This is a genomic window from Ruegeria intermedia, from assembly GCF_900129345.1.
GTDB lineage: Bacteria > Pseudomonadota > Alphaproteobacteria > Rhodobacterales > Rhodobacteraceae > Ruegeria > Ruegeria intermedia.
Map to the genome: position 1 here is coordinate 1 of NZ_FQVK01000015.1, position 56,416 is coordinate 56,416.

Here is a 56,416-nt window from a genome sequence, read left to right on the forward strand (position 1 = left end):
ATCGCTGCGGTCAGCGTCGTCTTGCCGTGGTCAACGTGGCCGATCGTGCCAATGTTGACGTGCGGTTTTGTACGCTCAAACTTTTCCTTTGCCATGATGGCCTCCTTTTTCGGTAATGACGGGAGCCCGGAGACCGGGCCCCCTCAAACTTTTTCGCTTAGGCGTATTTCGCCTGGATCTCTTCCGCGATGTTCTGCGGAACCGGATCATAGTGGTCGAACTGCATGGTGAACTGGGCACGGCCCGACGACATCGAACGCAGGGTGTTGATGTAGCCGAACATGTTGGCCAGCGGCACGAAGGCCTGGATGGCGATCGCGTTGCCGCGCGGCTCCTGGCCCGACACCTGGCCCCGACGCGAGGTCAGGTCGCCGATGATGCCGCCGGTGTATTCTTCCGGCGTGATCACTTCGACCTTCATGATCGGTTCCAGCAGCTTGGCGCCGGCCTTCTTCAGACCTTCGCGCATGCACATGCGGGCCGCGATTTCGAACGCCAGAACGCTCGAGTCCACGTCGTGGTACTTGCCGTCCACCAGGGCAACCTTGAAGTCGATCACCGGGAAGCCGGCCAGCGGGCCGCTGTCCATGACCGACTGGATGCCTTTTTCGACGCCCGGGATGTATTCCTTCGGAACGGCACCACCGACGATGCGGCTTTCGAACGAGTAACCTTCGCCCGGCTCGGTCGGCACGATCTCCAGCTTGACTTCGGCGAACTGACCCGAACCACCCGACTGTTTCTTGTGGGTGTAGGTGTGCTCGACCGGCATCGAGATGGTTTCACGATAGGCCACCTGCGGCGCACCGATGTTGGCCTCGACCTTGAACTCGCGCTTGAGGCGGTCCACCAGGATGTCCAGGTGAAGTTCGCCCATGCCCTTCATGATGGTCTGACCCGATTCCAGGTCGGTTTCCACGCGGAAGGACGGGTCTTCGGCGGCCAGACGGGCCAGACCCTGCGACATCTTCTCCTGGTCGCCCTTGGTCTTGGGCTCGACCGCGATCTCGATCACCGGATCGGGGAAGGTCATGGTTTCCAGAACCACCGGATCCTTGGCGTCGCACAGGGTGTCACCGGTGGTGGTGTCCTTCAGACCCGCCAGCGCGATGATGTCGCCTGCAAACGCTTCTTCGATCTCTTCCCGGTTGTTCGAGTGCATCATCATCATACGACCGATGCGCTCTTTCTTGCCCTTGGTCGAGTTCAGGATCTGGTCGCCCTTGTTCATCACGCCCGAGTAGATCCGGGTGAAGGTCAGCGAACCGACGAACGGGTCGTTCATGATCTTGAATGCCAGGCCGGCGAAGGGCTCGTTGTCATCGGCACGACGTGCGATGTTGCGCTCTTCGGTCTCGTCGCCGGGCTTGAAGCCCATGTAGGGCGGCACGTCCAGCGGGCTGGGCAGATAGTCGATCACCGCGTTGAGCAGCGGCTGAACACCCTTGTTCTTGAACGCCGAACCACCCAGAACCGGAACGAAGTCCAGCGCCAGGGTGCCCTTGCGCAGCAGTTTGCGCAGGGTCGGAACGTCGGGTTCGTTGCCTTCCAGGTATTCCATCATGGCGTCGTCGTCCTGCTCGACGGCGGCCTCGATCATCTTGCCGCGCCATTCCTCGGCCATGTCCTTGAGGCTGTCGCGGATCGGAGCCTTGACCCAGCTTGCGCCCAGGTCTTCGCCCTGCCACAGCCATTCTTCCATGGTGACCAGGTCGATCAGGCCTTCCAGCTCGGACTCGGCGCCGATCGGGATACCGACCGGAACCGCACGGGTGCCGGTGCGCTCTTCGATCATGCGGACGCAGTTGAAGAAGTCGGCGCCGATCTTGTCCATCTTGTTGACGAAGACCATGCGCGGAACCTTGTAGCGGTCAGCCTGACGCCACACGGTTTCGGTCTGGGGTTCGACACCGGCGTTTGCGTCCAGAACGCAGACGGCACCGTCGAGAACCGCCAGCGAACGTTCCACTTCGATGGTGAAGTCGACGTGGCCGGGGGTGTCGATGATGTTCAGGCGGTGCTTGGGGGTATCGGCGGTCTTACCGTCCTCGGTGCGCTCCCAGAAGGTGGTGGTCGCAGCCGAGGTGATGGTGATGCCGCGTTCCTGCTCCTGCTCCATCCAGTCCATGGTGGCTGCACCATCGTGCACCTCACCGATGTTGTGGGATTTGCCGGTGTAATACAGGATACGCTCCGAGCAGGTGGTCTTGCCTGCGTCGATGTGCGCCATGATACCGAAGTTTCGGTACAGTTCGAGCGGATATTCGCGTGCCATTTGGATAAGCCTCTAGGTTTACCAGCGGTAATGGCTGAAGGCTTTGTTCGCCTCGGCCATCTTGTGGGTGTCTTCGCGCTTCTTAACGGCGGTACCGCGGGACTGTACGGCGTCCAGCAATTCACCGGCGAGGCGTTCTTCCATGGTGTTTTCGTTGCGGTTGCGCGCGGCGGCGATCAGCCAGCGGATGGCCAGCGCTTCGCGGCGCTCGGGGCGCACTTCGACCGGAACCTGGTAGGTGGCACCACCAACCCGGCGCGAGCGGACCTCGACCGAGGGCTTGATGTTGTCGAGCGCTTCGTGGAACACTTCGACGGGTGCGCGCTTGATCTTGCTTTCGATGCGGTCGAAGGCGTTGTAGACGATGCGCTCGGCGACCGACTTCTTGCCGTCGATCATCAGGTTGTTCATGAATTTGGTCAGAACCTTGTCGCCAAATTTGGCGTCAGGCAGGACTTCGCGTTTTTCGGCAGCGTGACGACGGGACATCTCGGCCTCTCCTTCTTACTTGGGACGCTTCGCGCCGTATTTCGAACGACGCTGCTTACGGTCTTTGACGCCCTGGGTATCCAGAACACCGCGCAGGATGTGGTAGCGGACACCCGGAAGGTCTTTCACACGGCCGCCACGGATCAGGACCACCGAGTGCTCCTGCAGGTTGTGGCTTTCACCGGGGATGTACGAGATGACCTCGTAGCCGTTGGTCAGACGCACCTTGGCGACCTTCCGCATGGCCGAGTTCGGCTTTTTCGGCGTGGTGGTGTACACGCGGGTGCAGACGCCGCGCTTCTGCGGGCACTGCTCCAGGTGCATGGACTTCGAGCGTTTCACTTTGGGCTGCCGCGGCTTGCGGATCAGCTGTTGAATAGTTGGCATTCCGGTTTCTTCCCCGTTTTGCAACACACATGACATGCACGCGCATTGCGTGCGGTTAACTTCGCTGCGCCAATGCGTCCACAAGCGCAAAACCCGCGAGCGTTCCCATTCCGAGGTGAACGTCGCGGTTCGGTTATCAGAGGGCGCGAACGACAAAATTGTCCGGGCCTTGACCAGTCCGTTTCTGATTTCGGCTTCGGGGCGGCCCCCATACCGAGATGTCGGGCGTATAGGGGGAGTCGGCCCAACTGTCAACAGCCACGGCCGCGCGGGGCGGAAATGGCGCCTGTTGCAGCCTGCGGCGGGCCAAGGCATAGTCCGGCGTGGCGATACCCAAGCGGACGAGATCATGCAAGTCATTGGCCTGTGCCGGTTCTCCTACCCTGCGATCGGCGGGTTCCAGACCGAACATGACACGATCGAGGCCCGGCGCCGCCACCTGTACCGCCCCGACCGTCTGGCCGAGCGCTTCCGCCTGTTCGAAACCTGCGCCCTGCCGGGCTTGAAGGCCCAGACCGACCCGGATTTCGAATTGATCATCGTGACCGGCACTTGCCTGCCGGCACCGGCCAAGGCCCGCCTGCGCGACCTGACGACCGACATGCACCAGGTCAGGATCCTCGAGCGCGCCCCGGGACAACATCGCCCGGTGATGAAGCAGATCCTCAACGACGCCCGCCGTCATCCTGACCGCCCCTGCCTGCATTTCCGCCATGATGACGATGACGCCATCGCGGTGGACTTCATCGAAAGCTTGCGGCAGGCGGCGGTCGAGGCGGCCGAACTTGCGGCCCGCAACCCGGCCGTGGCGATCGATTTCGATCAGGGCTACCTGGCCCGGTTCGGTCCCTTCGGCGTTCAAGCCAAGCCGGTCCGGCGCAGGCTGCTGGGCGTGGGTCTGGGTATGCTCATCCAGGGCGACAGCCCCTTGACCATCATGAATTTCGCCCATCAGCGCATGGGACGGTTCATGCCGGTGGTCACGGTGTCCGATCGCCCGATGTGGGTCCGGACGTTCAATGGCTTCAACGACTCCCAAAGGGCGCGAACCAACCGCAACCCCCTGCCCGTCCTCGGCGACGCAGAGCGGGACCTGTTCCGCACCCGGTTCGCAATCGACGCGGACGCCGTCCGCCGGGGCTACGCCGAGGCGTGAAGCCTCCGCTCGCGGAACAGGGTGAACAGCCCCGCCCCCACGACCAACGCCGCGCCCAGCATCGTCAGCCGGTCTGGCCAGTCGCCGAACACGGCCCAGCCCAGCACCAGCGCCCAGATCAGGCTGGTATAGCGGAACGGCGCCACGAACCCGACCTCGCCCACCCGCATGACCATCACGCTGAACAGATACCCTAGCAAAACGAAAATGGCAGCCGACCCGATCAGCAGACCCGTCGGCGCGGCGACCGGCACCCATCCCTGGAACACCGAGGCCACGGCCGCCGCCAGGGTGATCGTCAGCGACGTCGCCAGCGTCACCACCATCGAGGGCACCTCGGGCGACATCCGCCGCGTGACCAGGTCGCGCGCGGTCACGCAGATCACAGCCACCAGCGCATAGAGCGCATACAGGCTGAACCCGTCCGGCCCCGGCCGTACGATCAGCAGCATTCCGGTAAACCCCATGGCGATGGCCAGCATCCGCCGCCAGCCGATCGGCTCGGCGAAGAACAGCGCGGCGCCCAGAGTCACCGTCAGCGGCAGCGCCTGCAGAACCGCCGTCACATTGGCCAGCGGCATGTGCATCAGCGCGGTCAGAAAGAAGAACGTCGCCAGCAACTCGGACAACGAGCGCACCGCCACCAGAACCCGATCATGGCCGGAAAACCGCAGGTGCAACGCACCCAGATGCCGTGCCAGCAGGAACACCAGGGCCGTGGCCAGCAGGCCGCGCATCGCAACCAGCTGGAACAGGGGCAGATCCTGCCCCGCCGCCTTGACCAGCGTATCGTTCACGGTGAAGGCGGCCATGCTGCCCATCATCAGCAGCGCGCCCTTGACATTCGGTGTCATGGAAATGGGCCCATTGGGAAATCAACGGCCCATTGGCCCGCGCCGCCGACCCGTTGTCAATATGCCGAGAGCACTCGGGAAAACGAAAAAGGCCCCGCAGATGCGGGGCCTGTCTCGTTCGACGGAAACCGCCGTTTACTCGCGGCTTTCCGGGGTTTCGATCAGCGCGTCGAGATCGTCGCCCATCACGTCGTCGTCGATCACCGGAGCCGCCAGGGCGGCTGCGGCCTCGGCCTCTTCGCGACGGGCTTCGATGACCACGTTGTCACGCTGCTGCGCGATCTGGCGCACCGCCTGGGTCGCGCCACCGGTACCCGCCGGGATCAGGCGGCCGACGATGACGTTTTCCTTCAGACCGACCAGCTTGTCCTTCTTGCCCTGAACCGACGCTTCGGTCAGCACGCGGGTGGTCTCCTGGAAGGACGCGGCCGAGATGAACGAACGGGTCTGCAACGAAGCCTTGGTGATCCCCAGCAGGATCGGCTCGCCCTGAGCGGGACGACCACCGCGGGCGATGGTCTTTTCGTTGGCCGCGTCGAACTCCTGCTTGTCGACATGCTCGCCCTTCAGCAGGGTGGTATCGCCCGAATCCAGGATCTCCCACTTCTGCAGCATCTGGCGCACGATGACCTCGATGTGCTTGTCGTTGATCTTCACGCCCTGCAGACGATAGACCTCCTGCACCTCGTTGATCATGTAGTCGGCCAGAGCCTCGACACCCAGGATCGACAGGATGTCGTGCGGCGCCGGGTTGCCGTCCATGATATAGTCACCCTTCTGCACGAAGTCGCCTTCCTGCACCGGGATGTGCTTGCCCTTGGGCACCATGTATTCGACGGGCTCCAGCGATTCGTCGGCCGGTTCGATCGAGATGCGGCGCTTGTTCTTGTAGTCGCGGCCAAAGCGCACGTAACCATCGATTTCGGCGATGATCGCGTGATCCTTGGGGCGACGGGCCTCGAACAGTTCGGCCACACGCGGCAGACCACCGGTGATGTCCTTGGTCTTGGCGCCTTCGCGCGGGATACGCGCAACGACGTCGCCGGCCTCGATCTTCTGGCCGTCTTCGACCGACAGGATCGCGTCCACGGACATCGGGTAGTGAACCGGGTTGCCCGCGTCGTTGCGGACCGGCTCGCCGTTTTCGTCCACCAGGATGATCTCGGGCTTCAGGTCGCTGCCTTTCGGCGCCGCGCGCCAGTCGATTACGATCTTCTGGGTCATGCCGGTTGCATCGTCGGTTTCCTCGCGCACGGCAAGGCCCGAGACCAGGTCGACATATTTCGCGGTACCGGCCTTCTCGGCGATGATCGGCAGGGTATAGGGATCCCACTCGAACAGCTTGTCGCCGCGGTTGACCTTGTCGCCATCCTTGACGAACAGCTTCGAGCCATAGCCCAGCTTGAAGCTGGCGCGCTCTTCGCCGTGCTCGTCCTTGATCACCAGCTTCATGTTCCGGCCCATGACCAGGCTTTCGCCGGCGGCATTGACCAGGATCTGCGGGTTCTCAAAGGCAACGACGCCGTCTTGGCTGGCTTCCTGGAACGATTGCTGGCCACCCTGTGCAACGCCGCCGATGTGGAAGGTCCGCATCGTCAGCTGGGTGCCGGGTTCACCGATCGACTGGGCGGCGATGATGCCGACCGCCTCGCCGGTGTTGACCATCGTCCCGCGGGCAAGGTCACGGCCGTAGCACATGGCACAGACGCCCTCTTCGCTTTCGCAGGTCAGCGGCGAGCGGATGCGGGCCGACTGAACGCCGGCTTCGTCGATGGCATCGGCCATGCGCTCGTCGATCAGCTGGCCGGCGGCCACGAGGATCTCGTCCGAACCCGGGCGCAGGATGTCCTCGGCCGCAACACGGCCCAGAACGCGCTCGGACAGCGAAGCCACGACCTCGCCGTCGTTGACGGCGGCCTCGGCGGTGATGGCGCGGTCGGTGCCGCAATCATGCTCGCGCACGATGCAGTCCTGCGCCACGTCCACCAGACGCCGGGTCAGGTAACCCGAGTTCGCCGTCTTCAGAGCGGTATCCGACAGACCCTTGCGGGCGCCGTGGGTCGAGTTGAAGTATTCAAGAACGGTCAGACCTTCCTTGAAGTTCGAGATGATCGGCGTCTCGATGATGTCGCCGTTCGGCTTGGCCATCAGGCCGCGCATGCCGCCCAGCTGTTTCATCTGCGTGACCGAGCCACGCGCACCGGAGTGCGCCATCATGTAGACCGAGTTCGGCTCCTTGTCGGCGCCGTTCTCGTCCTTCTGCACGGCCGAGATGGTGTTCATCATCGCCTCGGTGACGCGGTCGTTGCACTTCGACCAGGCATCCACGACCTTGTTGTACTTTTCGCCCTGGGTGATCAGGCCGTCCATGTACTGCTGTTCAAAGTCCTTCACCTGTTCGCGGGTCTCGTCCACGATGGCCCATTTGTCGGCCGGGATCACCATGTCGTCCTTGCCGAACGAAATGCCCGCCTTGAACGCCTCGCGGAAGCCCATCGACATGATCTGGTCACAGAAGATCACGGACTCTTTCTGGCCGCAGTAGCGGTAGACGGTGTCGATGACCTGCTGCACCTCTTTTTTGCGCAGCAGGCGGTTGACCAGGTCGAACGGAGCCTTGTTGTTCTTGGGCAGCAGAGCCCCCAGGCGCACGCGGCCCGGCGTGGTCTCATAGCGCTTCTGAACCTCGTTGCCTTCTTCGTCGATCTGAGCGATCCGCGCGGTGATCTTCGAGTGCAGATGCACCTCGCCCGCGTCCAGCGCTTGCTGGACCTCTTCGATCGAGCCGAACACCTTGCCTTCGCCCGGCATGCCTTCGCGTTCCAGGGTCAGATAGTACAGGCCCAGGATCATGTCCTGCGACGGAACGATGATCGGCGCACCGTTTGCCGGCGACAGAACGTTGTTCGTCGACATCATCAGCACGCGCGCTTCCAGCTGGGCCTCAAGGCTCAGCGGAACGTGAACGGCCATCTGGTCCCCGTCGAAGTCGGCGTTGAAGGCCGAACAGACCAGCGGGTGCAGCTGGATCGCCTTGCCTTCGATCAGAACCGGCTCGAACGCCTGAATGCCAAGACGGTGCAGCGTCGGCGCACGGTTCAGCATCACCGGGTGCTCGCGGATCACCTCGTCGAGGATGTCCCACACTTCGGGGCGCTCTTTCTCGACCAGCTTCTTCGCCTGCTTCACGGTCGAAGACAGCCCCTTGGCTTCCAGCCGCGAATAGATGAACGGCTTGAACAGTTCCAGCGCCATCTTCTTGGGCAGGCCGCACTGGTGCAGCTTGAGCTCGGGGCCGGTCACGATGACCGAACGGCCCGAGAAGTCGACGCGTTTCCCCAGCAGGTTCTGGCGGAAGCGGCCCTGCTTGCCTTTCAGCATGTCCGACAGCGATTTCAGCGGGCGCTTGTTGGCGCCGGTGATCACGCGACCACGACGGCCATTGTCGAACAGAGCGTCCACGGATTCCTGCAGCATCCGCTTTTCGTTGCGGACGATGATGTCGGGCGCGCGCAGTTCGATCAGGCGCTTCAGACGGTTGTTCCGGTTGATGACGCGGCGATACAGATCGTTCAGATCCGAGGTCGCGAAGCGGCCACCGTCCAGCGGCACCAGCGGGCGCAGTTCCGGCGGAATGACCGGGATCACGGTCATCACCATCCATTCCGGGCGGTTGCCCGATTCCAGGAAGGATTCGACGACCTTCAGGCGCTTGATGATCTTCTTGGGTTTCAGCTCACCGGTGGCTTCGGCCAGATCCGCGCGCAGCTGCTCGGCCTCGGCCTCGAGGTCGATGTTCTGCAGCATCTCACGAATGGCTTCGGCGCCGATATTGGCCTTGAACGCGTCCATGCCATAGGCATCCTGCGCGTCCATGTACTCTTCCTCGGTCAGCATCTGGCCATAGGTCAGGTCGGTCAGACCGGGCTCGATGACGACATAGTTTTCAAAGTACAGAACGCGTTCCAGATCGCGCAGCGTCATGTCCAGCATCAGACCGATGCGGCTGGGCAGCGATTTCAGGAACCAGATGTGCGCAACCGGCGCGGCCAGCTCGATGTGGCCCATACGCTCGCGGCGGACTTTCTGCAGGGTGACTTCCACACCGCATTTCTCGCAGACGACGCCGCGATATTTCATCCGCTTGTACTTGCCGCACAGACATTCGTAATCCTTAATCGGGCCAAAGATACGCGCGCAGAACAGGCCGTCACGCTCGGGCTTGAACGTGCGGTAGTTGATGGTTTCCGGCTTCTTGATCTCGCCATAGGACCAAGACAGGATTCGTTCCGGCGACGCCAGCGAGACCTTGATCTCGTCGAAAACCTTCGGCGGGGTCAGCGGGTTGAACGGGTTGTTGGTGATTTCCTGGTTCATTTGTTACCTCAAATCTTGCGGAAGGGGGGACGGGAGAAAGGGCGCGCGGCCCCTACTCCTCAACCTCCGCATCCAGGAGTTCCATATTCAGGCCGAGGCCACGGACTTCTTTGACCAGAACGTTGAACGATTCCGGTACGCCCGCCTCGAAGTTGTCCTCGCCCTTGACGATCGACTCATAGACCTTGGTCCGGCCGGCGACGTCATCCGACTTGACGGTCAGCATCTCCTGCAAGGTGTAGGCGGCGCCATAGGCTTCCAGAGCCCAGACCTCCATCTCACCAAAGCGCTGACCACCGAACTGCGCCTTGCCGCCCAGCGGCTGCTGGGTCACCAGGCTGTAGGGCCCGGTCGAACGCGCGTGGATCTTGTCGTCCACCAGGTGGTGCAGTTTCAGCAGGTACTTGACGCCCACGGTCACCGGACGCGCGAACTGCTCGCCGGTGCGGCCGTCGAACAGGATGCTCTGGCCGCTGGTGTCAAAGCCCGCGCGAACCAGCGCGTCGTTGACGTCGGCCTCTTTCGCACCGTCGAAGACCGGAGTTGCGATCGGCACGCCGCGGGTGACGTTGCTGGCCGCTTCGACCAGTTCGTCCTCGCTCATGTTCGAGATGCCCTCGGCATAGACGTCCTCGCCATAGGCGTGCTTCATCGCGTCGCGTACCGGCGTCAGGTCGCCCGAACGGCGGTATTCCTGCAGCGCCTCGTCGATCTTCAGACCCAGACCGCGCGCGGCCCAGCCCATGTGGGTTTCAAGGATCTGACCGACGTTCATACGCGACGGCACGCCCAGCGGGTTCAGACAGAAGTCGATCGGGGTACCATCGGCCAGGAACGGCATGTCCTCCATCGGCACGACCTTCGAGATCACACCCTTGTTCCCGTGACGGCCGGCCATCTTGTCGCCCGGCTGCAGCTTGCGCTTCACGGCGATGAAGACCTTGACCATCTTCATCACGCCCGGCGGCAGGTCATCGCCACGGCGGACCTTCTCGACCTTGTCCTCGAAACGGGCATCCAGGGCGCGTTTCTGCACCTCGTACTGCTCGTTCAGGGCCTCGACGACCTGGGCGTCCTTCTCGTCTTCCAGCGCCAGCTGCCACCACTGACCGCGGGTCAGCGACTCGAGCAGCTCTTCGGTGATCTCCGAGCCCGCCTTGACGCCTTTCGGCCCCTTGACGGCGGTCTTGCCCAGCAGCATCGACTTGAGACGCGCATAGATGTTGCGGTCGAGGATCGCCAGCTCGTCATCCCGGTCACGGGCCAGACGCTCGACTTCCTCGCGCTCGATCTGCAGCGCACGCTCGTCCTTCTCGACGCCGTGACGGTTGAAGACGCGAACTTCGACGACCGTACCGTAATCGCCCGGCTTCACGCGCAGCGAGGTGTCGCGCACGTCAGATGCTTTTTCACCAAAGATGGCGCGCAGCAGCTTTTCTTCCGGGGTCATCGGGCTTTCGCCCTTCGGAGTGATCTTGCCGACCAGAATGTCGCCCGGCTCCACATCCGCGCCGATGTAGACGATGCCCGCCTCGTCGAGGTTGCGCAGCGCTTCCTCACCGACATTCGGGATGTCGCGGGTGATCTCTTCCGGGCCCAGCTTGGTGTCACGGGCGGCGACTTCGAATTCCTCGATATGGACCGAGGTGAACACGTCGTCCCGCGCGATGCGTTCCGAGATCAGGATCGAGTCCTCGTAGTTGTAGCCGTTCCACGGCATGAACGCGACGATCACGTTTTTGCCCAGAGCCAGTTCACCCATGTCAGTCGACGGACCGTCGGCGATGACCTCGCCCTTCTGGACCTTGTCGCCCACCTTGACCAGCGGACGCTGGTTGATGCAGGTGTTCTGGTTCGACCGCTGGAACTTGCGCAGGCGGTAGATGTCAACGCCGGCATCGCCCAGTTCCAGATCCTCGGTGGCACGCACAACGATACGCTGGGCATCGACCTGGTCGATGATACCTGCGCGTTTCGCCTGGATCGCGGCGCCCGAGTCGATGGCAACCTTGCCCTCGATCCCGGTACCGACCAGCGGCGCCTCGGCGCGCAGCAGCGGAACCGCCTGACGTTGCATGTTCGAACCCATCAGGGCGCGGTTGGCGTCGTCGTTTTCAAGGAACGGGATCAGCGAGGCCGCAACCGAGACCAGCTGTTTCGGCGACACGTCGATCAGGTCGACGTTTTCACGCGGGGCCAGGGTGTAGTCCCCGGCCTGACGGGTCGAGACCAGATCGTTGATGAACTTGCCGTTCTCGTCCAGCGTCGCGTTGGCCTGGGCCACGGTGTGACGCATTTCCTCGGTCGCGGACATGTAGTGGACCTCGTCGGTCACCTGCCCGTCCTTGACGACGCGATAGGGGGTTTCGATGAAGCCGTACTTGTTCACGCGGGCAAAGGTGGCCAGCGAGTTGATCAGACCGATGTTCGGACCTTCCGGCGTTTCGATCGGGCACATCCGGCCATAGTGGGTCGGGTGCACGTCGCGCACCTCAAAGCCCGCACGCTCGCGGGTCAGACCGCCGGGGCCAAGCGCCGACAGGCGGCGTTTGTGGGTGACCTCGGACAGCGGGTTGGTCTGGTCCATGAACTGCGACAGCTGCGAGGAGCCAAAGAATTCACGCACGGCGGCCGCGGCCGGTTTCGCGTTGATCAGGTCCTGCGGCATGACGGTGTCGATCTCGACCGAAGACATGCGCTCCTTGATGGCGCGCTCCATGCGCAGCAGGCCGACGCGGTACTGGTTTTCCATCAGTTCGCCGACCGAGCGCACGCGGCGGTTGCCCAGGTGGTCGATGTCGTCGATGTCGCCCTTGCCGTCGCGCAGTTCCACCAGTGCCTTGATGCAGGCCACGATGTCTTCGCGGTCCAGCGTGCGCTGGGTGTCGGGCTTGTCCAGCGCCAGGCGCATGTTCATCTTCACGCGGCCCACGGCGGACAGGTCATAGCGCTCGCTGTCGAAGAACAGCGTGTCGAACAGCGCCGAAGCGGCCTCGACGGTGGGCGGCTCGCCCGGGCGCATGACGCGGTAGATGTCCATGAGCGCGGTTTCCCGGTTCATGTTCTTGTCCTGCGCCATGGTGTTGCGGATGTAGGGGCCGACATTGACGTTGTCGATGTCCAGAACCGGAATGTCGGTAATGCCCGCATCCAGCAGCTCTTTGACGGTGCCGCCGATCAGCTCGCCGTCCTTGTCGTATTCCAGCGTCAGCTCGTCACCGGCCTCGACATAGATCGCGCCGGTTTCCTCGTTGATGATGTCCTTGGCGACGAACTTGCCCACAATGTGATCGAAGGGCACCAGCAGATGGGTGATCTTGCCCTCTTCGATGATCTTCTTGACCGCGCGCGGGGTGACCTTCTTGCCGGCTTCGGCGATGATTTCACCGGTCTTGGCGTCGACCAGATCATAGGTCGGACGGGTACCGCGCACACGCTCGGGGAAGAACGGCGTGACCCAGCCCTTCTTCTTGTCCAGCTTGTAGGACACGGTGTCATAATAGGCATCCATGATGCCTTCCTGATCCAGACCCAGCGCATAGAGCAGCGTCGTCACCGGCAGCTTGCGGCGACGGTCGATGCGGGCATAGACGATGTCCTTGGCGTCGAACTCGAAGTCCAGCCAGCTGCCGCGATACGGGATGATGCGGCAGGCAAACAGCAGCTTGCCCGAGGAATGGGTCTTGCCCTTGTCATGGTCGAAGAACACGCCGGGCGACCGGTGCATCTGCGACACGATCACGCGCTCGGTGCCATTGACGATGAAGGTGCCGTTGGGCGTCATCAGGGGCATGTCGCCCATGAACACGTCCTGCTCCTTGATGTCCTTGACCGACTTGGCCCCGGTATCTTCATCGACATCGAACACGATCAGGCGCAGGGTGACCTTCAGCGGCGCGCTGTAGGTCATGTCGCGCTGCATGCACTCTTCGACGTCGTATTTCGGCTTTTCCAGCTCGTATTTCACGAACTCGAGAACCGAGGTTTCATTGAAATCCTTGATCGGGAAAACCGACTGGAACACGCCTTGAATGCCTTCGCCGTCGGTCGGCTGGTCGGCATCGCCAGAGCGCAGGAACAGATCGTAAGAAGATTTCTGGACCTCGATGAGGTTCGGCATTTCCAGCACTTCGCGGATTTTGCCGTAGTATTTCCGAAGACGTTTCTGGCCAAGGAACGATTGAGCCATGTCAGATGTCACCTTTCGATATTCTCAGCGGACAAAGGCACCGCCGGGCTCCGGCACCTTTTCCATACGAGACGACACGTCCGGATCAATTCATGGCCACCGTCCCGAGTGGCAGCCTCCCGATCCGCGAACCGCGTCTTAGAAAACACCCCGCCGCATGGGGCCCTTTCTAAGACAGGTTCGGCTGAGCCCGGATTCCTCCGGACCCAGCCAGAATTTGCGGTGCTTCAGCGATGCACCAGCAGACCGACTTAGGCCAGCTCGACCTCGGCGCCAGCTGCTTCCAGCTTGCCTTTGATCTCTTCGGCTTCCGCCTTGTCCACGCCTTCTTTGATCTTGCCGCCGGCTTCGACCAGTTCCTTGGCTTCTTTCAGGCCCAGGCCGGTGATGCCGCGAACTTCTTTGATGACGTTGATTTTCGAAGCGCCGGCGTTCTTCAGAACGACGTCGAATTCGGTCTTCTCTTCCTCGGCTGCGCCACCGGCGTCACCGCCAGCTGCTGCGACCATGACGGCGCCGCCAGCTGCGGGCTCGATGCCGTACTCGTCCTTGAGGATGGTTTTCAGTTCTTGTGCTTCCAGCAGGGTCAGACCAACGATCTCTTCTGCCAGTTTCTTCAGATCAGCCATTGTATCAGCTCTTTCCGTTTACAGTGTGTGTTCCAACGTCAGGGCATGCGCCCCACGCAGATCATTCAGTGCCAACCGCTTACGCAGCTTCCGCCTTCTCTTCGATGGTGGAAAGGATGCTTGCGATGTTGCTTGCAGGTGCGCCAATCGCGCCAGCGATGTTCGAAGCAGGTGCGCCAATGCAGCCCACGATCGAAGCAATGAGCTCCTCACGCGACGGCATTTTCGAGACGGCTTCGACGCCGGCACGGTCCAGAGCGTTCTCGCCCATAGCACCGCCAAGGATTTCGAACTTCTTGTTCTCCTTGGCGAAGTCCTCGGCCACCTTGGCTGCTGCCACGGGGTCCTCGGAATAGGTCAGAACGGTCATACCCGTCAGCAGGTCGGCCATGCTTTCACACGGCTTACCCTCGAGGGCGATTTTGGCGAGCCTGTTCTTGGCAACACGCACGGAACCGCCCGCTTCGCGTGCACGCGCGCGCAGGTCCTGCATCTCGGCAACTGTCAGACCGGCGTAGTGAGCAACCACCACGACGCCAGAGCTTTCGAAGATCTGGCCGAGTTCCTCGACCACTTTCTCTTTCTGGGCTCTATCCACAGTTCTCTCCAAGTTAGGGACGAAATATCATCCCGGCTCAATTTTGCCGGGCTCGCACCCGGCGTTCAGGTCCGTGATACGGGGTGGAGCCAAAATATCGCCCGAGGGTGGGACCCTCGATCTTTTGGTCTTACCCGTCTCAGGCAGGAAATTAAGACCCCAAGCAGGGCCACCCACCGTCTTGGACGAAACGAAATAAAGCGCACGACGAATCGCACGCTTTATTCCGCAGCCCTCTTTAGGGCAGATGGACGGGGTTTCCAAGCCCAAATTTCGCCAGCGAAGGCGCCCGCTCAAGCCTCGGACGGGATGTGAAGATGCGCTCTCAGCAACGCCGCGTCCGCGGTATTGATCGACATCGCCGCCGTCGGCCCGAAATCGGCCACCCAGCGGTCGATATCCGGGAACAGCGCCAGGATTTCGTCCCGCTGCGCGCTTGACAGGGCGCTCACGGAATTCTCGGCCAGGAAAAAGCTCTCGGTCAGTGCGCCGTTTGACCGGACCAGTTGATGGCGATCAAACATGAAATGCGTGTATCGCACGGTTTCCATCCTGCGCCTCGCCACCCCCGGCAATCCGCACAGATGTTTTGCCGCCACCAGAACTTCGGACTCTCCGAACAACATCTCGGCCATGGAGGCCGCGACAAGCACCCGATGCTGCGGCGACAGGACCAGTTCCCGCGTATTCCCGATCACGCCGGGCGCGAAGACGACCGGCGCGAAAGCGCCAGCACCTTCGACTTCGGAATGGCCGACCCATCGAACCACCTGCAGCCCCGCGTCGCGGGTCCAGACCTTGTGCCCCGGGATGATATCCTCGATCGGCACCTCGCCCTGCTCGGCGCGGATCATGGTTCCCGGACCGAAACAGGCCACGAAATTGGAATAGCGGGATGACCCCGTATTCGACCCGCTGACCTTGATGTAGGACGTTCCCGAGACCAGCGGGTCCGAGGTCGCGTAGCCCCAGACATTGGAGGTCTGTCCGTTCTGGGAGAACACGTAGATATCGATTTCAGGTCCGGTCGGGTTGCCGTTGGCGTCCAGTGCGCGCACGGTGATGATCGACTCGCTTTCGACCTGCGTGCCGTTCGCGACCATCCCCTTGCCGTCGGTGATCACGTGGCGCGACGGTTGGTCATCGTTAAACACGTTTTGGGCGGCCTGTCCACGAGATCTGTCGTCCAGCGTGATTGTCGCGCCGGTCCCGGCGGAATACTGAAAGATCGTCCCGTTCGGCGTGTCCGAGTTGTTGATGATCGGATTGCCGACAATGGACGCATTGGAACTGCTCGTGACGATCAGGCTCTCGCTGTCCTGGGCAAAAAAACTTCTTTGAACCATTATCCTTGCTACCGTCTCTACCCCGCGCGACCGGCGCGGCGCCACACCTCAAGCCGGTTTTAGCGAATTGTCATCCGGTTGCAAAAGCAAAACTGCCATCTTCCTTGACGGATACTGGCTCGACCGAAACGCAAAGCCCCCGGCAAGGCGTGCTTGCCGGGGGCATGTCGTTGACTCCGATGGGTCGGCTTATTCGCTGGCCGCCTCGGCGACGTCCACGGTCACGCCGGGGCCCATGGTCGAGCTCAGCGCGATCTTCTTCATGTAGGTGCCCTTGGCGCCCGACGGCTTGGCCTTGGCCACGGCCGAAATGAAGGCGCGGACGTTCTCGGCCAGCTTGGCTTCGTCGAAGGACGCCTTGCCGACGCCGGCATGCACCACGCCGCCTTTTTCCGCCTTGAACTGAACCTCACCGCCCTTGGCTGCTTCCACGGCCGCTTTCACGTCCATGGTCACGGTGCCGACCTTGGGGTTTGGCATCAGGTTGCGGGGGCCCAGGATCTTGCCCAGGCGGCCGACGATCGGCATCATGTCCGGGGTCGCGATGCAGCGGTCAAAGTCGATGTTGCCGGCCTGAATGCTTTCCATCAGGTCCTCGGCGCCGACGATGTCCGCACCGGCCTCTTTCGCCTCGTCCGCCTTGGCGCCACGGGCGAAGACGGCAACGCGCATGTCCTTGCCGGTGCCGTTCGGCAGACCGACGACGCCGCGCACCATCTGGTCGGCGTGGCGGGTGTCGACACCCAGGTTCATGGCGATTTCGATGGTTTCGTCGAACTTCGCGGTCGCGTTGGCCTTGACCAGTTTGACAGCTTCCTCGACCGACAGGTTTTCCTTGCCGGCGACAGCTTCGCGCGCTGCGCGGGTACGTTTACCGAGTTTTGCCATCTTACTTCACCTCGATGCCCATGGAACGGGCCGAGCCCAGGATGATCTGCATTGCGCCTTCGATGTCATTGGCGTTCAGATCCTTCATCTTGGCTTCGGCGATTTCACGCACCTGAGCCACCGTGACGGTCGCAACGGTCTCGCGGCCGGGGTTCTCTGCGCCTTTCGGGCGGTTGCGCTTGCCGACCGGCTTCAGACCGGCTGCCTTCTTCAGGTAGTACGACGCCGGCGGCGTCTTGATGTCCATGGTAAAGGACTTGTCCTGATAGTAGGTAATCACGGTCGGGCACGGAGCGCCGGGCTCCATGTCTGCGGTCTTGGCGTTGAACGCCTTGCAGAATTCCATGATGTTGATACCGCGCTGACCCAGCGCCGGACCAACCGGCGGCGACGGGTTTGCCTGACCTGCAGGAACCTGCAGCTTCATCGTACCAGCAAGCTTCTTGGCCATTTGGTTTTCCTTTCAACATAGGTGAAACGCGTTTCACCCGGTTTGTGTTGCGTGGTCCGATCCGGAATCGCGATCCCTGCGATCTCCCACGAGAGAATCTCGCCCGAAGACGATAGGGGCGGCGTTTACAGCGGAACGGAGGAGTTGGCAAGGGGCTGCCGGCAGGACCTGAACACAGGCCCGCCCGGCCGCATGCGCCTCGGCAGCTCGGCGACGGCGCCTTAGAGTTTCACGTTGTGCTTGCTGAAGAACGCCCGCATCCGGCTGTCGAGAAAGCCCCTGCCCGTCGCAATCTGCATGAGCTCGAACGCACAGCCGTTGTTGACCTCGACCGCAACCGGCCCATCGTCCGTCAGTGCGATATCGGTCGACCCAAAGTGGTTCGCCGCATGTAGAAACGCGATCTTCCGGTTCAATTCCCTCAACTCGCCCCATAACGGCAGCGTTTCACCGACAAGCTTGCGGTCGGAGTCCGGCAGCGCATCCAACGCGACGCGGCGGCCATTTTCACGGCCGCCAGCCCCGTCACTTCACCGGTCTCCGGGTCGAGGTTGCACAACAGGTTGCCCGGACGCCAGAAATTGTCGGCGATATTGCCTGCCATGGGCAGCTTGAGCATCGCAAACGGCACGGAAAGCTGGTCGTCGTCGATCAGGTTCAGGCAACGCACGGTTGCGATCGCATCGGTGATGCCATCGAAAAACCTGTGCGGCTTGAGACAGTCCTGAAAGATGTAGGGGATATCGCCAAGGGCCGAGTCGGCGAACGCGTCGAATGTCTGCGGGTCATGACCAGTCGCGATGACATGCGTGTCGGTATGCGCCGAAATACGCATGGCGCCGGCGCTCCACATGCCACCGATGGGCTTGGCAAAGACAGGGGACGATCCCCGGGCCGACAGGAAGGACTTCAGGTCTTCGCCGCTCGTCAGTTTCGGCGTGTTGCCGAACTGGCGGACGCTGCGGTCAAAGACGGCCAGTGTCCTGGGTGTCGGCACGCCGTTATGCTCCAGAAAACAGGCGGACAGCCACTTGTCTTCGGTCAGCGCCCACCACTGCGCGTCGTTGCAGGCATTGACGAGCGGCCAGTGAATGTGGGCGGAAACGAACTCCTCGCGCTCGGCATCCGACCAACGCGCGCGGTCATAGAGTTCATACAGGAAATACTCATAGAACTTCAGCTTGCCGCTTTTTCTGCGGAGCTTGAGAAAATCGAAAGCAAGCGAGAACGGGCTTTTGCCGGTCGCACGCGCGACTTCCACGAGCTGACTGGAAACATTGATTGTCTCCTTGCCTTTGATGGCCTCTACATCCTGCGCAAAAGCTGTCATTTTTCAGCTGTCCCTCGATTGTCGCCTCGTTGGAAAAAATCCAGAAAAAATGTGTCGATACTTGGGCGGAGGCAAGACCCATTCCGGCACGCCGGGCACCAGACGAAAAACGCCGCGATGCGTGTGGCATCGCGGCGTGCGCAGAAGGATGGAAGGCCCCTCAGCTCTGCTTGGTGACCTGCGTGAAATCCAGTTCGACCGGCGTCTCGCGACCGAAGATCGAAACCGAAACCTTCAGCTTCTGGTTCTCTTCGTCCACGCCTTCGACCATACCGTCGAAATCCTCGAACGGGCCGTCGTTGACCTTGACCTTCTCGCCCACCTCAAAGCTGATGAGGGTGCGCGGCGCTTCTTCGCCTTCCTGCACGCGGTTGAGGATCTGGTTCACCTCGGCGTCGCGCATCGGCATCGGGCGGCCCTGCGGGCCCAGAAAGCCGGTGACCCGGTTGATCGAGTTGATCAGGTGATAGCCCTTGTCCGACATTTCCATGTGGACCAGAACGTAACCGGGCATGAAGCGGCGCTCGGTCGTGACCTTCTTGCCGCGGCGCACCTCGATTACCTCTTCGGTGGGCACCAGAACCTCGTCGATCTCGTCCTCAAGGCCCTGTTCGGCCACAGCCGTGCGGATCTGCTCTGCGATCTTCTTTTCGAAATTCGAAAGAACGCTGACCGAGTACCACCGTTTCGCCATGAACCTGCCGTCCTTGTTTGCCTTTGGCGCGCCGCGTCAAAGGGCGCACCGGAATTGAATTTCTGTCGCGGCCCCGCCGCGTGATCCGGAATAAAAAGCGGCGCGCAGCCCGAATCGCCGCACGCCCATCCCGAAAGGTACCGCGTCACCTAAACCGACATCGCGCGCTGTGCAAGAGGGCAGTGCCCCAAGAGGGCGGCATGACGGGGTTTTCCCGCGCGGCGGGACCTAGTTGAACGCACCCAGGATCAGTTGCAGCCCGCCGCGGATGCCCAGATCGACCAGCGCGAAGAACACCGCGGTCAGCGCCGCCATGATGAACACCATGACCGTGGTCAGCAGCACCTCGCGCCGGGTCGGCCAGACGACCTTCGAGACTTCGGCACGGACTTGCTGAATGAACTGGATCGGGTTTGTGGTGGCCATGAGGCTTTATCTCTCTGCTAGCGGATGGGCCGGACATATCCGGGCATTGCGGCAATTTCAAGGGCCGGCGACAGGACCGTCACGGCTTGGGGTGATCATCCCACTGGTTGCTCAGGATGCGGCGGGCGTCGCCCTCGGGGTCGTCATACTGGTTGGAGCGCACGGTATAGATGAAGGCCACAAGGCCAACGCCGCCCAGAAACAGGGAAATCGGGATCAGATAGGCCAGCACTTCCATTCAGGTCACCTCAGGCGCAGGGCGTTCAGGGATACGGTAATCGACGAGGTGGACATCGCCAAGGCCGCGATCAGGGGCGTCGCCAGACCCGCCACCGCCAGCGGCACGGCGATCACGTTGTAAATGGTCGCGATCCGGAAGTTTTCGCGAATCCGCTTCGTCGCCTTTTCGGCGGTCCGGCAGGCATCTGCGATCGGCGACAGGTCGGTGCCCAGCAGAACGATATCCGAGGCCACCCGCGCCGCGTCCAGCGCCGAGGCCGGCGAGATCGACACATGCGCCGCCGCCAGCGCCGCCGTGTCATTCAGCCCGTCACCCACCATCAGAACGCGATGGCCCTGATCGGTCAGCGTTTGGACATGGGCCGCCTTGTCCTGCGGCAGGGCGCGGGCGAGCCAGGTCTCGATGCCCAGCTTGTCGGCCAAAGCCTGCACAGCGGTCGGCGCATCGCCCGAAATCAGGATGACATCCTTGCCGCCGTCACGCAGGGCGCGCACCGCCTCGGCCGCGCCGGGGCGCAGGCTGTCGACAAACCGGAAGGCAACGGGCGCGCGGTCACCCACCGCCAGCCAGGCCGTGGTTTCGGCACCGTCCGGTGCACCCACCCACTCCGCCCGGCCCAGTCGCACCCGCTGTCCGGCATGCTGGCCTTCGGTGCCAAAACCCGGAACCTCGGAGATGTCGGACACATCCGCCGGGGTGATCCCCGCATCCCGCGCCGCGCGCGCCAGGGCAACCGACAAGGGATGCGCCGACGCCTCGGCCAGCGCCAACGCAATGGCCAGATCGTCCCGGGCGATTTCAGGCAGGTTCACCAGGTCCGGCGTACCCTCGGTCAAAGTGCCGGTCTTGTCGAACACGACCGTGTCGACCTCGGCCAGTCGTTCCAGCGCCGTGGCGTGCTTGATCAGCATCCCCTTGCGGAACAGGCGCCCCGATGCCGCCGTCGTCACCGCCGGAACCGCCAGCCCCAGCGCACAGGGACAGGTGATGATCAGCACCGCCGCCGCGATGTTCAGCGCCGTACGGATATCGCCGGAATACAGGTACCAGCCCACGAAGCTGAGCGCCGACAGAATATGCACGCCGGGCGCGTAAAGCTTGGCCGCCTTGTCGGCCAGCGAGGTATAGCGCGACCGCCCCGATTCGGCGATGGCCACCAGATCGGCCATCCGGTGCAGCGAGGTGTCCTCGCCCACCGCCGTGGCGCGGATGGTCAACGGGCCGGTCAGGTTCACCTCGCCGGCGCTGACCTGCGTGCCGGGTTGCGCGAAAACCGGGAGCGTCTCGCCGGTCAGCAGCGAGCGGTCCAGCTCGGACCGGCCCGACACGATCTGGCCGTCCACGGGCATGCGGGCGCCGGGGCGCACCAGTATCAGATCACCCACCTTTAGCGCCGCGACGCCGACCTCCTCCTCGGCCCCGTTGCGCAGGCGAATGGCGCGGGGGACTTCGAGCGCCGTCAATTCCTCGGCCGCCGAACGGGCGGCGGCGCGCGTGCGGTAATCCAGATACCGCCCCGCCAGCAGAAAGAAAGTGAGCGTCAGGGCCGCATCGAAATAGGCATGCTTGCCACTCAGCGCGGTTTCCCACAGCGACGTGACCAGCGCCAGCACGATCGCCAGCACGATCGGCACGTCCATGTTCAGGCGGCGCACGCGCAGCGCGCTCCAGGCGTTCTCGAAAAACGGCTGGGCCGAAAAGGCGATCGCCGGCAGTGTGATCGCCGCCGAAATCCAGTGGAACATGTCGCGTGTCGCGTCCGTGGCCCCGGACCAGACCGACACCGACAGCAGCATCACGTTCATCGAGGCAAAACCGGCAACCGCCAGCCGCATCAGCAGATCGCGCCCGGCCTTGTCGGCCTGGGTGGCGGACAGCGCGCCTGGGTCCAGCTCGTGCGCCTCGTATCCGACCCGCTCCAGTACCGGGATCAGATCGGCGGCGCGCAGATCCGGCGCGGCCTTGATCAGCGCCCGCTTCAGCGTCAGGTTCACGCGCGCATCCTGCACGCCGGGCACGGCGTTCAGGGCCTGCTCGACATTCGCGATACAGGCCGAGCAATGAATGCCGGGCAGCGACAGCGCGATCTGGGCATCCTTCGGAACCGGACGGGCTGCATCAGCCGGGGCGGCAATGCACCCCGGGCAGGCTGCAGCAGTCGGCGTGATCTGCCCGCCCATCGGATCAGCCCTTCACGTACAACGGAATGCGTCGGGTGAACTCGGCGCCGTCATGGTCACGCGCCACCAGCCGGACGTTCCAGTTGCCCTTGGCCAGAGTCGCCGGGGCGGAGTAGGCCACGCCGTCAAAGGTGAAATCCGGCGCGAAATCGTCGCGCACATGGGTGGCACGCCCCACGACAGCCTGCAATTCGGCCACGCGGACCGGATCGCCCTGCGCGTCGGTGATGTGCAGGATCAACAGCCCGCCCTTGGTTTCCGCGGTGGCGTCCCAACCCAGCGCCTGCTGTTCGTGCAGACGTTCGTTGAACTCCTGGCTGGCCACGTACGAGTTCTTGACCTCGAGCCCCGGGAAGGTCTTGACCGCGCTGTAGGCCAGAACAAGGTTGACCGCGATGATCACACCGAACGCACCCACGAATACGGCCAGCGCATGTTTGCCGGTGAATTGCCGTTCGCTCATGTCTCAGTTCCCCCGCCCGTTGAACGTGGTGTCTTTGTAGGCCCGCTCGCCGCTGGCCAAGTCCTCGACCCAGATACGAACCGGTGTCGTGTCAGCCGCCGCCGGGGCCGAATCCTTAGGTGCCACTATATACACACGCGTCAGATGTGCGGTATCCGCCGGGACATTCACCGTATCCTGTGCTTCGCCTTCGATCTGAAGCTGCATCGCGGGATCGCCCACCAGCGACAGCTTGAACAACCGGTCCTCGCCATGCTTGTTGCGCAGCCGCACGTCGTAGGTGTTGCGGATCGATCCGTCGGACATGGTCACGAAGGTCGGGTTGCGCACCGGCGCCACCGTCAGGTCTATGTCCGATCGGATGAACAGCGCGAACAGCAGGGCAAACCCCACCGCCGACCACAGCGAGGTGTACAGAATCGTGCGCGGGCGGAAGATATGCTTCCAGATGCTCTTGGGCGGCAGCCCCGAGCGTTCGCGCTGTTCATCGCTGAGCGCCATGTAGTCGATTAGGCCGCGCGGCTTGCCGACCTTTTCCATCATTTCGTCGCAGGCATCGATGCACAGGGCGCAGGTGATGCATTCCAGCTGCTGCCCGTCGCGGATGTCGATCCCCATCGGGCAGACGTTGACGCAGGCGTAACAGTCGATGCAGTCGCCCAACCCTTCGCGGTTCTTGCCCTTGCCGCGAGGCTCACCCCGCCACTCGCGATAGCCCACCACCAGCGTGTCCTCGTCCATCATCGCTGCCTGGATGCGCGGCCAGGGACAGGCATAGATGCAGATCTGTTCGCGCGCGAAGCCTCCGAAGAAAAAGGTCGTGCCGGTCAGGATCAGCATCGTCGTATAGGCGATGGGATGCGCATTGCCGGTGACCAGATCGCGCGCCAGCGTCGGCGCGTCGGCAAAATAGAAGACCCAGGCCCCGCCCGTGGCGAGACCGATCAGGAACCAGGCCGTCCATTTCGTCAGGCGCAGGCGGGCCTTGCGGAGATCAAGCTTTTTCTGCCGGTGCAGGCGCAGCCGGGCGTTCCGGTCGCCCTCGATCCAGCGCTCGACCAGAATGAACAGATCGGTCCAGACCGTTTGCGGGCAGGCATAGCCGCACCACACCCGCCCCAGAGCCGAGGTGAACAGGAACAACCCCAGACCGGCCATGATGAGCAGACCCGCGACGAAATAGAATTCGTGGGGCCAAATCTCGATCCAGAAGAAGTAGAACCGCCGGTTCGCCAGGTCCAGAAGCACCGCCTGGTCCGGCAGGCTGGGGCCGCGGTCCCAGCGGATCCAGGGCGTTATGTAGTAGATCCCCAGCGTGACGGCCATGATGATCCATTTGAGGTTTCGAAACCTGCCAGAAACGCGCCGTGGAAAGATCGGTTCCCTTGCGGCGTAAAGGCTGGGGGCTGGGCTTTGATCGCTCACGGTATGGCTCCGGATCTTGATGTTTGTCGGGCGACTTGTTCCAGATCATACACCGGACAACTTTGACATGGGTCAAAAGCGCATCGCACAGACACCTTTTGTCACACCCCGTTTGCTTGGCGTTTCAGCCACCCGACGAACGTCTTGACCGCCTTTCTCTGCGGCGTTTGCGCCGTCACGATGTGATACCCTCGGGCGTCCGGTGCGACATGAAGTTCAGCTAGTCTTCCGGCCACGATATCACGTTCGACGAAATGTCGCACCGTCACCGTGACCCCCTGCCCCGCGCGCACGCCCTCAAGGACCAGATTGCCCGGCAGACTGGTCCGTCCGGCGCCGGGATCCATCGCCGCCCCATGTTGGGCCAGCCATGTGCTGGCTTCGGTCGTGCCCACCTCTTCGAGCCAGGGCAAACGGGCCAGATCAGCCGGCGACCATTCGGACCTGGACCCCAGAAGACTGGGCGCGGCGACGATGACCATCGGAGTTTGCAGCAACATCTCGGACCGGACGCCCGGCCAGTCGCCTGCTCCGTATCGAATCGCAACATCCACCCCGCCGGGGCGCAGATCGACCAGTTCGGGTGACGGATCCAGGGTCAGATCGATCCCGGGATGATCCGACCGGAACATCGGCAACCGCGGCATCAGCCATGAAGCCGCGAATGAGGCGGTCAGCGAAATGTGCACCGGCCGGTCCTCGCCCGCGTGCACCAGGTCCGAGACCGCCGCATGGATGGCGCCGAACCCCAGCTGAACGCCGCGGGCCAAGTGTTCGCCATCCGACGTCAGGACCAGCGTTTTGCCCGTCCGGTCCAACAGGGTCACGCCCAGATGTGCCTCAAGTGCGCGCAACTGCTGGCTGATGGCGGCATGGCTTACATTCAGCGCAGCACCGGCCTTGACGATATTTCTGTGCTCGGCAAAGGCTGCAAAGGCCCGCAGCGCCGCCAAAGGCGGAAGGTTCAGCCAGTCCATATGTAACCTCAGCTTACATCTAAACATGGTAATTGAGTCGCAAATATCCGGTCAAGAGCCGATGCTGGAACCCGAGTTCATCGCATCAGGAGAAATACCATGCTGAACATCTACGCCGCGTCCTTCATGACCGCCACGCGGTTGAACGCGCCCAAGCTGCGCGACGCGCCCAAACCGAATGCACCCAAAAGGAAAAGATGGCTGCCTGCCGGACACTGGTGGATCGGCAAGAGCCGCGAGTTGGATCCGCGCAACCTTTAGGATCGGGTTGCATGCCAGCGCTGGACCGGGGCCACTGTCAGCCCTATTTTCAGGAAATGCGGTGCCGGCTGTTCAGGAAACGCGCGAACAGATGGAACAGCCGGCACCTTGGCCTTCGGGCGGCGAACCGCCCTAAGGTGTTCGTGTATCTACTGACCACCACCCAATTGGTGGACATAGGCGGAAACCGCACGGATCTGCGCTTCGGTCAGGCGGTTCTGCCAGGCGGGCATCACGCCGAACCGGCTGTAGGTCACGGTCTCGGTCAGGGTCTTTTCATCCCCGCCATACAACCAGATCGCATCGGTCAGGTTCGGAGCGCCTTGGGTCACGTCGCCCTTGCCGTCCTCGCCATGGCAGGCCGCGCAGTTGTCCTCGAACACGACCTTGCCGGCCTGCGCCGCCGCATCATCGGTCTGGGCGCCGCTCAGCGACATCACGTACTGGACGACCTGGGAGATTTCCTCGGGCTCGAGGATTTCACCGAAGGCCGGCATCTCGGAATAGCGGGCTTCGTCGCTTTCCTCGTTCCGAATACCGTGTGCAACGGTGTGGACGATGTCCTCGAGGGTGCCGCCCCACAGCCAGGCGTCGTCAAGCAGGTTGGGGAAGCCTTTGGCCCCCTGCGCGCCCGAACCGTGGCACTGCGCGCACCAGGTGCGGAAGACCGCGCCGCCTGCGTTGACCGCGTATTGCTGCAGGTTGGGGTCCTTCGAGATATCCTCGAGCGGAGTCGCGACCAGGGCTGCGTTCAGCGGGGCGTTGCGCTCTTCGAACTCGACGATTTCCTGCTGGACGTTGGCCCGCGTGGACCAGCCCAGCACACCGGCGGTCGCCGACTGCACCAACGGCCAGGCCGGGTACAGGATCGTGTAGATCACGCCCCAGACTATCGTGGCGTAGAAGGTCCACAACCACCAGCGCGGCATCGGGTTGTCGAATTCCTCGATCCCGTCCCAGCTGTGGCCCGTCGTCTTGGGATCACCCGGCTGTTTTTCAGGTGTCTTGCTCATTTCCGCGCCTCCTCGGATGTGGCGGGTTTGTCTTGATGCCGGAAGGGAATGTTTGCGGTGTCCTTGTATTCCTTCGTGGCGCCGGGGCGGAAAACCCAGATCACGACGCCGATGAAGAAGGCGAACAGGACCAGCAGCATCCAACTGTCGGCGAATTGCCTTAGAATTGTGTACTCTTCCATCACACCCTCCGTCAGCGGCTGGCGACCGGGGTGAAAGTCGAGAAATCGACCAGCGTTCCCAGCATCTGCAGATAGGCGATCAGCGCATCCGCTTCGGTCAGCTCGGGCTGGCCGTCAAAGTTGCGCACGTTCACCTTGTCGCCATAGCGTTCCAGCAGACCGTCATAGTCGCTGTCCGGATCGGCCTGGGCGCGGAAATCGGCCTCGGCGTTCTCCAGCATCTCGTCGGTATAGGGCGTTCCGACCGCGGCGTTCGCCGCCATGATGTCGCCGATATACTTTCCGTCCAGCTTGCGCCGTTCGAGGAAGCCGTATTTCGGCATCACCGATTCCGGCACCACCGATTGCGGATCACGCAGATGGTCCACATGCCACTGGTCCGAATACCGGCCGCCCACGCGGGCCAGATCGGGACCGGTCCGCTTGGACCCCCACTGGAACGGGTGGTCATACATCGACTCGGCCGCCAGCGAGTAGTGGCCATAGCGCTCGACCTCGTCCCGCATCGGGCGGATCATCTGGCTGTGGCAGACATAGCAGCCTTCGCGGATGTAGATTTCACGCCCCGCCATTTCGAGAGGGGTGTAGGGCCGCATGCCCTCCACCTTCTCGATGGTGTTCTCAAGGTAGAACAGAGGCGTGATCTGCACGATGCCACCGATGGTCACGACCAGAAAGCTGAAGATCAGCAGGAGGGACGCGTTGGTCTCGAGGATCTTGTGTTTGTCGAGAATTGCCATTGCTCCGGCCCTCCTTATTCAGCCGGGACCGCGACGGTCAGGCTGGCCTCTTTGGCCGGCGCCCGACGGACGGTCATCCACAGGTTGTAGCACATGATCACCGCACCCGCGACGTACAGAACGCCGCCCAGCGCACGTACCACGTACATCGGGAACTTGGCGGCCACGGTGTCGGCGAACGAGTTCACCAGGAAGCCGTTTGCGTCCACTTCACGCCACATCAGGCCTTCCATGATGCCAGTCACCCACATCGACGCGGCGTAGAGCACGATGCCGATGGTGGCGAGCCAGAAGTGCCAGCTGACCATCTGCAGCGAGTACAGACGCTCGCGCTTCCACAGGACGGGCACCAGGAAGTACAGCGCACCAAAGGTGATCATGCCGTTCCAGCCCAGCGCGCCCGAGTGCACGTGGCCGATGGTCCAGTCGGTGTAGTGCGACAGCGAGTTCACCGCGCGGATCGACATCATCGGGCCTTCGAAGGTGGACATGCCGTAGAAGCCCACCGAGATGACCATCATGCGGATGATCGGGTCGGTGCGCAGCTTGTCCCACGCGCCCGACAGCGTCATCAGGCCGTTGATCATGCCACCCCACGAGGGCATCCACAGCACGACCGAGAACACCATGCCCAAGGTCGAGGCCCAGTCAGGCAGCGCGGTATAGTGCAGGTGGTGCGGACCGGCCCAGATATACAGGAAGATCAGCGCCCAGAAGTGGATGATCGACAGCTTGTAGCTGAACACGGGGCGTTCGGCCTGTTTCGGGATGAAATAGTACATCATGCCCAGGAAGCCTGCGGTCAGGAAGAAGCCCACGGCGTTGTGGCCGTACCACCACTGGATCATGGCGTCCTGAACGCCCGACCAGACGATCACCGATTTCGAGCCCCAGATGCTGACCGGCAGGGTCATGTTGTTGACCAGGTGCAGCATCGCGACGGTCACGATGAAGGACAGGTAGAACCAGTTGGCCACGTAGATATGCGGCTCTTTCCGCTTCACGATCGTGCCCAGGAACACGGCCAGATAGGCCACCCAGACGATGGTCAGCCACAGATCCACATACCATTCAGGCTCGGCATATTCCTTGGACTGGGTCCCGCCCAGCACATATCCGGTCGCCGCCAGCACGATGAACAGCTGATAGCCCCAGAACACGAACCACGCCAGGTTTCCGCCCCACAGCCGCGCCGCGCTGGTACGTTGCACCACGTAGAAGGACGTGGCGATCAGTGCGTTGCCGCCAAAGGCGAAGATCACGGCCGAGGTGTGCAGCGGACGCAGACGGCCAAAGTTCAGGTATCCCTCGGCCCATTCGAAATTGAGCACCGGGAAAGCCAGTTGAAATGCGATGAACGTACCAGCGAGGAATCCAACGACGCCCCAAAAGGCGGTTGCGATCACGCCATAGCGGATCACGCCGTCCATGTATTCCCCCGAGCGATCGACAAGAATGTCGGGCTCGTCGGTGTTGCGAAGCGTCCAGATGAACAGGCCACCGGCGATCAGCATCACCAGTATCGCATGTACCTGATACGCCAAATCCCGCGCATAGTTGGTCCCGATCGCTGCGAACAGCGTGACCAGGCCAAGCGCGATCAGCTTGATGTAATTCGACATATTGCGTCCCTTTGCCATGCCGCACGCGATTCTTTTGCCGTGCGCGGCTTTTCTGACTGCCCGCTGTATCGGCCAACCGCGGGCTGTACTGCTTTGATCTGCATCAAGACAATAGAGCGAAAACTGTGACACGCATAACCAAATGAATGGCCGGCCCGAAACTGTCGCACCGGGCAATGGAACAATGAGGTCAAGATGGCTTACAAATCGCTTCTCTCAGTCGTGACGGAAACAAAATTCGCAAAGAAGGCGCTGGAGCAGATGGCCGCTTTGGCCGAAGCGCAGGATGGCCATGCCGAAGCGCTGTGTCTGGGCGTCGATCGCAGCCAGACCGGGTACTATTATGCAGGGGCCAACGCGTTGATCCTGCAGGAAACCCTGAACCGGGCCAATGCCGAGGCGGACGAAAACCTGAAATTCGCCGAGGAATTCCTGGGCAAGTCCGGCGTGCGCTGGTCAGCCGAAAGCGGCGTGGCGCAGATCGCGGATCTGGGCCGGCATGTCGCCCACCGGGCCCGGTTCTCGGATCTGGTGGTGCTGCCGCAACCCTATGGCGAAGGCCGGGGCGCCGAGGCCGAGCCGATCGTCGAGGCCGCGATGTTCGACGGGCACGCCCCGGTTCTGGTGGTGCCGGATGACGCGGAAATCGTGTCTCGGCCGCGCACCGTTCTGATCGGATGGAACGAAAGCGTCGAGGCGATGCGCGCCATCCGGTTCGCCCTGCCGTTCCTGATGGCGGCGGATCTGACCCGGATCGTCGTGATCGACCCGCCGGCCCACGGCCCGGACCGGTCGGACCCGGGCGGCCTACTGTCGCAAATGCTGGCCCGGCACGGTGTGAAATGCGAAATCGACGTGCTCAGCAAGACGATGACCCGCGTGTCGGACATTCTGAACCGCCACGCCGAGGACACCGCGGCCGACATGATCGTCATGGGGGCCTACGGGCATTCCCGCTTCCGCGAGGCCATTCTGGGCGGCGCCACGCGCAACATGCTGGAAAAATCCGCCGTGCCGGTTTTCATGGCGCATTGACGGGAAACAGGGTCGGCCGCCTCGGGTCGGGGCGGCCTTCCGACTCAGACCTTCTTGATCAGGCCGATCAGGAACAAAAGGATCACCGCCCCGATCGTGGCGAAGAAAATCGACGAGAAAACCCCGCCGCCTACGGAAAATCCAAGCGCCGGAAAGATCGTCCCCGCCAGGAACGCCCCGACGACACCGACGATGATGTTGCCGATCAGGCCGAACCCGCGGCCGGACATGATCTTGCCCGACAGCCACCCGGCAATCGCGCCGACGAATACCATCGCGAAAACACTGCTGAATTCCATGACCGCTCCCTGACTTGGGTTGATGCCCCTTGGTTAGAGCACGGACGCGCCTTGGCGTCACGCGCCAAGATCGCCGGACACTGTCTTGTCAGGTCAGCGGTCAGACCAGAAAGCCGCCATCGGCATCGTCGCCGGCTTCCTCCATCAGGCGCCCGATATCCGGCACGGTGACGTGACGCTTGCCCTCCAACAGGATCACCTTGTCCTTTTTCAGCGCCGAGATCTGACGGCTGACCGTTTCCAGCGTCAGGCCCAGATAGTCGGCCATCGCCTCGCGCGTCAGCGGCAGATCGAACACGATCGGCCCCGAAAGCCCCTTTTGGCTGACCGAGGCGTCCCGGCGGGCGATGATCGACAACAGGCTGGCGATCTTCTCGCGCGCGGTCTTGCGGCCCAGGACCAGCATCCATTCACGCGCCGCGTCCAACTCGTCCAGCGTCATCTGCAGCAGGCGTTGCGCGATATGCGGCGTGCTGTTCATCAGGTCTTCGAACGGTTTCTTGCGGAAACAGCACATGACCACGTCGGTCGTGGCCACCACGTCATAAGCTGCCGAATCGCGCCCCGGGCGGCCCACGAAATCGCTGGGCAGCAGCAGGCCCACCATCTGGGTGCGTCCGTCCTCCATCGTCTGTGTCAGGGTCGCGATCCCGGACACGACCGAGCCGACGAAATTCATCTGGTCGCCCGACCAGATGATCGTCTGCCCCGCCTCGAAGCTGCGGTAATACTTGATCTCTTCCAGCGCGATCAGTTCATCCGCATCACAGCGCGCGCATACCGCCCGATGGCGAATCGGGCAGTCTTCGCAGTTCGAATGATCGACGAGAGTGTTCAGGGTCATGCGCGCGTCCACTTGATCTCGGTCAAGGTTTTCTGATCCCCGAGCCTATACCGGTGTCGTCATGATAGTAAAACCTCAATTGGCAAAGCTCGGACTATTTGACGCGAAGGTACCGCGTTATACCAGCTATCCGACCGCCCCCCACTTCAGCAATGACGTGGGGCCCGACATGTTCGGCGACTGGATCTCCGCCATCCGGCCGGGCAGTTCGATCTCGCTCTATGTACATGTGCCGTTCTGCCGGCGGCTGTGCTGGTTCTGCGCCTGCCGCACCCAGGGCACCCAAACCGACAACCCGGTCATCGCCTATGTCGATGTCCTCAAGGCCGAGCTGGACCTGCTGGCCGCGCGCCTGCCCAGCGGGGTGACCCTGTCGCGCCTGCACTGGGGCGGGGGCACGCCCACGCTGCTGAACCCCGACCTGATGCGCGAACTGGCCGCGCATATTCTGGGCATCGTCCCACTTGGACCCGACGCGGAATTCTCGGTCGAGATCGACCCCAACGAGGTGGACGCCGCCCGTCTGGATGCGCTGGCCGAAGCCGGGATGAACCGCGCTTCGATCGGGGTTCAGGATTTCGACGACGAGATCCAGAAGACGATCGGGCGCATCCAGAGCTATGACACCACCCGCGAGGCGATCGACATGATCCGCGCGCGCGGCGTGCCCAGCCTGAACGCTGACATCCTGTACGGGCTGCCGCACCAGACCAAGGCGCGGATGACCGAAAGCGTGCAGAAGCTGCTGTCGCTCAGCCCCGACCGGGTGGCGCTGTATGGCTATGCCCATGTGCCGTGGATGGCGAAACGCCAGCAGCTGATCCCGTCCGACGCCCTGCCGACGCCGGAACAGCGGCTGGAGCTGTTCGACACCGCTCGCCGTCTGTTCCTGTGGGACAACTACGAAGAAATCGGCATCGACCATTTCGCCACCAAGGATGACGGGCTGACCCACGCGCTGAAGACCGGGCGGCTGAAACGCAACTTCCAGGGCTATACCGACGACCAGGCCGAGGTTCTGATCGGCGTCGGCGCCAGCTCGATCTCGCGCTTCCCGCAGGGATACGCGCAGAACGCGCCCGCCACGTCGGTGCACACCAAAGCGGTGCGCGAAGGCCGGTTCTCGACCTCGCGCGGGCATCTGTTCAAGGATCAGGATATTCTGCGCGCCCGTTTGATCGAGGCCCTGATGTGCGACTTCCGAATCGACACGGCCGAGATCCTGCGCGACCACGACATCTCGGCGGCCGAGCTGACGGCGATGTACCAGCGCGCCAATGACGCCTTCGACGGGTTGCTGCAGATTACCGATGACGGGCTGTTCATCCCGCCCGAAGCGCGCTCCTTGACCCGGATGATCGCCCGCACCTTCGACGCCTATGACCTGAGCAAGGCCGGCCACAGCTCGGCGATCTGACGACAGGCGGCAGGCCGCAAGCCGGCCAGTCGCCACAACACGAAAAGCGAGGGGGGTTGACGCGCGCGGTGGGTTTTCCCCACACTCGGAAGGCGGGCGGCAGGCCGCCCGACGCCGAGGCAGGCCGACATTCAGACAGACTCGCCGGCGCATCCGCGTTCGACAGCTCCTTTCGTGCAGCCACTCTGCAACTTGACGAAGGGACAGCACCCATGCGCGTTTTCACCGTCCTCGGCCCCAGCCAATCGGGCAAGACAACACTGGTCGAGGCCATCAGTCGCCTAGATGGCCGGCCCACCACATTCGACCTGTCCGGAACCGTGCATCTGCACGGTTTTTCTTATCTGGACGAACCGTGGTGCGCGATCGACGTGGATGGCGGGGGCGATGCGCTGGCCTATGCCGGGCCCGCCATGGCCATTTCCGACGCGGCGGTGGTGGTTGTTCCGCCGGACCCGGACGCGGCGGTTCTGTGCGCCCCCTATCTGCGGCTGGTCGAGGAGGCGGGCATTCCCTGCTTTCTGTTCATCAACCGGATGGACAACCCCAACGGCCGCATCCGCGACATCGTCGCCGCGCTGCAGACCTATTGCAGCCATCACATCACCCTGCGGCAGGTGCCGATCCGTGAAGGCGAAACCATCGTCGGCGCCGTCGACCTGATCTCGGAGCGCGCGTGGAAATATCAGGAAGGTCAGCCCTCGGCGCTGATCGAACTGCCGCAATCGGTGGCCGATCGCGAGGCCGAAGCCCGCACCGAGCTGCTCGAAACCCTGTCGGATTTCGACGACCACCTGCTTGAGCAGCTGATCGAGGACAAGCAGCCGCCCAGCGCCGAGATCTATGACCTGGCCGCGCAGGTCTTGCAGAACCACCAGTTGATCCCGGCCTGTCTGGGCGCGGCCGGCCATGGCAACGGGCTGACCCGCCTGATGAAGGCCCTGCGGCACGAGGCACCCGAATTCGACATCGCCGCCGACCGCGACGCGGCGCCCGAGGCCGCCCGCGCCATCGCAGGCTTTGCCGACGTCAAGAAGCACATCGGCAAGATCATCGTCCTGCGGGGGCTGGGCGACGGGATCAAGGCGCATGACCCGCTGGGCGGCGAAACCGTTGGCAACCTGACCGCGCTGGACGCCAAGACCCAGATCGACGGGCTGAAGGCCGGCGAGATCGGGCTGGCGGTGAAATCCGATCACCTCAACCCCGGCAACATCTATGACAGCAGCGGCTTCACGCCGCTGCCGGACTGGGCCACGGCGCATCCGGTCGCCTATCGGCAGGTGGTGTCGCCGGCCCATGAGCGCGACGACGTGCGCCTGTCCAACGCGCTGTCCCGGCTGGTCGAGATCGACCCCGGCCTGACGCTGGAACAGGACGAGCTGAGCGGCCACGCCGTTCTCGGTTCCCAAGGGCCGCAGCACATGCGCCGGGTGGTCGCCAAGCTGGCCGAGGATTTCGGGATCGAGATCGAAACCTCTCCGGTCGAGACCGCCTATCGCGAGACCATCCGCGCCACGGTCGAACACCGGCACCGCCACCGCAAGCAATCCGGCGGCGCGGGGCAGTTCGCCGATGTGGTGATCTCGGTCGCGCCGCTGCCGCGCGGATCGGGTTTTCAATTCGACGAGGTGGTCAAGGGCGGCGCGGTGCCCAAGAACTATATCCCCTCGGTCGAACAAGGCGCGGTCGATGCGTTGGCGCAGGGTCCCGAGGGCTTTCCGGTGGTGGATGTGAAGGTCACGCTGCATGACGGCAAGCATCACAACGTGGACAGTTCCGATTTTGCCTTCCGGACGGCCGGAAAAAACGCCGTGCGCGAGGCCTTGCCACAGGCCAAGCCCGTCGTGTTGCAGCCGATCCTGAACGCCGAGATTCACGTTCCGTCTGCCTTCGTGGGCGATCTGGTGCCCACGATCAGCTCGCTTCAGGGGCAGGTTCTGGGGTTCGAGGGCAACCCGAACGCGCCGGGCTGGGAGATCTTCAACGCCCAGCTGCCCGCCGTGGCCGAGGACGAACTGCATCGCACGCTGGCCAGCGCCTCGCGCGGGACCGGCTGGGTCAAGCTGCAGTTCGACCACTATGAAGAGCTGCGCGGCCCGGTGCCGAAATCAGCGGCGCGTGAAGCGGCCAACGCCTAACCCGCTGCCGCGATCAGTTCGCGGGTATAGTCATCCTGGGCGTTGACGAACAGGTCTTCGGCAGCGCCCATCTCGACCACGTCTCCGTTGCGCATGACGATCACCTTGTGTGACATCGCCCGCACCACCTTCAGGTCGTGGCTGATGAACAGGTAGGCCAGCCCATATTTCTTCTGCAGGTCGCGCAGCAATTCGACGATCTGCACCTGAACCGTCATGTCCAACGCACTGGTGGGTTCATCCAGCACCAGCAGCTTGGGCCGCAGCACCATGGCGCGGGCGATCGCGATGCGCTGGCGTTGCCCGCCCGAGAATTCGTGCGGATAGCGGTCCATCGCCGCCGGGTCCAGGCCCACTTCGGTCATCACCTCGGCCACCAGCTCGCGCGGGGCGCGGTGCGGGTCGACCTTGTGGATCGCCAGACCCTCGGCGATGATCTGCTGGCAGGTCATACGCGGGCTGAGGCTGCCGAACGGGTCCTGAAACACGATCTGCATGTCCTTGCGCAGGCGGCGCAGTTCACGCGTGGACCAGCGGCGCACATCCTGCCCGCGGAAGGTGATCGCGCCCTCGGAGGCGATCAGCCGCATGATCGCCAGCGCCAGCGTGGTTTTGCCCGAGCCGCTTTCGCCCACGATCCCCACGGTCTCGCCCGCCCGCACGCTGAACGAGGCGTCGTTCACCGCCTTCACATAGCCGACCGTGCGTTTCAGGAACCCGCGCTGGATCGGGAACCAGACCTTCAGATGCTCGGTCCGGGCCACTTCTTCGGCCGCGGGGTCGATCGGGTCGGGAATGCCTTTTGGTTCGGCCGCCAGCAGCTTGCGGGTATAAGGGTGCTGAGGGTTGTCGAAGATCTCGGCCACGGGGCCGGTCTCGACGATCTCGCCATCCTTCATCACGCAGACCCGGTCGGCGATGCGCCGCACGATGCCCAGATCATGGGTGATGAACAGCATCCCCATGTTTTCCGATTTCTGCAGCTCGGCCAGCAGTTCGAGGATCTGCGCTTGAATGGTCACGTCCAGCGCGGTGGTCGGCTCGTCTGCGATCAGGATGTCGGGCTGATTGGCCAGCGCCATGGCGATCATCACCCGCTGCCGCTGTCCGCCGGACAGCTGATGGGGATAGGCGTCCAGCCGTTCCTCGGGGTCGCGGATGCCGACCTTGGTCAGCAGCTCGACGATCCGGGCGCGCGCCGCGTCGCCCGTCAGACCCTGGTGCAGGGCCAGAGATTCCGCCATCTGCTTCTGGATCGTGTGCAGCGGGTTCAGCGAGGTCATCGGCTCTTGAAAGATGAAGCTGATGTCGTTTCCGCGCACATCCATCAGGCGCTGCTCGGATGCGCCGATCATCTCTTGCCCGTCATAGGTGACCGACCCTTCGACGATCGCGCTGTCGCCCAGCAGCGACACGGTCGACAGCGCGGTGACCGATTTGCCCGAGCCGGATTCGCCGACCAGCGCCACGGTTTCCCCGCGATCGACGTGGAACGACACGCCCCGAACCGCCGTGGTCACCTGCCCGTCCTGGCGGAACGAGACCCTGAGGTTTTTCACATCCAGCAAGCTCATGAGAAGGTCTTTCGCGGGTCGAACGCGTCACGCACGCCTTCGAAGATGAAGACCAGCAGCGACAGCATGATGGCAAAGGTGAAAAAGGCGGTGAAGGCCAGCCATGGGGCCTGCAGGTTCTGCTTGGCCTGCAGGGTCAATTCACCCAGCGAGGGCGCCGAGGACGGCAGACCGAAGCCCAGAAAATCGAGGCTGGCCAGCCCCCCGATCGTGCCGGTCACGATGAAGGGCATGAAGGTCAGCGTGGCCACCATCGCGTTGGGCAGCATGTGACGGAACATGATGGTAAGGTTGCCCACGCCCAGCGCCTTGGCCGCGCGTACGTACTCCAGGTTGCGGGCGCGCAGGAACTCGGCCCGTACCACGCCCACCAGACCCGTCCACGAGAACAGGATCATCAGGAACACCAGCAGCCAGAAGCTGCGCCCCAGCACCGCGAACATGATGATGATGACGTAAAGCGAGGGCGTCGCCGACCAGATCTCGATGATGCGCTGGAAGATCAAATCCAGCCAGCCGCCGAAAAAGCCCTGCAGCGCGCCGGCGAATATGCCGATCAGACTGGCCGCGCCGGTGACGATCAGGGTGAACAGGATCGACAGGCGGAAGCCGTAGATGACACGCGCCAGAACGTCGCGCTTGGTGTCGTCGGTGCCCAGCAGGTTCTGCCCGTTGGGCGGCAGAGGCGCGGCGCCGGGACGGTCGACGCTGGTGTTGTAGGAATAGGGGATCGGCGGCCAGATCGCCCAGCCGCGCTCGAACCCTTCGGCCTGGAAGGTTCCCGCCTCGATCTGCTCGATGATGCCTTCGGGATCGTCGAAACACTCCTCCAGCCCGCCGCTGTCGATCAGGCAGCGGACCTCGGGGTCGCGATAGATCGCCTCGGTCTGGAAGTCGCCGCCGAACTCGGTCTCGGCGTAGAAATTGAAAATGGGCGTGTAGAACTCGCCCCGGTACTTCACCAGGATCGGTTTGTCATTGGCGATGAATTCCGCGAACAGCGACAGGCCGAACAGCACCGAAAAGATGATCAGCGACCAAAAGGCCCGGCGGTTGCGGCAGAAATTGCGCCAGCGGCGCTGGTTCAGAGGAGAAAGTGCCATCTACCCCTCGCGTTTCTCGAAATCGATGCGCGGATCGACCAGCACATACATCAGGTCGCTGATGATGCCGACGATCAACCCGAGCAGGCCGAAAATGAACAGCGTCCCGAAGATCACCGGATAGTCGCGCGCCACCGCGGCCTCAAAGCCCAGACGGCCCAGACCATCCAGCGAGAAGATCGTCTCGATGATGATCGACCCGCCGAAGAACACGCCGATGAACACCGCCGGAAAGCCGGCGATCACGATCAGCATCGCGTTGCGGAACACGTGGCCGTACAGCACCCGCCGTTCACTCAGCCCCTTGGCGCGGGCGGTCATGACGTATTGCTTCTTGATCTCGTCCAGAAACGAATTCTTGGTCAGCAGCGTCAGCGTGGCAAAGGCCGAGATCGTCAGCGCGATGGTCGGCAGCGTGATGTGCCAGAAATAGTCGGCCACCTTGCCCAGCAGGCTCAACTCCTCCCAATTGTCCGAGGTCAGCCCGCGCAGCGGGAAGATCTGCCAGTAGGACCCGCCCGCAAACAGCACCAGCAGCAGGATCGCGAACAGGAAGCCCGGAATGGCATAGGCCACGATGATGGCCGCGCTGGTCCAGGTGTCAAAGCGCGACCCATCCTTGACCGCCTTGCGGATGCCCAGCGGGATCGAGACCAGATAGGCGATCAGCGTCGACCACAAGCCCAGCGAGATGGACACCGGCATCTTTTCCAGCACCAGGTCGATCACGGACACCGAGCGGAAGTAGCTTTCGCCGAAATCCAGCGTCAGATAGTTGCCCATCATGGTCAGGAACCGCTCGACCGGCGGTTTGTCGAACCCGAACTCTTTCTCCAGTTCGGCGATGAATTCCGGCGGCAACCCGCGGGCGCCCACGTATTTGTCATCGAAAACGCCGCCGCCGGGTTCGGCCCCTGCCCCGGCGTCGCCCGATCCGGCAAAGCCCGCGAACACATCGCCCTGCCCTTCGATCTGGGCGATGATCTGTTCGATCGGGCCGCCCGGCACGAACTGCACCAGCGTGAAGTTGACGATCATGATGCCCAGAAGGGTCGGGATGACCAGCAACAGGCGTCGAAGAATATAGGCGCCCATGTTACCGCAACGCGCCTTCCGCTTTCAGGGCCGCCTCTTTCTCGGGATTGATCCACCACAGATCCAGATAGCCCAGCGAATAGGGCGGCAGCTGTTCGGGATATTCATACATGTCGTAGTAGGCCGTCCAGTATTCCGCGATATACCCGTCGGGAATGATGAAGAACTCGTAGCGCAGGGCACGGTCAAGCGCCATCAGCGCCGCGTCCTGTTCGGTCTGGTTGGTCGTGGCGAAAGACGCCTCGATGATGGCGTCCACCAGGGGGCTGACAAGGCCGGCCGGGTTGAACAGGCTGAACGCGGCCTCTTTCGAGCCGTACATCTGGCTCAGCCCGCCGCCGGTGGACAGGAACGCGCCATAACGGGTGGAATACACCATGTCATAGTCACGTTCGCGGCTGCGCAGCGTGTATTGCGCCGGGTCGACCTTTTCCGCCGTCGCGTCCACGCCGATGGCCTGCAGGTTCTGCACGAAGGTCTCGATCATCGTGGCCGTCGAGGTCGGCAGGTTCGACGGGTACGGGATGTTCACCCGTAGGGTCTGGCCTTGGGCATTGCGGCGCACGTTGCCTTCACCCACGGGCCATCCGGCCTCGTCCAGCAGCTTCGCGGCCTTGCGCAGGTTGCGCCGGTCGTTCAGCCGCGCCGGGTTCGATTGATGCACCGTTTCCACCGGCTGGGTCAGCAGTTCCGGCGGCACCACGTCGCCCAGCGATTTCAGAAACTCCAGCTCGGCCCCCTGCGGGACATCCTTCGCCTCGAGCGGGGTGCCCTCGATGAAGGAATCGCGCGGCGAGTTCAGGCCGTACAGAAGCGATTCATTGGCCCATTCGAAATTGAACGCCAGCGCCAGCGCCTTGCGCACATTCTTGTCGGCGAATTGGGGGCGCGCCAGATTGAACACGAAACCCGAAGGTGTCGGCGGGCTGCCGTCTGGGATCGCATCCTTCACCACATAGCCCTGCGCGACCTTGGGAAAATCATACCCGGTCGCCCACAGTTTGGGGTCGCTTTCGATGCGGAACGTGTATTCGCCGGCCTTGAACGCCTCGAAGGCCGCGGTCTGATCCGCGAAATACTCGACCCGGATGCTGTCATAGTTGAACCGGCCCTTGTTGAACGGCAGGTCCTTGCCCCAATAGTCGTCGCGCCGCTTGTAGACGATGCGCCGGTTGATGTCGTAACTGTCCAGCTTGTAGGGCCCCGACCCCACGGCGACCTCCAGCCGCGGCTCGTCCAGGCGGCGCGACGGGTCGGCCTCGAACCAGGCCTTGGAAAACACCGGGGTGGACCCCACCGTCTCGATCCGGCTGCGCGCGGTCAGGTCCGGGTTGAAGGTGAATTTCACCGTATGGGTGTCCAGTGCCTCGGCGCCGGTGACCATGCGGCCCACGGCCTGCGCATAGGATGGCAGGCCCTGCTCGATGAACAGGCGATGGCTGTAGACGACGTCCTCGGCCGTGACCGGCGTGCCGTCCCAGAAGGTCGCCTCGGGGCGCAGATGGAAGATGACCCAGTTGCGGTCGGCGTCGTATTCTAGGCTTTCGGCCAGCACACCGTAATACTGGCCAACGCTGTCATCGGTGCTTTCGATCAACCGGTCGTATTGCAACGTGGTCAGCGCACCGGCCCGCCCCTTGCGGGAATAGGGGTTGAGCGAATCGAACGTCCCCGACGCCGCCAGCGACAGCTCGCCCCCTTTGGGCGCGTCGGGATTCACATAGTTCAGGTGCGTATAATCAGCCGGATAGTCGAGATTGCCGAAATAAGAATAGCCGTGGCTGCGGATGATGTCGCCCTCATCGGCCGTGGCCGGGACAGCCTGCACCGCCATGATCGCCGCCGAAAGCCCCAACGCTGTCGCCCAATGCCGAATACTCAGTACACGCGCGCCGGGCAAAACGGGTTTCATGCAGGTCATCCTTCGCGTTCGTCTCGGTTCCATGTCTGTCCACGCTAACTAACGGGCCAGCGATGGCAGTTGCAAGTTTAGACTGCGTGAGCGCTTTGTGAAGATTTATTGAGACGAAAAAGCCGCTGCGCATCGGCAGCGGCTTTCGCAAGTCTCGGACCCTGACCTATCAGCCGCCGATCGTCTGCAGATAGGCGATCAGATTGGCACGGTCTTCCGGTTTCTTCAGGCCTGCAAAGCTCATCGACGTGCCTTGGATATAGCCTTTCGGGTTGGCCAGGAACGCGTCCAGTTCCTCGGGCGTCCAGTTGCCGCCATGCGACTGCATCGCGGCGGAATACCCGCCGAACCCTTCGGCCGATGCGACCGGACGATTCACGACGCCGTACAGGTACGGGCCGGTGCCGTTCGCGCCCTTTTCCAGCTTGTGGCAGGCCGAGCATTTGCGGAACACCTTGGCGCCCTTTTCCGGATCGGCCGCGGCCAGCAGATCGGCAAAGACCACCTCTTCGCCATCCGCGCTTTCGCCGGCGCTTTCCGTTTCGATCACATAGGCGGCCATTTCACCATGCGCGTCCGTGCTATACAGAACGTCAGCCCCCCATTTCGCCAGGAGGAAGATAAGAAAGGCACCAAACAGGCCGGCTGCGGCCTTGGTAACTGTCATCGTGTCAAACATTGATCGCGAGTCCATTTCAGCTGTCTGCGGGGTGTCTAAGGCTTCCCCTTGCAAGAGGCAAGGTATAGACACCGCGACCAAACGCCCAATTCTGTAACTTGTTGCACGGAATCGACCATATGACCAATCGCATCGCATTTCAGGGCGAACCCGGCGCCTACAGCCACGAAGCCTGCCGCATGGCCCGCCCCGACATGGAGCCGCTGCCCTGCCGCACCTTCGAGGACGTGATCGAATCGGTCCGGTCGGGCCAGGCCGACCTGGCGATGCTGCCGGTCGAGAACACCACCTATGGCCGCGTCGCCGACATCCACCGTCTGCTGCCACACAGCGGGCTGCACATCATCGACGAGGCCTTCGTGCGCGTGCACATCAATCTGCTGGCGATCCCCGGCGCAACGCTTGACGACATCACCGAGGCGCATTCGCACCTGGTTCTGCTGCCGCAATGCGCGGGCTTTCTGCAGGAACACGGCATCCGGGGCCGGGTCAGCCCCGACAACGCCCGCGCCGCACGCGAGGTCGCCGAGGCCGGTGACAAGCACTCGGCGGCCCTGGCCAGCGAACTGGCGGGCGAGATTTATGGCCTGAACGTTCTGGCCCGTCATATCGAGGACAATGACGACAACACCACCCGGTTCCTGGTCATGTCGCGCGAGGTGGACGAGACGCGCCGGGGTGCACACGGCATGATCACCAGCTTCGTCTTCCAGGTGCGCAACATCCCGGCGGCGCTGTACAAGGCACTTGGCGGGTTCGCGACGAACGGCATCAACATGACCAAGCTGGAAAGCTACATGGTCGACGGTTCCTTCACGGCGACGCAGTTCTATGCCGACATCGTCGGCCATCCCGACGACCGCAACGTGCAGCTGGCGATGGACGAGTTGCAGCATTTCACCACGAATGTGGAGATTCTTGGGGTCTATCCCGCCGCGCGGCCCCGGGGCTAGAGACTTGCGACCGGGCGGCGTCAGCCCCCGTGCGCGTACCGGGCTTCCATTTCGCGGGCGAAATCACCCAGCCGCAGCTGGAACTGGCGGCGAAACCTCGTTTTTCCCAGCTTGAATGATTGCAGCAAAAGCCGCGCGGGCAACGTCTGGGCGGCCAGCGACATTTCGATGGACAACCGCGTATGCCGCTGCGACAGCGGCAACAGCTCGACCGTGGTCAGGCTGGTCATACCCTTGCCCGCGGCCACGAACCGCATCAGCGACGGGCGTTCGAACTCGGCCAGTTCGACCGACATGCGCCGCGTTCGGCCGCGCACCTTGAACTCGGCATCCCAACAGGCCCCGACCCCGGGGGAAGGCGTATCGAAGGTCCGCCGCACCTCGATCCCGCGCCGCAGGGCCATGCGTTCGAATCGCCCGAAATCCGCGACCATTTCGAAAACGTCCGAGATGGGGACCTGAATGTCTTCCTGTGCCGAAAACTGCATGTACGCCCCTGTTCGTTCAGCTTTTTTGCCAGTGTCTCGCTAGTCCAACGTATCCGCAAGCCAGTTGCGCAGAAGAAAATGCGCGATCGCGCCTTTTCGCGCCGGCATCAAGCGCGGGTGTTCCCCGGCAAAGGCCTGCATCATGTCTGCGCGCGACACCCAGATCGCGTCTTCGATCTCGACCGGGTCGATCGTCAGCCTCTGCGACAGAGCCTGCGCCGCACACCCGAACATCAGCGAAGCCGGAAATGGCCAGGGCTGGCTGGCCAGATAGCTGACGGCCCCGACCGGCACGCCGGCTTCCTCCATGACCTCGCGGCGCACGGCGGCCTCGAGCGTTTCGCCCGGTTCGACGAATCCGGCCAACAATGAATACATTCCCTCGGGCCAGCAGGGCGAGCGCCCCATCAGCACCGCGTCGCCGAACGTGACCAGCATGATGACCACCGGATCGGTGCGCGGAAAGTGCTGGGCACCACATTCGGGGCAGACCCGCTGCCAGCCACCCTGTGCCGGGGCGCTGCGGGTTCCGCACCGGGCGCAGAACCGGTGGGTTTCGTGCCAGCCGATCACCGCCTTCGCCGTCGCGGCGATTTCGGCATCGCGGGGCGACAGACGGGTCATGATGCGCCGCAGCTCGGCAAAGACATGACCGGCGGGCAGGTCCGGATGCTGCTGCTCGGAGCGATCGACAAAGGCCCCGACCCCGGACAGGTCCAGCCCGTCGGCCGGCCAACCGGATATGTCGGCGGCAAACAGGGGCGCGCCCGCGTCGGACTTCCCCATGAAAACGGGCTGTTCGACGGCACCCCCGGGGCCGCTCTGCACCAGAGCGTGGGTCATCGGCACCCAGGCCAGCCGATCCAGATCGCCGCCCTGCACCAGGATCTTGCCCCGCCACAGCAGCAGGCAGCGCGACGCCGGATCCGTGCGGGCCGCCTCCAGTTCTTCGTCGTTGGTGCGAATTTCGGCGGCCCGGTTCAGCCCCGACCCCCCGAATGTAACCTGCTCTGCCCGTTTCATGTCCATGCTCCTGCGATTGACCCAAGGGCTGCCACGACTGTCGGCCCGGCGCAATGCCCAAGCCAGGGCAGCCGTTCGGCAGTGCCCGCACTCCGCCTGCAAAAAGACACATGGATGCCCGACGAATAAGCGGATATTCTACCACTCGGTGAACATGCATTTGCAACAACGCACAAAAGCAGAGCAGTTGAAAACAAAATCCTTGGCGCATCAGGCGCATGGCCACGCAACCCGATCCGTCCTTCGCGTCCTGGCGACGACGGACCTGCACATGAATATGACCAGCTTCGACTATTACGCCGACCGGCCGGACCAGGCCATCGGGCTGACCCGCACGGCCAGCCTGATCCGCGCCGCCCGGCAAGAGGCCCGGCAGTCGGGCGCCGAAGTGCTGCTGTTCGACAACGGCGACGCGCTGCAAGGCACGTTGCTGGGTGATTGGGCCGCCGACCAGCCCGGCCCTCAGCATCCGCTGCTGTCGGCTTTCGAGAAACTGGGCTATGACGCCATCGCGCTTGGCAACCACGATTTCAGCTTCGGGCTGCCGGTTCTGGAGGCCATCGTCGAACATGCGCCGTTTCCGGTTCTGTGCGGCAATCTCCGGCGCATGGGACGGGCGCAGGTCTGGCGGCCCTGGACCGTTCTGAAACGCCGGATGCGGGTCGGCGGCGAGGAGGTTCCGCTGCGCGTCGGCGTCTTTTCTATCCTGCCGCCGCAGACCGCCCGGTGGGAAGCCCACCATCTGGACGGGCAGGTCGAGGTCGCCGATTCGATTTCCACCGCCCGGACCTGCATTGCCGAACTGCGCGACCGCGGCTGCGACCTGGTGATTGCCCTTGCCCATTCCGGCCTGGGAGACGCCGAGCCCGCCCCCATGTCCGAGAATGTGGTGATCCAGCTGGCCGCCCTCGAGGGCGTGGATGCCATCGTGGCCGGGCACACGCACATGCTGTTTCCCGCGGACATCCCGGACCCGGTGGCCGGCATGGACCTGCAGAAAGGCCTGATCCACGGCAAGCCCGTGGTCATGCCCGGAACCGCGGGAACCCATCTGGGCGTGATCGACCTGACGCTCGAGCGAGATGCGGCAGGGTGGAACATCGTCGCGAAATCCGGCCAACTCCGTTCTGTCCGGCCTGCGCACCCGGATGCGGGGCCCGTGCCCGAAGACCCCGAGATGATGCAAGTGTGCCGGGCCGGACACACACGGACCCGCCGCCGTGCGGCATCCCCGGTCGGGCGGACGGAGCAGGCTCTGCACAGCTATTTCACCTTCTGCGGGCTGGGTCGCGGCCTGACCCTGGTTGCCGCCGCCCAGGCCGCTGCGCTGCGGCCGGTTCTGAAAGACTCGGAGTTGGAAGACCTTCCGCTGCTGTCGAGCGTTGCCCCGTCCAAGTTCGGAGGCCGGGCCGGGCCACGCCATTTCACGGACGTTCCGCGGGGCGACGTGTTCCTGCGTCACGTGTCGGATCTGCATGTGTTCCCGAATGAATTGCGGGCGGTCGTCGTCAGCGGCGCGCAGTTGCGGAACTGGCTGGAAATGTCGGCGGCAGTCTATCGGCACATCGACGGCGCCCGCGACGCAGACCTGATAGACCCGCAGGCGACCGGGCACAATTTCGACGTTCTGCACGGGGTGACCTACGAAATCGATCCGTCATGCCCGCCGCGTTTCAACCTGGGCGGACACCGGACCGGCAACGAGACTGGGCGGATCCGGAACCTTTGCCATCACGGCACCCCGGTCACGCCGGACCAGGCCTTTGTCGTGGCCGTCAACAACTATCGGGCCAATGGCGGTGGCAATTTCCCGATCCCGCGGCAAAGTCCGGCGATCCAGTTGCCGCGCATGAGCATCGGCGCGGTCGTCCGGGATTACCTGTCCGGAGCGCTGGAACGCGATCCGCTCGAAGGCGCCCCGGCCAGCTTTTCCCTGACCGGTTTCCACGGGCGTGCGGCCGTGCTGCGTACCGGTCCCGGTGCCGCGAAATACCTGGATGAACTGGCCGCTTTCAAACCCGAGCCGCTTGGGTTGGACGACCGGGGCTTTCTCCGGATCCGGCTTTGGCCGTGACGGGTTGCCAAGCGGCCGCGTGATGCCTATATCGGCGGTCGAGAGGTTGGCGCGGGCAAGCGCCTCGCCAACCTGGTCAGGTCCGGAAGGAAGCAGCCACAACGAGCCCCGCTTGGGTCGCTGTCCAACCTCTCACTCGATGCCGCCATGGCACAAAGTTTTCCGAACATTCCCTGAAGCAGGGCCGCCGGACGGATCGTCAGGCGATCAGCCGCGGCCAGATTGCGCGGCTGCGCCGGGCAAAGGCACCGATATGGCCGACCTCGCGCAGGCCGAAGGCCGCCGGGGTCAATAGATGGCGCCGCGCCGCAGGCCCGTACAGCTCGGCGAGCCGCCAGACCGCCGGCGGCGGAACCGTCTGATCATCCTCCAGGGCGATGACATCGACCGGGGCCGTCGTTCGGCCCCAATCGGCCCGCGGAAGCGTGTCGCCCAGTTCCGGCAGATAGCTGTCGGGTGATGTACACCACTTGCGCCACTGCCAGTAGACTCCGGCTGGCAGATCGGATCCGAACCCAAGCATCCGCCCCGGCAGATAGCCCAGCAGACGCACCAGAGGCGGCACATGGCCATACCAGAACAGGGTCGCCAACCCCTTGTAGGGCCAGGGATGATCGGCCAGGGTCACCAGCCCCGAACACACGCAGATCATCCGGTCGATCCGGTCGATCCCGGGCTGGAGCGGCCCCAGCATCCCGCCGACCGAATGGCCGATGACCCAAAGCCTGGCATCGGGATAGCGCCGCCGCATCTCGGCCTGCGCCGCCGGCATGTCCTTCAGCGCCCAATCGGCCATCGTCGCATCCGAGTCCTTCAGGCGCCGTTTCAGAGATGTCCCGAAATCGCGATAGTCATAGGTCAGGCAGGCCATGCCCCGTTCAGCGGCCAGCCAGCGCGCGAAATGCTGGTAATAGTCCCGCGGCACGCCCGTCGCCCCGTTCAGCACGACGGCGATTTCCGGCCGGGCCATCGGCGCATAGAGCCGCGCCGACAGGTTTGCCTTGCCCGCCGAAAACTCGAAATCCTCGACTTTCACGGTCTGCTGCGAATCCAACATCCATGCCTCCAAATGCTCTGGACCAATCGGTCCAATCATTTCATCTGGACCGATCGGTCCAGTGCTGTCAAGATACGCGCAAGATGACCCGACGTCCGCAAAACACCCGCGATCGCCTGACCCAAACCGCCGCCCGACTGTTCCAGCGCTCGGGCTACAACGGTGTCGGCCTGACCGAGATCCTGACCGAGGCCCGCGCGCCCAAGGGCTCGCTGTATCATCATTTTCCAAAGGGAAAGCAGGATCTTGCCCTGGCCGCGGCCAGCTGGGCCTCGGACGGGATGCGCGACATGATTGCTGCATCGTTCAACGACGCGCAGGATTTCCGCGCCGGGGTCACCACCCTGTGCCACAAGATCGCGAAACTGTTCGACTCCTCGCCCCAGTGGGAGACCTGCCCGATCGCCGCCACCCTGTTCGAAAGCCCCGACAACCCAACCTTCCGCGACCATGCCGACCGGCTGTACGAAAGCTGGATCGAGGATGTGCGCGGCCATGCGGAACGGTTCGGCGTCGCGCATCCGGACATGGCGGCCGACACCCTGTTCATCGTGATGCAGGGCGGCTGGCAACTGGCGCGCGCGCGTCGGGATTCGAATGTGCTGCGCCGGTTGCCCGAGCATATCCCGTGGGACCGGTTCCAACCGGATGGCGAATGCGGCTTGACTCGGCCCGACCCTGACCGCTAGCGATTGGGTGATGGTTCCCGCGCCTTCGGCCGGGATGAAAAGGGAACACGGTGCGGTCCGACCCGGGAAAACCGGAACGGGCCAAAGCCGCGACTGCCCCCGCAACTGTAGGCGGAGAGCGATGCCGAGATACCACTGACCGCAGGGTTGGGAAGGTCGGCAAAGCAGCGACCCGCAAGTCAGGAGACCTGCCATCAAACGTGAAACCGAAACTCGGACGGGGTGTCCGGGCAGGGTCTGGCCGTGAAACCGGCCGACTGCTCCGGGCCGCCCCGCCCAGCGCGCGGAGGGCGCATCATGATCTGGAAGACAAACACGCACGAATTTTCCGCGACCGTCTGCCAACGCACGGGCAGAACCTGCCCGGCGCTGGCGCATCTGGCCCGGTCGGTCGCGCAGGCGGTTGCGGCGGCCGGCGCGGCAACCTCGCCCGATTTCCGGGTGGAAGGCACCGGCGAACTGACCCATTGCACGCCGGGATGCATTGCCCGCTTTGATGCCCGTGCCGACCTGATCCGGGTGTATTGCGGCGCGCGCCCCGAAGCCGCCGCGGAAAGCCTGGCCGCCTATGCCGACCTGATGTTCAATGATCTGGCCGATGCCTGCCCGGCGCAGGGGCTGGACACGTCACCCTGCGCGATGCTGCAGGCGGTCGCGTTGGAACCCGCCAGCATGGCGGAACAGGCCTTGCCGGCAGTCATCTGACGGTCACTCCGGGGTAGCAACCCGCGCCGGCGCCACGGCCCAGAGCAACTGCGCCTCGGTTTCCACGGCGCAGGGGCGAACGGCCCGCAGGCGTTTGAGCGCCGGTTCCGGGGCCTCGCCGCATTCGATCATCAGGCGCAGAACGGCCATGCCGGATCGGCCGCAGCCCCCACGGCAATGCACCAGAACCCGCCCGCCGCCGCTCAGCGCATGGCGGGCGGCAGCGCTGACCGGCGGCCACTGGCCGTCAAAGTCACCCTCAGGCGCCGAGAAATCGTCGACCGGCAGATGCGCCCAGCGGCTGGCGCGCCCCTGGATGTCCGATCCGAAATCGCCCGCCCCCACGGCGACCATCTCGGCCAGGGTCGTCATCGAGATCACAAGTCCCGGCGCCCAGCCGCCGATCAGGTCCAGGTCGCCGGCGTAGTCGCCGCCTCCGCCGGGGATCGAGGTCAGGGCAAGCGAACCGCCACCGACCTGCAGGGCATGAACAACCAGATTGGACATCAAAATCACCCTTCAAAATCGCAAGACTGAAACTATCCCGCCAGTATGACCCAACCGGCGCCACGGCCAAAGCGAAAAACCTGCACCGGCGCTGTGGACGCGGGGCACCGGGAACTCTACCCTGCATCGTCAGTACGAATCCGTCAGAGCAGACATGACCACACAGTCCAGCCCCGCCTATCAGGTTCTCGCCCGCAAATACCGCCCGGAAACCTTTGCCGACCTGGTCGGTCAGGATGCCATGGTGCGCACGCTGAAAAACGCGTTCGAGGCGGACCGGATCGCGCAGGCCTTCATCATGACCGGCATCCGCGGCACCGGCAAGACGACCACGGCCCGGATCATCGCCAAGGGCATGAACTGCATCGGCCCCGACGGCAATGGCGGCCCGACGACCGAACCCTGCGGCCAGTGCGAGCATTGCGTGGCCATCATGGAAGGCCGCCATGTGGACGTGCTGGAAATGGACGCCGCCAGCCGCACCGGCGTGGGTGACATCCGCGAGATCATCGACAGCGTGCGCTATCGCGCGGCCAGCGCGCGGTACAAGATCTACATCATCGACGAAGTCCACATGCTTTCGACCAGCGCCTTCAACGCGCTGTTGAAGACGCTGGAGGAACCACCCGAGCATGTGAAATTCATCTTCGCCACGACCGAGATCCGCAAGGTTCCGGTCACCGTGCTGTCGCGCTGCCAACGGTTCGACCTGCGCCGGATCGAGCCTGAGGTGATGATCGGCCTGCTGCGCAGGATCGCCACCGCCGAGGGCGCGGAAATCTCGGATGACGCGCTGGCCCTGATCACCCGCGCCGCCGAAGGCTCGGCCCGGGATGCGACCTCGCTGCTGGATCAGGCAATCAGCCATGGTGCCGGCGAAACAACTGCCGATCAGGTGCGCGCGATGCTGGGACTGGCCGACCGGGGCCGTGTGCTGGACCTGATGGACATGATCCTGCGCGGCGATGCGGCCGGGGCCCTGACCGAGCTGGGCGCGCAATATGCCGAGGGCGCCGACCCGCTGGCGGTGCTGCGCGATCTGGCTGAAATCACGCATTGGGTCTCGGTGGTGAAGATCACGCCCGACGCGGCCGAGGATCCGACCGTCTCACCCGATGAACGCGCTCGCGGCCAGCAGATGGCCGAGGCGTTGCCGATGCGGGTGCTGACCCGGATGTGGCAGATACTGCTGAAAGCGCTCGAGGAGGTCTCGGCCGCCCCCAACGCGATGATGGCCGCGGAGATGGCGGTGATCCGCCTGACCCATGTGGCCGATCTGCCCAGCCCGGAAGAGTTGATCAAGCGCCTACAGGACAGCCCTCCGCCGCCCGTCGGCGGGCCGGGGGGCGGCGCTCCGGTCGCCGGAAACAGCGCCCCGCCCGTGACCGCGACGGCCTCGGCCCATGCGCCGGCCCCGCGTGGCGCGGGCGGCGCGCCGACGGCGGCGTTGGCCCAGGACGTGCAGACCGCGCTGGCGCGTTATCCAACGTTCGAGCATGTGGTCGAGCTGATCCGCGCCAACCGCGACGTGAAGCTGCTGGTCGAGGTCGAAAACGGCGTCCGCCTTGTCTCGTACCAGCCGGGCCGGATCGAGTTCACGCCCACCGAAAAGGCGCCCACCGACCTGGCCGCGCGGCTCGGGTCCGCGCTGCAGCGCTGGACCGGCAATCGCTGGGCGGTCTCGATCGTCTCGGACGGCGACGCGCCCACCATCGCCGAGCTGCGCGATGCGGCCGAGCTGGCGCTGAAGGCCAAGGCCGAAGAACACCCTCTGGTGCAGGCGGTTCTGACTCAGTTCCCCAAGGCCCGCATCACCCGGATCGAACCCCCTCAGGACCGCGCGGCCAAGGTCGAAACCGAAGCCCTGCCCGAGGTCGAGGACGAGTGGGATCCGTTCGAGGAAGACTGATCATCCGCGCAGAAGGCGCGCTGCCCTTGTGAAGGACGCAGACGGCCCGTATTTAGGCCGCAAATCGAATGACAGGAGACATACAGATGCTCAAAGGACTCGGCGGTCTCGGCGACATGGCCAAGATGATGAAATCCGCGCAGGAACTGCAGACCAAGATGGCGCAGATGCAGGAAGAGCTGAACACCATCATGGTCGTCGGCGAATCCGGCGCGGGTCTGGTCAAGGCCACGGCCTCGGCCAAGGGCGAGCTGAAAGGGCTGGACATCGACCCGTCGATCTTCAACAGCGACGACAAGGAGGTGGTCGAGGACCTGATCCTGGCCGCCATCAAGGACGCGCAGACCAAAGCCGCCGAGCGGTCGCAGGAAGAAATGGCCAAGCTGACCGAAAGCATGGGCCTGCCGGCGGACATCAAGCTGCCGTTCTGATCTCTCTCCTTCCCCCCGCCGCCAAAGCCAAGCAGGACAGGCCATGAGTTCGAACAGTGACATCGACGCCCTGATCGACCTGATGGCAAAATTGCCGGGGCTGGGGCCGCGCTCGGCCCGGCGGGCGGTGCTGCACCTGATCCGCAAACGCGCCCTGCTGCTGACGCCGTTGTCGGACGCCATGCAGCAGGTCGCCGCCACCGCACGCGAATGCCTGAACTGCGGCAACGTGGGCACCACCGACATCTGCGACATCTGCAATGCCGAAGACCGCGCCACCGGAGAACTGTGCGTGGTCGAAGACGTGGCCGACCTGTGGGCGATGGAGCGCGCGGGCGTGTTCAAGGGCCGCTACCATGTGCTGGGCGGAACGCTCTCGGCGCTGGACGGCGTCGGCCCGGAAGACCTGCGCATCCCCCGCCTGCGCGACCGGGTGACCGCCGAAAACATCACCGAGGTGATCCTGGCCCTGAACGCCACCGTCGACGGGCAGACCACGGCCCATTACATCGCCGATCAACTGGAAGGCCAGGTCCGTCTGACCTCTCTGGCGCAGGGCGTACCGATCGGAGGCGAGTTGGACTATCTGGATGACGGGACGATCACCGCAGCGCTGCGGGCGCGGAAGGAACTGTAAGGTTTCGAAATCCGTTCACTTTCGTCGTGGGCGATGACCCGACATTACGTCACCTGAATTTTCATTCACCACCCCACTAGACGACCGGTCTATTAATTGCCATCTCGTTGCCCATGAGCACGCAACGCAAGGATACCCGGAAACAGATTCTGGCCGTTGGCCGCCGGCTGACCGCCGAGCGCGGGTTTGTCGGCGTCGGCCTGAGCGACCTGCTGAAAAAGGCTGGAGTCCCCAAGGGCTCGTTCTACCATTACTTCGCCTCGAAAGAGGATTATGGCTGCGCGCTTCTGGAAAGTTTTGCCGACGATTACCGACAAGGGCTGGCGGACACGCTGAACAACCCGTCGCTGAACGCGCATGATCGGTTTCTGGCCTATTTTCAGGGCTGGATCCGCAAGCAGACCGGGCAAAACCCGGAAGATCGCTGCCTGGTCGTCAAGCTGGCGGCCGAGGTCTCGGACCTGTCAGACAGCATGAGCGGTGTTCTGCAAAACGCCGTGGACGGCATCGTCGAGGCCCTGACCCAGACCCTGCGCGACGGCATCGCCGAAGGTTCGGTGGCCCGGCTCGAGGATCCGGCGCTGACGGCGCGCGCGATCTATCACCAGTGGCTGGGCGCCAGCCTGGTCGCTGGCCTGTCCGGGTCGGTCGAACCGCTGGAATCGGCCATGAAATCAACTGCATCCGCGATACGCCCGATGTAAAAAATTTTGCCTGGTTCATAGACGACCGGTCTAATATCAACCGAGGACAGGAGCCTGCCCATGAAAATTCTCTACAAAACAACCGCGACGGCCACCGGTGGCCGATCGGGGGTGACCGCGCTGGATGACGGCTCGTTGTCGGTTCCGATGGTGCGCCCGGGCACCCGGGGCGATGGCCACAACCCCGAACAGCTTTTTGCCCTGGGCTATGCCGCCTGTTTCGACAGCGCCATGGATTTGATGGCGAAGTCCCTGGGGCTGGATACAACCGGCGCCAGCACCACGGTGGCGGTCGGTCTGGGGCAGCGGTCCGATGGCGGCTATGGGCTGGATCTCGACATCACGGCGCATCTGCCCGGGCTGTCCGATGACGACGCCCGCAAGCTGGTCGAGGCGACGCATCAGGTCTGCCCCTATTCCCACGCCACACGCGGAAGTGTCGACGTGCGCCTGCATGTCGATACCAACGCGTGATCACGCGCTCAACGCAACGCAAAGGACCGACACGACATGTCTGACATCAGGAACCGCCAGATCGTTCTGGCCGAGCGCCCCAAGGGCGAACCCGACACCAACACGCTGCGCATGGTCGAAACGGATATCCCCGAACCGGCCGAGGGGCAGATGCTGCTGCGCACGATTTACCTGTCGCTGGACCCCTATATGCGCGGACGCATGAGCGACGCCCCTTCTTATGCACCGCCGGTCGAGATCGGCGGGGTCATGGTGGGCGGCACCGTGGCGCGCGTGGTCGCCTCGAAGATCGACGGGTTTACCGAAGGCGACTGGGTGCTCAGCTTCAATGGCTGGCAGGACTATGCCCTGTCGGATGGTGAGGGCGTGCTGAACCTCGGCCAGGCGCCCGCGCACCCGTCCTGGGCGCTTGGGGTGCTGGGCATGCCCGGCTTTACGGCCTGGGCCGGCCTGACGCAGATCGGCGCGCCGAAACCCGGTGAGACAATCGTGGTCGCCGCGGCGACCGGGCCGGTCGGGGCAACGGTCGGCCAGATCGGCAAGATCCTGGGCTGCCGGGTCGTCGGTGTGGCCGGCGGCCCCGAGAAATGCGCCTATGCGGTGGACGAGCTGGGTTTTGACGCCTGCATCGACCACAAGGCCCCGGATTTCGCCGAGCAGCTCGGCCAAGCCGTTCCGGACGGCATCGACATCTATTTCGAGAATGTCGGCGGCAAGGTGCTGGACGCGGTGATCCCGAACCTCAACCTCAAAAGCCGCATCCCGCTGTGCGGGCTCGTATCGCAATACAACGCCACCGCGCTGCCCGAGGGGCCGGACCGGATGAACTGGTTCCTGGGCCAGGTCCTGCGCAAACGGATCACGGTGCAGGGATTCATTATCTTCGAGGATTTCGGCCACCTCTACCCCGATTTCGCGGCGCAGATGGGCGACTGGGTCAAGTCCGGACGCATCAAGTACCGCGAGGAAATGATCGACGGGCTGGAAAACGCCCCCAAGGCGCTGATCGGCCTGCTGCGGGGCGAGAATTTCGGCAAACGCGTCATCCGCGTTGCGCAAGACTGACGGCTTCGGACAAGCCAAACGAAAGGACAAGCAATGAAGATCCTCATGGTTCTGACGTCTCATGACCAACTCGGCGACACGGGCCGCAAGACCGGCTTTTGGCTGGAAGAGTTCGCGGCCCCCTATTACGTGTTCAAGGATGCCGGGGCCGAGATCGTGCTGGCCTCGCCCAAGGGCGGGCAACCGCCCATCGACCCGGCCAGCGACGAAGACGCCGCGCAGACCGACGCCACCCGGCGTTTTGCGGCAGACGCGGACGCGCAGGCCCAGCTGGCATCGACCCGGCGCCTGTCGGACATCGACGCCGAAGGTTTTGACGCAATCTTCTATCCGGGCGGCCACGGCCCGCTTTGGGACCTGGCCGAAGACGCGGACAGCAAGCGCCTGATCGAAACCTTCGCCGCGACGGATCGCCCGGTCGGTGCCGTCTGCCACGCGCCCGCGGTCTTCAGGCACACCACCGCCCAGGACGGAAAGCCGCTGGTCTCGGGGCGCCGCGTCACCGGGTTCTCGAATTCCGAAGAGGCGGCCGTGGGCCTGACCGACATCGTGCCCTTCCTGGTCGAGGACATGTTGAAGGCCAATGGCGGGCTTTACGAAAAAGCCGATGATTGGGGCCCGTTGACGGTGACCGACGGGCGCCTTGTCACGGGCCAGAACCCGGCCTCGTCCGTGGGCGCCGCCCAAGCCGTCCTGGCCCTGTTGAACGGAAACTGATCGCAGCACCGCCCCTGCGGCAGCTGCGCTGCGGGGGCGGGCATTCGTCGGGCAACCCTGCCTCAGCCGTGCTGCGGGACCACCGGATCGGGCGCGGATGCCGAGCGGCTTTCGGGCGCGAAATCCTGCGGTCTTTGTGCGGCGAAGGCGTGTTCGGGCGTTGCGCGAATATCGGCCCAGCCCGGCGCACGCAAAAAGCCCGGCGTTCTGAGAACCAGACACAAGACCGAACTGCCCTCGGCATGGATCAGCCCCGCGCGCTGCAACCGGTCAAGGGCCTGCTCGACAGCTTTGGCGTCGTAACTGCCCATCAACCGCTTGCGCAAAAGATCCACCCCCATGATGGTCGGGCACAGGTCCAGAATGGATCGTTCGACCTCGGACAGGTCATGGCTGACCGGGCATTCGGGGCGGCGGGAATCCACGACCCGGTCGCCGTCGAAATACAGCGCCGCCGCCGCGCTGGCCTGCCAATCCTTCAGGCTGTGCAGCACCGGCTGCGCGCGCTGATCTGCCGAGGCTGAACCGTCCTCGAGAATGTCGAAATGATAGGCGTGATCCCACAACTCCTCGGGCGGAACCGCATAGACATGCGCATAGGGCTTTGCCGGCGCGACCTTGATGCCAAAGGCCTCGGGGCGTTCGAAATAGGGGCTGAACCGATCCGCCCGCACCGGTCCGACCGAGCCCGGCGGCTGCAGGTGCGCAAGCAACGGGATCAGACGGGACAGGTTGCGGAACGTCTCGGCGGTCTCGCAGGGAAAGCCGTACAGAAAGCACCATTCGACGAACACGCCCGCCTCGGCGCACAGCTTGAGCGTCTGGATGTTCTGAATCCCGGAAACGCCCTTTTTCATGTGCATCAGGCTGGCCGTGTCAAAGGTCTCGATCCCCGGCTGGACCTTGCGGATGCCCGCATCGGCCAGCGCCGCGATCACCGACGGGGACAGGTTCGACTTCACCTCGTAATGCATCAGAAACGGGCGCTCGTCGCGGGCAAGCCGCGGAATCAGCGTCCTGAGGTAGCGATGGTCCAGAATATTGTCGACGACCACGATGTCAGGCCCGTACAGGTCGGCCAGGTGGCGGAACTCGGCAAGCGCCCGGTCCGGGGACTTGCTGCGATACGCCATCGTCTGACCGTTCAGACCGCAGAACGTGCAATGGTGCTTGGCACCCCACCAGCATCCGCGTGATGTCTCGATCGTGGGCGAAGGCGTCAGGATGTCGGACAATCCCGGCGTCTGTTCGAACCGATCGAAGAACGCGCTGAAATCCGGGATCGGCAAGGCATCGAGATCTGCCGTCAGACGCGGCGGCTGCCCGGGGCGGTCCTGCCGCAGGTCCGAGCGCGTCAACATCCCGCGCACGGCGGGCAGGTCGCGCCGGGTTCGCACCTTGTCGAGAAATTCGGCAAAGGCTTGCTCGCCTTCGCCCTGGCACACGGCATCCAGTTCGGGGTGCGCCCGCAAAAGCGCCTCGCCCAGCGGCCCCTCGCAATTGGCGCCCCCCATGACGATCACCAGGTCGTCGGATCGTTTCCTGAGGGCCCGCACAAGCGCGACCGACGCCATCACCTGCTGGAACGAGGATGTGATCCCGACCACGGTCGGGGCGCATGACATCACCTCGTCGGCGCAGCGCTCCACGAAATCCCGCGTCAGTTTTCGGGCAGCCAACGCGCTATGCAC

Annotated in this window: 53 protein-coding genes, 1 other RNA gene and 1 riboswitch (1 of these 55 cut by a window edge); of the genes, 17 read left to right on the top strand and 37 right to left on the bottom strand. The window is 63.7% G+C overall.

The features are described 5' to 3' along the window. From F3H26_RS11515 to rpsL, 4 genes are all read right to left on the bottom strand, one after another. Nucleotides 1-95 (bottom strand): GTP-binding protein (locus F3H26_RS11515; protein ID WP_018294844.1); only part of this gene is annotated, 95 nt, incomplete at its 3' end. 62 nt (nucleotides 96-157) lie between these two features. Further along, a complete protein-coding gene (gene fusA / locus F3H26_RS11520; protein WP_149776203.1) occupies nucleotides 158-2,275 on the bottom strand; it encodes an elongation factor G in 2,118 nt (705 codons plus the stop codon). A gap of 18 nt (nucleotides 2,276-2,293) precedes the next feature. After that, complete coding sequence (gene rpsG, locus F3H26_RS11525) at nucleotides 2,294-2,764, bottom strand: 30S ribosomal protein S7 (RefSeq protein ID WP_005980678.1); 471 nt, start codon at nucleotides 2,762-2,764, stop codon at nucleotides 2,294-2,296. Nucleotides 2,765-2,779: 15 nt separating this feature from the next. After that, nucleotides 2,780-3,151 carry a 30S ribosomal protein S12 gene (gene rpsL, locus F3H26_RS11530; RefSeq protein ID WP_005980675.1) on the bottom strand — a complete coding sequence of 124 codons (372 nt, stop codon included), beginning with the start codon at nucleotides 3,149-3,151 and terminating at the stop codon, nucleotides 2,780-2,782. Between the two features lie 349 nt (nucleotides 3,152-3,500). Between rpsL and F3H26_RS11535 the strand changes: the two genes are divergently transcribed. After that, a complete protein-coding gene (locus F3H26_RS11535) occupies nucleotides 3,501-4,307 on the top strand; it encodes a putative rhamnosyl transferase (RefSeq protein WP_149776204.1) in 807 nt (268 codons plus the stop codon). Here F3H26_RS11535 and F3H26_RS11540 read toward each other — a convergent pair. The 17 genes from F3H26_RS11540 to F3H26_RS11620 all read right to left on the bottom strand — a co-directional run bounded on the left by F3H26_RS11540 (nucleotide 4,292) and on the right by F3H26_RS11620 (nucleotide 25,375). Continuing rightward, complete coding sequence (locus F3H26_RS11540) at nucleotides 4,292-5,161, bottom strand: DMT family transporter (protein ID WP_149776205.1); 870 nt, start codon at nucleotides 5,159-5,161, stop codon at nucleotides 4,292-4,294. The two genes, F3H26_RS11535 and F3H26_RS11540, sit on opposite strands and share 16 nt — an antisense overlap. 135 nt (nucleotides 5,162-5,296) lie before the next feature. Next, the gene (gene rpoC / locus F3H26_RS11545) at nucleotides 5,297-9,538 is read right to left on the bottom strand and encodes a DNA-directed RNA polymerase subunit beta' (protein WP_149776206.1); all 4,242 of its coding nucleotides are present in this window, start codon (nucleotides 9,536-9,538) and stop codon (nucleotides 5,297-5,299) included. A gap of 52 nt (nucleotides 9,539-9,590) precedes the next feature. Then, nucleotides 9,591-13,727 carry a DNA-directed RNA polymerase subunit beta gene (rpoB, locus tag F3H26_RS11550; protein ID WP_149776207.1) on the bottom strand — a complete coding sequence of 1,379 codons (4,137 nt, stop codon included), beginning with the start codon at nucleotides 13,725-13,727 and terminating at the stop codon, nucleotides 9,591-9,593. A 251-nt stretch (nucleotides 13,728-13,978) separates the two neighbouring features. Then, entirely contained in the window at nucleotides 13,979-14,356 is a 378-nt protein-coding gene (rplL, locus tag F3H26_RS11555; protein WP_149776208.1) for a 50S ribosomal protein L7/L12, read from the bottom strand. 79 nt (nucleotides 14,357-14,435) lie between these two features. Next, on the bottom strand, nucleotides 14,436-14,954 hold the full coding sequence (gene rplJ, locus F3H26_RS11560) for a 50S ribosomal protein L10 (protein ID WP_068348662.1): 519 nt from the start codon (nucleotides 14,952-14,954) through the stop codon (nucleotides 14,436-14,438). 293 nt (nucleotides 14,955-15,247) lie between these two features. Then, nucleotides 15,248-16,300, bottom strand: coding sequence for a Hint domain-containing protein (locus F3H26_RS11565; protein WP_149776209.1), 1,053 nt, complete (start codon nucleotides 16,298-16,300; stop codon nucleotides 15,248-15,250). A 189-nt stretch (nucleotides 16,301-16,489) separates the two neighbouring features. After that, nucleotides 16,490-17,188: a 50S ribosomal protein L1 gene (gene rplA, locus F3H26_RS11570; protein WP_149776210.1), complete on the bottom strand. Its 699-nt coding sequence runs from the start codon at nucleotides 17,186-17,188 to the stop codon at nucleotides 16,490-16,492. 1 nt (nucleotide 17,189) lies between these two features. Further along, nucleotides 17,190-17,639: a 50S ribosomal protein L11 gene (rplK, locus tag F3H26_RS11575; RefSeq protein ID WP_068348654.1), complete on the bottom strand. Its 450-nt coding sequence runs from the start codon at nucleotides 17,637-17,639 to the stop codon at nucleotides 17,190-17,192. Nucleotides 17,640-17,860: 221 nt separating this feature from the next. After that, nucleotides 17,861-18,127, bottom strand: coding sequence for an ATP-grasp domain-containing protein (locus tag F3H26_RS11580; protein ID WP_149776211.1), 267 nt, complete (start codon nucleotides 18,125-18,127; stop codon nucleotides 17,861-17,863). Continuing rightward, nucleotides 18,061-18,969, bottom strand: coding sequence for an ATP-grasp domain-containing protein (locus F3H26_RS11585; protein WP_149776212.1), 909 nt, complete (start codon nucleotides 18,967-18,969; stop codon nucleotides 18,061-18,063). Before F3H26_RS11585 ends, F3H26_RS11580 begins: the two co-directional genes overlap by 67 nt. A 160-nt stretch (nucleotides 18,970-19,129) precedes the next feature. Next, nucleotides 19,130-19,663 (bottom strand): transcription termination/antitermination protein NusG, encoded by a 534-nt coding sequence (gene nusG / locus F3H26_RS11590; protein WP_149776213.1) that lies wholly within the window; start codon nucleotides 19,661-19,663, stop codon nucleotides 19,130-19,132. A 228-nt stretch (nucleotides 19,664-19,891) separates the two neighbouring features. After that, complete coding sequence (secE, locus tag F3H26_RS11595) at nucleotides 19,892-20,089, bottom strand: preprotein translocase subunit SecE (protein ID WP_138842374.1); 198 nt, start codon at nucleotides 20,087-20,089, stop codon at nucleotides 19,892-19,894. Nucleotides 20,090-20,168: 79 nt separating this feature from the next. Further along, the gene (gene ccoS / locus F3H26_RS11600; RefSeq protein WP_149776214.1) at nucleotides 20,169-20,327 is read right to left on the bottom strand and encodes a cbb3-type cytochrome oxidase assembly protein CcoS; all 159 of its coding nucleotides are present in this window, start codon (nucleotides 20,325-20,327) and stop codon (nucleotides 20,169-20,171) included. Between the two features lie 5 nt (nucleotides 20,328-20,332). Beyond that, nucleotides 20,333-22,510: a heavy metal translocating P-type ATPase gene (locus F3H26_RS11605; RefSeq protein WP_149776215.1), complete on the bottom strand. Its 2,178-nt coding sequence runs from the start codon at nucleotides 22,508-22,510 to the stop codon at nucleotides 20,333-20,335. Between the two features lie 4 nt (nucleotides 22,511-22,514). Beyond that, nucleotides 22,515-22,973 carry a FixH family protein gene (locus F3H26_RS11610; protein ID WP_149776216.1) on the bottom strand — a complete coding sequence of 153 codons (459 nt, stop codon included), beginning with the start codon at nucleotides 22,971-22,973 and terminating at the stop codon, nucleotides 22,515-22,517. A 3-nt stretch (nucleotides 22,974-22,976) separates the two neighbouring features. Continuing rightward, nucleotides 22,977-24,398 (bottom strand): cytochrome c oxidase accessory protein CcoG, encoded by a 1,422-nt coding sequence (gene ccoG, locus F3H26_RS11615; protein WP_149776217.1) that lies wholly within the window; start codon nucleotides 24,396-24,398, stop codon nucleotides 22,977-22,979. Nucleotides 24,399-24,499: 101 nt separating this feature from the next. After that, nucleotides 24,500-25,375: a LysR family transcriptional regulator gene (locus F3H26_RS11620; protein ID WP_149776218.1), complete on the bottom strand. Its 876-nt coding sequence runs from the start codon at nucleotides 25,373-25,375 to the stop codon at nucleotides 24,500-24,502. 99 nt (nucleotides 25,376-25,474) lie between these two features. Between F3H26_RS11620 and F3H26_RS19470 the strand changes: the two genes are divergently transcribed. Then, nucleotides 25,475-25,636, top strand: a complete 162-nt coding sequence (locus tag F3H26_RS19470) for a hypothetical protein (RefSeq protein WP_188127755.1) — start codon at nucleotides 25,475-25,477, stop codon at nucleotides 25,634-25,636. A 149-nt stretch (nucleotides 25,637-25,785) separates the two neighbouring features. Here F3H26_RS19470 and ccoP read toward each other — a convergent pair whose 3' ends face one another. From ccoP to ccoN, 4 genes are read right to left on the bottom strand one after another with little or no spacing between them, the layout of a single operon-like run. Continuing rightward, the gene (gene ccoP, locus F3H26_RS11625; RefSeq protein ID WP_149776219.1) at nucleotides 25,786-26,649 is read right to left on the bottom strand and encodes a cytochrome-c oxidase, cbb3-type subunit III; all 864 of its coding nucleotides are present in this window, start codon (nucleotides 26,647-26,649) and stop codon (nucleotides 25,786-25,788) included. Next, nucleotides 26,646-26,831, bottom strand: a complete 186-nt coding sequence (locus F3H26_RS11630) for a cbb3-type cytochrome c oxidase subunit 3 (protein WP_149776220.1) — start codon at nucleotides 26,829-26,831, stop codon at nucleotides 26,646-26,648. The genes ccoP and F3H26_RS11630 overlap by 4 nt, the downstream gene beginning before the upstream one ends. An 11-nt stretch (nucleotides 26,832-26,842) precedes the next feature. Then, nucleotides 26,843-27,571 carry a cytochrome-c oxidase, cbb3-type subunit II gene (gene ccoO, locus F3H26_RS11635; protein ID WP_149776221.1) on the bottom strand — a complete coding sequence of 243 codons (729 nt, stop codon included), beginning with the start codon at nucleotides 27,569-27,571 and terminating at the stop codon, nucleotides 26,843-26,845. 14 nt (nucleotides 27,572-27,585) lie between these two features. After that, entirely contained in the window at nucleotides 27,586-29,193 is a 1,608-nt protein-coding gene (ccoN, locus tag F3H26_RS11640; RefSeq protein WP_149776222.1) for a cytochrome-c oxidase, cbb3-type subunit I, read from the bottom strand. A gap of 195 nt (nucleotides 29,194-29,388) precedes the next feature. Here ccoN and F3H26_RS11645 point away from each other — a divergent pair, with 195 nt between their 5' ends. After that, the gene (locus tag F3H26_RS11645; protein ID WP_149776223.1) at nucleotides 29,389-30,228 is read left to right on the top strand and encodes a universal stress protein; all 840 of its coding nucleotides are present in this window, start codon (nucleotides 29,389-29,391) and stop codon (nucleotides 30,226-30,228) included. A gap of 44 nt (nucleotides 30,229-30,272) precedes the next feature. On the opposite strand, the gene F3H26_RS11650 is transcribed toward F3H26_RS11645, so the two are convergent. Further along, entirely contained in the window at nucleotides 30,273-30,527 is a 255-nt protein-coding gene (locus F3H26_RS11650; protein ID WP_149776224.1) for a GlsB/YeaQ/YmgE family stress response membrane protein, read from the bottom strand. 100 nt (nucleotides 30,528-30,627) lie between these two features. Next, nucleotides 30,628-31,371 carry a transcriptional regulator FnrL gene (fnrL, locus tag F3H26_RS11655; protein ID WP_149776225.1) on the bottom strand — a complete coding sequence of 248 codons (744 nt, stop codon included), beginning with the start codon at nucleotides 31,369-31,371 and terminating at the stop codon, nucleotides 30,628-30,630. Nucleotides 31,372-31,432: 61 nt separating this feature from the next. Here fnrL and hemN point away from each other — a divergent pair, with 61 nt between their 5' ends. Beyond that, nucleotides 31,433-32,788 (top strand): oxygen-independent coproporphyrinogen III oxidase, encoded by a 1,356-nt coding sequence (gene hemN, locus F3H26_RS11660; protein WP_149776226.1) that lies wholly within the window; start codon nucleotides 31,433-31,435, stop codon nucleotides 32,786-32,788. Nucleotides 32,789-33,000: 212 nt separating this feature from the next. Then, nucleotides 33,001-34,929, top strand: coding sequence for an elongation factor G (locus tag F3H26_RS11665; protein WP_149776227.1), 1,929 nt, complete (start codon nucleotides 33,001-33,003; stop codon nucleotides 34,927-34,929). On the opposite strand, the gene F3H26_RS11670 is transcribed toward F3H26_RS11665, so the two are convergent. The 5 genes from F3H26_RS11670 to F3H26_RS11690 form a co-directional block, all read right to left on the bottom strand. Beyond that, the gene (locus F3H26_RS11670) at nucleotides 34,926-36,503 is read right to left on the bottom strand and encodes an ABC transporter ATP-binding protein (protein WP_149776228.1); all 1,578 of its coding nucleotides are present in this window, start codon (nucleotides 36,501-36,503) and stop codon (nucleotides 34,926-34,928) included. The genes F3H26_RS11665 and F3H26_RS11670 overlap by 4 nt on opposite strands. Next, complete coding sequence (locus F3H26_RS11675) at nucleotides 36,500-37,606, bottom strand: ABC transporter permease (protein WP_149776229.1); 1,107 nt, start codon at nucleotides 37,604-37,606, stop codon at nucleotides 36,500-36,502. The genes F3H26_RS11670 and F3H26_RS11675 overlap by 4 nt, the downstream gene beginning before the upstream one ends. Further along, entirely contained in the window at nucleotides 37,607-38,701 is a 1,095-nt protein-coding gene (locus F3H26_RS11680; RefSeq protein WP_149776230.1) for a microcin C ABC transporter permease YejB, read from the bottom strand. A gap of 1 nt (nucleotide 38,702) precedes the next feature. Next, nucleotides 38,703-40,613, bottom strand: coding sequence for an extracellular solute-binding protein (locus F3H26_RS11685; protein ID WP_149776231.1), 1,911 nt, complete (start codon nucleotides 40,611-40,613; stop codon nucleotides 38,703-38,705). A gap of 169 nt (nucleotides 40,614-40,782) precedes the next feature. Next, nucleotides 40,783-41,292: a c-type cytochrome gene (locus F3H26_RS11690; protein WP_149776232.1), complete on the bottom strand. Its 510-nt coding sequence runs from the start codon at nucleotides 41,290-41,292 to the stop codon at nucleotides 40,783-40,785. A 119-nt stretch (nucleotides 41,293-41,411) separates the two neighbouring features. On the opposite strand from F3H26_RS11690, the gene F3H26_RS11695 reads away from it, so the two are divergent. Next, nucleotides 41,412-42,245 (top strand): prephenate dehydratase, encoded by an 834-nt coding sequence (locus tag F3H26_RS11695; RefSeq protein WP_149776233.1) that lies wholly within the window; start codon nucleotides 41,412-41,414, stop codon nucleotides 42,243-42,245. A 20-nt stretch (nucleotides 42,246-42,265) separates the two neighbouring features. Here the strand turns inward: F3H26_RS11695 and F3H26_RS11700 are convergent, their stop codons facing one another. Continuing rightward, complete coding sequence (locus tag F3H26_RS11700) at nucleotides 42,266-42,733, bottom strand: SRPBCC family protein (RefSeq protein ID WP_149776234.1); 468 nt, start codon at nucleotides 42,731-42,733, stop codon at nucleotides 42,266-42,268. Nucleotides 42,734-42,772: 39 nt separating this feature from the next. After that, the gene (gene nudC, locus F3H26_RS11705) at nucleotides 42,773-43,756 is read right to left on the bottom strand and encodes an NAD(+) diphosphatase (protein ID WP_149776235.1); all 984 of its coding nucleotides are present in this window, start codon (nucleotides 43,754-43,756) and stop codon (nucleotides 42,773-42,775) included. Between the two features lie 154 nt (nucleotides 43,757-43,910). Between nudC and F3H26_RS11710 the strand changes: the two genes are divergently transcribed. Beyond that, nucleotides 43,911-45,830 carry a bifunctional 2',3'-cyclic-nucleotide 2'-phosphodiesterase/3'-nucleotidase gene (locus tag F3H26_RS11710; RefSeq protein WP_149776236.1) on the top strand — a complete coding sequence of 640 codons (1,920 nt, stop codon included), beginning with the start codon at nucleotides 43,911-43,913 and terminating at the stop codon, nucleotides 45,828-45,830. Nucleotides 45,831-45,870: 40 nt separating this feature from the next. Next, an RNA gene (ffs, locus tag F3H26_RS11715) (signal recognition particle sRNA small type) lies at nucleotides 45,871-45,967 on the top strand. 62 nt (nucleotides 45,968-46,029) lie between these two features. Here ffs and F3H26_RS11720 read toward each other — a convergent pair. Continuing rightward, nucleotides 46,030-46,887, bottom strand: coding sequence for an alpha/beta hydrolase family protein (locus tag F3H26_RS11720; RefSeq protein WP_149776237.1), 858 nt, complete (start codon nucleotides 46,885-46,887; stop codon nucleotides 46,030-46,032). Between the two features lie 83 nt (nucleotides 46,888-46,970). Here F3H26_RS11720 and F3H26_RS11725 point away from each other — a divergent pair, with 83 nt between their 5' ends. Together F3H26_RS11725 and F3H26_RS11730 are read left to right on the top strand one after the other, a co-directional pair. After that, the gene (locus F3H26_RS11725) at nucleotides 46,971-47,576 is read left to right on the top strand and encodes a TetR/AcrR family transcriptional regulator (protein WP_149776238.1); all 606 of its coding nucleotides are present in this window, start codon (nucleotides 46,971-46,973) and stop codon (nucleotides 47,574-47,576) included. Further along, nucleotides 47,571-47,786, top strand: a riboswitch (cobalamin riboswitch). Its footprint overlaps the gene before it by 6 nt. Nucleotides 47,787-47,873: 87 nt before the next feature. Beyond that, nucleotides 47,874-48,281, top strand: a complete 408-nt coding sequence (locus F3H26_RS11730; protein WP_149776239.1) for a hypothetical protein — start codon at nucleotides 47,874-47,876, stop codon at nucleotides 48,279-48,281. A 3-nt stretch (nucleotides 48,282-48,284) separates the two neighbouring features. On the opposite strand, the gene F3H26_RS11735 is transcribed toward F3H26_RS11730, so the two are convergent. Then, a complete protein-coding gene (locus F3H26_RS11735) occupies nucleotides 48,285-48,788 on the bottom strand; it encodes a protein-tyrosine phosphatase family protein (RefSeq protein WP_149776240.1) in 504 nt (167 codons plus the stop codon). Nucleotides 48,789-48,942: 154 nt separating this feature from the next. Here F3H26_RS11735 and F3H26_RS11740 point away from each other — a divergent pair, with 154 nt between their 5' ends. From F3H26_RS11740 to F3H26_RS11770, 7 genes are all read left to right on the top strand, one after another. Further along, entirely contained in the window at nucleotides 48,943-50,697 is a 1,755-nt protein-coding gene (locus tag F3H26_RS11740; RefSeq protein WP_149776241.1) for a DNA polymerase III subunit gamma/tau, read from the top strand. An 86-nt stretch (nucleotides 50,698-50,783) separates the two neighbouring features. Next, complete coding sequence (locus tag F3H26_RS11745; RefSeq protein ID WP_005980576.1) at nucleotides 50,784-51,128, top strand: YbaB/EbfC family nucleoid-associated protein; 345 nt, start codon at nucleotides 50,784-50,786, stop codon at nucleotides 51,126-51,128. Between the two features lie 43 nt (nucleotides 51,129-51,171). Then, complete coding sequence (gene recR, locus F3H26_RS11750) at nucleotides 51,172-51,765, top strand: recombination mediator RecR (RefSeq protein ID WP_149776242.1); 594 nt, start codon at nucleotides 51,172-51,174, stop codon at nucleotides 51,763-51,765. A gap of 113 nt (nucleotides 51,766-51,878) precedes the next feature. After that, nucleotides 51,879-52,469 (top strand): TetR/AcrR family transcriptional regulator, encoded by a 591-nt coding sequence (locus F3H26_RS11755; RefSeq protein ID WP_149776243.1) that lies wholly within the window; start codon nucleotides 51,879-51,881, stop codon nucleotides 52,467-52,469. 60 nt (nucleotides 52,470-52,529) lie between these two features. Then, nucleotides 52,530-52,943 (top strand): organic hydroperoxide resistance protein, encoded by a 414-nt coding sequence (locus F3H26_RS11760; protein WP_149776244.1) that lies wholly within the window; start codon nucleotides 52,530-52,532, stop codon nucleotides 52,941-52,943. 36 nt (nucleotides 52,944-52,979) lie between these two features. Then, nucleotides 52,980-54,008: an NADP-dependent oxidoreductase gene (locus tag F3H26_RS11765; RefSeq protein WP_149776245.1), complete on the top strand. Its 1,029-nt coding sequence runs from the start codon at nucleotides 52,980-52,982 to the stop codon at nucleotides 54,006-54,008. A 33-nt stretch (nucleotides 54,009-54,041) separates the two neighbouring features. Continuing rightward, nucleotides 54,042-54,725 (top strand): type 1 glutamine amidotransferase domain-containing protein, encoded by a 684-nt coding sequence (locus F3H26_RS11770; protein WP_149776246.1) that lies wholly within the window; start codon nucleotides 54,042-54,044, stop codon nucleotides 54,723-54,725. A gap of 62 nt (nucleotides 54,726-54,787) precedes the next feature. On the opposite strand, the gene F3H26_RS11775 is transcribed toward F3H26_RS11770, so the two are convergent. After that, nucleotides 54,788-56,416: the 3' portion of a RiPP maturation radical SAM C-methyltransferase gene (locus F3H26_RS11775; RefSeq protein WP_149776247.1), read on the bottom strand. The gene runs 354 nt beyond the window's last position; the window shows 1,629 of its 1,983 coding nt (coding positions 355-1,983); its start codon lies beyond the right edge, outside the window; the stop codon is at nucleotides 54,788-54,790.

Bases quoted from the DNA above. Each gene is read 5' to 3' on its own strand.
- F3H26_RS19470 (WP_188127755.1), top strand. From the start codon at position 25,475: ATGCTGAACATCTACGCCGCGTCCTTCATGACCGCCACGCGGTTGAAC.
- ccoS (WP_149776214.1), bottom strand. From the start codon at position 20,327: ATGGAAGTGCTGGCCTATCTGATCCCGATTTCCCTGTTTCTGGGCGGC.
- F3H26_RS11740 (WP_149776241.1), top strand. From the start codon at position 48,943: ATGACCACACAGTCCAGCCCCGCCTATCAGGTTCTCGCCCGCAAATAC.
- rpoB (WP_149776207.1), bottom strand. From the start codon at position 13,727: ATGGCTCAATCGTTCCTTGGCCAGAAACGTCTTCGGAAATACTACGGC.
- F3H26_RS11770 (WP_149776246.1), top strand. From the start codon at position 54,042: ATGAAGATCCTCATGGTTCTGACGTCTCATGACCAACTCGGCGACACG.
- F3H26_RS11745 (WP_005980576.1), top strand. From the start codon at position 50,784: ATGCTCAAAGGACTCGGCGGTCTCGGCGACATGGCCAAGATGATGAAA.
- rplA (WP_149776210.1), bottom strand. From the start codon at position 17,188: ATGGCAAAACTCGGTAAACGTACCCGCGCAGCGCGCGAAGCTGTCGCC.
- F3H26_RS11695 (WP_149776233.1), top strand. From the start codon at position 41,412: ATGACCAATCGCATCGCATTTCAGGGCGAACCCGGCGCCTACAGCCAC.
- ccoN (WP_149776222.1), bottom strand. From the start codon at position 29,193: ATGTCGAATTACATCAAGCTGATCGCGCTTGGCCTGGTCACGCTGTTC.
- F3H26_RS11755 (WP_149776243.1), top strand. From the start codon at position 51,879: ATGAGCACGCAACGCAAGGATACCCGGAAACAGATTCTGGCCGTTGGC.
- F3H26_RS11670 (WP_149776228.1), bottom strand. From the start codon at position 36,503: ATGAGCTTGCTGGATGTGAAAAACCTCAGGGTCTCGTTCCGCCAGGAC.
- rplL (WP_149776208.1), bottom strand. From the start codon at position 14,356: ATGGCTGATCTGAAGAAACTGGCAGAAGAGATCGTTGGTCTGACCCTG.
- F3H26_RS11720 (WP_149776237.1), bottom strand. From the start codon at position 46,887: ATGTTGGATTCGCAGCAGACCGTGAAAGTCGAGGATTTCGAGTTTTCG.
- F3H26_RS11760 (WP_149776244.1), top strand. From the start codon at position 52,530: ATGAAAATTCTCTACAAAACAACCGCGACGGCCACCGGTGGCCGATCG.
- F3H26_RS11565 (WP_149776209.1), bottom strand. From the start codon at position 16,300: ATGGTTCAAAGAAGTTTTTTTGCCCAGGACAGCGAGAGCCTGATCGTC.
- nudC (WP_149776235.1), bottom strand. From the start codon at position 43,756: ATGAAACGGGCAGAGCAGGTTACATTCGGGGGGTCGGGGCTGAACCGG.
- rplK (WP_068348654.1), bottom strand. From the start codon at position 17,639: ATGGCCAAGAAGCTTGCTGGTACGATGAAGCTGCAGGTTCCTGCAGGT.
- fusA (WP_149776203.1), bottom strand. From the start codon at position 2,275: ATGGCACGCGAATATCCGCTCGAACTGTACCGAAACTTCGGTATCATG.
- F3H26_RS11725 (WP_149776238.1), top strand. From the start codon at position 46,971: ATGACCCGACGTCCGCAAAACACCCGCGATCGCCTGACCCAAACCGCC.
- rpsG (WP_005980678.1), bottom strand. From the start codon at position 2,764: ATGTCCCGTCGTCACGCTGCCGAAAAACGCGAAGTCCTGCCTGACGCC.
- secE (WP_138842374.1), bottom strand. From the start codon at position 20,089: ATGGCCACCACAAACCCGATCCAGTTCATTCAGCAAGTCCGTGCCGAA.
- recR (WP_149776242.1), top strand. From the start codon at position 51,172: ATGAGTTCGAACAGTGACATCGACGCCCTGATCGACCTGATGGCAAAA.
- F3H26_RS11540 (WP_149776205.1), bottom strand. From the start codon at position 5,161: ATGACACCGAATGTCAAGGGCGCGCTGCTGATGATGGGCAGCATGGCC.
- F3H26_RS11630 (WP_149776220.1), bottom strand. From the start codon at position 26,831: ATGGAAGAGTACACAATTCTAAGGCAATTCGCCGACAGTTGGATGCTG.
- F3H26_RS11645 (WP_149776223.1), top strand. From the start codon at position 29,389: ATGGCTTACAAATCGCTTCTCTCAGTCGTGACGGAAACAAAATTCGCA.
- F3H26_RS11605 (WP_149776215.1), bottom strand. From the start codon at position 22,510: ATGGGCGGGCAGATCACGCCGACTGCTGCAGCCTGCCCGGGGTGCATT.
- hemN (WP_149776226.1), top strand. From the start codon at position 31,433: ATGATAGTAAAACCTCAATTGGCAAAGCTCGGACTATTTGACGCGAAG.
- F3H26_RS11610 (WP_149776216.1), bottom strand. From the start codon at position 22,973: ATGAGCGAACGGCAATTCACCGGCAAACATGCGCTGGCCGTATTCGTG.
- F3H26_RS11735 (WP_149776240.1), bottom strand. From the start codon at position 48,788: ATGTCCAATCTGGTTGTTCATGCCCTGCAGGTCGGTGGCGGTTCGCTT.
- fnrL (WP_149776225.1), bottom strand. From the start codon at position 31,371: ATGACCCTGAACACTCTCGTCGATCATTCGAACTGCGAAGACTGCCCG.
- rpoC (WP_149776206.1), bottom strand. From the start codon at position 9,538: ATGAACCAGGAAATCACCAACAACCCGTTCAACCCGCTGACCCCGCCG.
- F3H26_RS11665 (WP_149776227.1), top strand. From the start codon at position 33,001: ATGCGCGTTTTCACCGTCCTCGGCCCCAGCCAATCGGGCAAGACAACA.
- ccoO (WP_149776221.1), bottom strand. From the start codon at position 27,571: ATGGCAATTCTCGACAAACACAAGATCCTCGAGACCAACGCGTCCCTC.
- F3H26_RS11620 (WP_149776218.1), bottom strand. From the start codon at position 25,375: ATGGACTGGCTGAACCTTCCGCCTTTGGCGGCGCTGCGGGCCTTTGCA.
- F3H26_RS11675 (WP_149776229.1), bottom strand. From the start codon at position 37,606: ATGGCACTTTCTCCTCTGAACCAGCGCCGCTGGCGCAATTTCTGCCGC.
- F3H26_RS11535 (WP_149776204.1), top strand. From the start codon at position 3,501: ATGCAAGTCATTGGCCTGTGCCGGTTCTCCTACCCTGCGATCGGCGGG.
- F3H26_RS11700 (WP_149776234.1), bottom strand. From the start codon at position 42,733: ATGCAGTTTTCGGCACAGGAAGACATTCAGGTCCCCATCTCGGACGTT.
- F3H26_RS11685 (WP_149776231.1), bottom strand. From the start codon at position 40,613: ATGAAACCCGTTTTGCCCGGCGCGCGTGTACTGAGTATTCGGCATTGG.
- nusG (WP_149776213.1), bottom strand. From the start codon at position 19,663: ATGGCGAAACGGTGGTACTCGGTCAGCGTTCTTTCGAATTTCGAAAAG.
- F3H26_RS11765 (WP_149776245.1), top strand. From the start codon at position 52,980: ATGTCTGACATCAGGAACCGCCAGATCGTTCTGGCCGAGCGCCCCAAG.
- F3H26_RS11680 (WP_149776230.1), bottom strand. From the start codon at position 38,701: ATGGGCGCCTATATTCTTCGACGCCTGTTGCTGGTCATCCCGACCCTT.
- F3H26_RS11710 (WP_149776236.1), top strand. From the start codon at position 43,911: ATGCATTTGCAACAACGCACAAAAGCAGAGCAGTTGAAAACAAAATCC.
- F3H26_RS11690 (WP_149776232.1), bottom strand. From the start codon at position 41,292: ATGTTTGACACGATGACAGTTACCAAGGCCGCAGCCGGCCTGTTTGGT.
- rpsL (WP_005980675.1), bottom strand. From the start codon at position 3,151: ATGCCAACTATTCAACAGCTGATCCGCAAGCCGCGGCAGCCCAAAGTG.
- ccoP (WP_149776219.1), bottom strand. From the start codon at position 26,649: ATGAGCAAGACACCTGAAAAACAGCCGGGTGATCCCAAGACGACGGGC.
- F3H26_RS11730 (WP_149776239.1), top strand. From the start codon at position 47,874: ATGATCTGGAAGACAAACACGCACGAATTTTCCGCGACCGTCTGCCAA.
- F3H26_RS11585 (WP_149776212.1), bottom strand. From the start codon at position 18,969: ATGACAGCTTTTGCGCAGGATGTAGAGGCCATCAAAGGCAAGGAGACA.
- F3H26_RS11650 (WP_149776224.1), bottom strand. From the start codon at position 30,527: ATGGAATTCAGCAGTGTTTTCGCGATGGTATTCGTCGGCGCGATTGCC.